The 57,671-nt window shown below is 41.4% G+C and carries 46 protein-coding genes and 1 pseudogene; 22 read left to right on the top strand and 25 right to left on the bottom strand.

Annotated elements, in window-relative coordinates:
• Positions 1–350: 350 nt before the first annotated feature.
• Complete coding sequence (gene mnmA, locus A4S05_RS09680) at positions 351–1,406, top strand: tRNA 2-thiouridine(34) synthase MnmA (RefSeq protein ID WP_069069620.1); 1,056 nt, start codon at positions 351–353, stop codon at positions 1,404–1,406.
• 73 nt (positions 1,407–1,479) lie between these two features.
• Here mnmA and A4S05_RS43125 read toward each other — a convergent pair whose 3' ends face one another.
• A complete protein-coding gene (locus A4S05_RS43125; protein WP_084227059.1) occupies positions 1,480–1,767 on the bottom strand; it encodes a hypothetical protein in 288 nt (95 codons plus the stop codon).
• Positions 1,768–2,040: 273 nt separating this feature from the next.
• On the opposite strand from A4S05_RS43125, the gene A4S05_RS09675 reads away from it, so the two are divergent.
• Complete coding sequence (locus A4S05_RS09675) at positions 2,041–3,573, top strand: acyl--CoA ligase (RefSeq protein ID WP_069069619.1); 1,533 nt, start codon at positions 2,041–2,043, stop codon at positions 3,571–3,573.
• A gap of 143 nt (positions 3,574–3,716) precedes the next feature.
• Here the strand turns inward: A4S05_RS09675 and A4S05_RS09670 are convergent, their stop codons facing one another.
• Positions 3,717–8,360 (bottom strand): GAF domain-containing protein, encoded by a 4,644-nt coding sequence (locus tag A4S05_RS09670; protein WP_069069618.1) that lies wholly within the window; start codon positions 8,358–8,360, stop codon positions 3,717–3,719.
• A gap of 1,201 nt (positions 8,361–9,561) precedes the next feature.
• On the opposite strand from A4S05_RS09670, the gene A4S05_RS09660 reads away from it, so the two are divergent.
• From A4S05_RS09660 to A4S05_RS09650, 3 genes are all read left to right on the top strand, one after another.
• Positions 9,562–10,914 carry an ammonium transporter gene (locus A4S05_RS09660; protein WP_218107943.1) on the top strand — a complete coding sequence of 451 codons (1,353 nt, stop codon included), beginning with the start codon at positions 9,562–9,564 and terminating at the stop codon, positions 10,912–10,914.
• 170 nt (positions 10,915–11,084) lie between these two features.
• A complete protein-coding gene (locus A4S05_RS09655; RefSeq protein ID WP_084227058.1) occupies positions 11,085–11,951 on the top strand; it encodes an SGNH/GDSL hydrolase family protein in 867 nt (288 codons plus the stop codon).
• A gap of 116 nt (positions 11,952–12,067) precedes the next feature.
• Positions 12,068–13,276 carry a 4-hydroxy-3-methylbut-2-enyl diphosphate reductase gene (locus tag A4S05_RS09650; protein WP_069069614.1) on the top strand — a complete coding sequence of 403 codons (1,209 nt, stop codon included), beginning with the start codon at positions 12,068–12,070 and terminating at the stop codon, positions 13,274–13,276.
• A gap of 154 nt (positions 13,277–13,430) precedes the next feature.
• Here A4S05_RS09650 and A4S05_RS09645 read toward each other — a convergent pair whose 3' ends face one another.
• Both A4S05_RS09645 and A4S05_RS09640 read right to left on the bottom strand, forming a co-directional pair.
• The gene (locus A4S05_RS09645; protein ID WP_069069613.1) at positions 13,431–13,688 is read right to left on the bottom strand and encodes a ParE family toxin-like protein; all 258 of its coding nucleotides are present in this window, start codon (positions 13,686–13,688) and stop codon (positions 13,431–13,433) included.
• The gene (locus A4S05_RS09640) at positions 13,666–13,887 is read right to left on the bottom strand and encodes a hypothetical protein (protein WP_069069612.1); all 222 of its coding nucleotides are present in this window, start codon (positions 13,885–13,887) and stop codon (positions 13,666–13,668) included. Before A4S05_RS09640 ends, A4S05_RS09645 begins: the two co-directional genes overlap by 23 nt.
• Positions 13,888–13,992: 105 nt before the next feature.
• Here A4S05_RS09640 and A4S05_RS09635 point away from each other — a divergent pair, with 105 nt between their 5' ends.
• The 3 genes from A4S05_RS09635 (at position 13,993) to A4S05_RS09630 (ending at position 16,827) form a co-directional block, all read left to right on the top strand.
• Positions 13,993–15,210 carry a bifunctional cobalt-precorrin-7 (C(5))-methyltransferase/cobalt-precorrin-6B (C(15))-methyltransferase gene (locus tag A4S05_RS09635; protein ID WP_069069611.1) on the top strand — a complete coding sequence of 406 codons (1,218 nt, stop codon included), beginning with the start codon at positions 13,993–13,995 and terminating at the stop codon, positions 15,208–15,210.
• Between the two features lie 174 nt (positions 15,211–15,384).
• On the top strand, positions 15,385–15,519 hold the full coding sequence (locus A4S05_RS43120; RefSeq protein WP_256090905.1) for a hypothetical protein: 135 nt from the start codon (positions 15,385–15,387) through the stop codon (positions 15,517–15,519).
• A gap of 339 nt (positions 15,520–15,858) precedes the next feature.
• Positions 15,859–16,827, top strand: a complete 969-nt coding sequence (locus A4S05_RS09630) for a tetratricopeptide repeat protein (RefSeq protein ID WP_069069610.1) — start codon at positions 15,859–15,861, stop codon at positions 16,825–16,827.
• 59 nt (positions 16,828–16,886) lie between these two features.
• On the opposite strand, the gene A4S05_RS09625 is transcribed toward A4S05_RS09630, so the two are convergent.
• Positions 16,887–17,462 (bottom strand): DUF411 domain-containing protein, encoded by a 576-nt coding sequence (locus A4S05_RS09625; protein ID WP_069069658.1) that lies wholly within the window; start codon positions 17,460–17,462, stop codon positions 16,887–16,889.
• Between the two features lie 279 nt (positions 17,463–17,741).
• Positions 17,742–18,185 carry a pyridoxamine 5'-phosphate oxidase family protein gene (locus tag A4S05_RS09620; RefSeq protein ID WP_069069609.1) on the bottom strand — a complete coding sequence of 148 codons (444 nt, stop codon included), beginning with the start codon at positions 18,183–18,185 and terminating at the stop codon, positions 17,742–17,744.
• A 442-nt stretch (positions 18,186–18,627) separates the two neighbouring features.
• On the opposite strand from A4S05_RS09620, the gene A4S05_RS09615 reads away from it, so the two are divergent.
• From A4S05_RS09615 to A4S05_RS44085, 10 genes are all read left to right on the top strand, one after another.
• Entirely contained in the window at positions 18,628–18,819 is a 192-nt protein-coding gene (locus A4S05_RS09615; protein ID WP_069069608.1) for a bromodomain-containing protein, read from the top strand.
• 183 nt (positions 18,820–19,002) lie between these two features.
• Positions 19,003–19,554, top strand: coding sequence for an alpha/beta hydrolase (locus tag A4S05_RS09610; RefSeq protein ID WP_069069607.1), 552 nt, complete (start codon positions 19,003–19,005; stop codon positions 19,552–19,554).
• Positions 19,555–19,757: 203 nt separating this feature from the next.
• Positions 19,758–20,330 (top strand): HdeD family acid-resistance protein, encoded by a 573-nt coding sequence (locus A4S05_RS09605; RefSeq protein WP_069069606.1) that lies wholly within the window; start codon positions 19,758–19,760, stop codon positions 20,328–20,330.
• A gap of 155 nt (positions 20,331–20,485) precedes the next feature.
• The gene (locus A4S05_RS09600; protein ID WP_069069605.1) at positions 20,486–22,570 is read left to right on the top strand and encodes a glycoside hydrolase family 10-like protein; all 2,085 of its coding nucleotides are present in this window, start codon (positions 20,486–20,488) and stop codon (positions 22,568–22,570) included.
• A 186-nt stretch (positions 22,571–22,756) separates the two neighbouring features.
• Entirely contained in the window at positions 22,757–24,031 is a 1,275-nt protein-coding gene (locus tag A4S05_RS09595) for a hypothetical protein (RefSeq protein ID WP_069069604.1), read from the top strand.
• A 13-nt stretch (positions 24,032–24,044) separates the two neighbouring features.
• The gene (gene dcm / locus A4S05_RS09590; protein ID WP_256090904.1) at positions 24,045–25,124 is read left to right on the top strand and encodes a DNA cytosine methyltransferase; all 1,080 of its coding nucleotides are present in this window, start codon (positions 24,045–24,047) and stop codon (positions 25,122–25,124) included.
• A gap of 337 nt (positions 25,125–25,461) precedes the next feature.
• Positions 25,462–26,772 carry an efflux RND transporter periplasmic adaptor subunit gene (locus A4S05_RS09585; protein ID WP_069069602.1) on the top strand — a complete coding sequence of 437 codons (1,311 nt, stop codon included), beginning with the start codon at positions 25,462–25,464 and terminating at the stop codon, positions 26,770–26,772.
• A 150-nt stretch (positions 26,773–26,922) separates the two neighbouring features.
• On the top strand, positions 26,923–27,663 hold the full coding sequence (locus tag A4S05_RS09580) for an SDR family oxidoreductase (RefSeq protein ID WP_069069601.1): 741 nt from the start codon (positions 26,923–26,925) through the stop codon (positions 27,661–27,663).
• 75 nt (positions 27,664–27,738) lie between these two features.
• Entirely contained in the window at positions 27,739–28,833 is a 1,095-nt protein-coding gene (locus A4S05_RS09575) for an alkene reductase (RefSeq protein WP_069069600.1), read from the top strand.
• Positions 28,834–29,071: 238 nt separating this feature from the next.
• Entirely contained in the window at positions 29,072–29,785 is a 714-nt protein-coding gene (locus tag A4S05_RS44085; protein ID WP_069069599.1) for a rubrerythrin family protein, read from the top strand.
• A 213-nt stretch (positions 29,786–29,998) separates the two neighbouring features.
• Here the strand turns inward: A4S05_RS44085 and A4S05_RS09565 are convergent, their stop codons facing one another.
• From A4S05_RS09565 to A4S05_RS09495, 16 genes and pseudogenes are all read right to left on the bottom strand, one after another.
• Complete coding sequence (locus A4S05_RS09565; RefSeq protein ID WP_069069598.1) at positions 29,999–30,574, bottom strand: TMEM175 family protein; 576 nt, start codon at positions 30,572–30,574, stop codon at positions 29,999–30,001.
• A gap of 24 nt (positions 30,575–30,598) precedes the next feature.
• Positions 30,599–31,237 (bottom strand): Uma2 family endonuclease, encoded by a 639-nt coding sequence (locus tag A4S05_RS09560; RefSeq protein ID WP_069069597.1) that lies wholly within the window; start codon positions 31,235–31,237, stop codon positions 30,599–30,601.
• Between the two features lie 297 nt (positions 31,238–31,534).
• The gene (gene hisS, locus A4S05_RS09555) at positions 31,535–32,923 is read right to left on the bottom strand and encodes a histidine--tRNA ligase (protein ID WP_069069596.1); all 1,389 of its coding nucleotides are present in this window, start codon (positions 32,921–32,923) and stop codon (positions 31,535–31,537) included.
• 148 nt (positions 32,924–33,071) lie between these two features.
• The gene (locus A4S05_RS09550) at positions 33,072–33,518 is read right to left on the bottom strand and encodes a DUF3598 family protein (RefSeq protein ID WP_069069595.1); all 447 of its coding nucleotides are present in this window, start codon (positions 33,516–33,518) and stop codon (positions 33,072–33,074) included.
• A 423-nt stretch (positions 33,519–33,941) separates the two neighbouring features.
• A pseudogene (locus tag A4S05_RS44185) lies at positions 33,942–34,172 on the bottom strand (hypothetical protein).
• 55 nt (positions 34,173–34,227) lie between these two features.
• Complete coding sequence (locus A4S05_RS09540) at positions 34,228–34,455, bottom strand: hypothetical protein (RefSeq protein WP_069069594.1); 228 nt, start codon at positions 34,453–34,455, stop codon at positions 34,228–34,230.
• Positions 34,442–34,636 carry a hypothetical protein gene (locus tag A4S05_RS43100; RefSeq protein WP_069069593.1) on the bottom strand — a complete coding sequence of 65 codons (195 nt, stop codon included), beginning with the start codon at positions 34,634–34,636 and terminating at the stop codon, positions 34,442–34,444. The genes A4S05_RS09540 and A4S05_RS43100 overlap by 14 nt, the downstream gene beginning before the upstream one ends.
• Positions 34,633–34,869, bottom strand: coding sequence for a hypothetical protein (locus A4S05_RS09530; RefSeq protein WP_069069592.1), 237 nt, complete (start codon positions 34,867–34,869; stop codon positions 34,633–34,635). The genes A4S05_RS43100 and A4S05_RS09530 overlap by 4 nt, the downstream gene beginning before the upstream one ends.
• A gap of 177 nt (positions 34,870–35,046) precedes the next feature.
• Positions 35,047–35,256, bottom strand: a complete 210-nt coding sequence (locus A4S05_RS09525; RefSeq protein ID WP_069069591.1) for a hypothetical protein — start codon at positions 35,254–35,256, stop codon at positions 35,047–35,049.
• A 15-nt stretch (positions 35,257–35,271) separates the two neighbouring features.
• Positions 35,272–36,741 carry a restriction endonuclease subunit S gene (locus A4S05_RS09520; protein ID WP_176726959.1) on the bottom strand — a complete coding sequence of 490 codons (1,470 nt, stop codon included), beginning with the start codon at positions 36,739–36,741 and terminating at the stop codon, positions 35,272–35,274.
• Between the two features lie 166 nt (positions 36,742–36,907).
• Positions 36,908–37,231: a clan AA aspartic protease gene (locus tag A4S05_RS09515; protein WP_370684418.1), complete on the bottom strand. Its 324-nt coding sequence runs from the start codon at positions 37,229–37,231 to the stop codon at positions 36,908–36,910.
• Between the two features lie 41 nt (positions 37,232–37,272).
• Entirely contained in the window at positions 37,273–37,545 is a 273-nt protein-coding gene (locus A4S05_RS09510) for a hypothetical protein (RefSeq protein ID WP_069069588.1), read from the bottom strand.
• 98 nt (positions 37,546–37,643) lie between these two features.
• Positions 37,644–38,093, bottom strand: a complete 450-nt coding sequence (locus tag A4S05_RS40145) for a hypothetical protein (protein WP_218107942.1) — start codon at positions 38,091–38,093, stop codon at positions 37,644–37,646.
• Between the two features lie 12 nt (positions 38,094–38,105).
• Positions 38,106–39,524 (bottom strand): aldehyde dehydrogenase family protein, encoded by a 1,419-nt coding sequence (locus A4S05_RS09505; protein ID WP_069069587.1) that lies wholly within the window; start codon positions 39,522–39,524, stop codon positions 38,106–38,108.
• A gap of 154 nt (positions 39,525–39,678) precedes the next feature.
• Positions 39,679–40,713, bottom strand: coding sequence for a nitrilase-related carbon-nitrogen hydrolase (locus tag A4S05_RS09500; protein ID WP_069069586.1), 1,035 nt, complete (start codon positions 40,711–40,713; stop codon positions 39,679–39,681).
• Positions 40,714–40,854: 141 nt separating this feature from the next.
• Positions 40,855–41,628, bottom strand: a complete 774-nt coding sequence (locus A4S05_RS09495) for a red chlorophyll catabolite reductase (RefSeq protein ID WP_069069585.1) — start codon at positions 41,626–41,628, stop codon at positions 40,855–40,857.
• Between the two features lie 390 nt (positions 41,629–42,018).
• Between A4S05_RS09495 and A4S05_RS09490 the strand changes: the two genes are divergently transcribed.
• Positions 42,019–43,623, top strand: coding sequence for a sensor histidine kinase (locus tag A4S05_RS09490; protein WP_069069584.1), 1,605 nt, complete (start codon positions 42,019–42,021; stop codon positions 43,621–43,623).
• A gap of 194 nt (positions 43,624–43,817) precedes the next feature.
• Here the strand turns inward: A4S05_RS09490 and pbpC are convergent, their stop codons facing one another.
• Entirely contained in the window at positions 43,818–46,157 is a 2,340-nt protein-coding gene (gene pbpC / locus A4S05_RS09485; RefSeq protein WP_069069583.1) for a penicillin-binding protein 1C, read from the bottom strand.
• Between the two features lie 484 nt (positions 46,158–46,641).
• On the opposite strand from pbpC, the gene A4S05_RS09480 reads away from it, so the two are divergent.
• Positions 46,642–52,317, top strand: a complete 5,676-nt coding sequence (locus A4S05_RS09480; protein ID WP_176726958.1) for an alpha-2-macroglobulin family protein — start codon at positions 46,642–46,644, stop codon at positions 52,315–52,317.
• Between the two features lie 179 nt (positions 52,318–52,496).
• Here the strand turns inward: A4S05_RS09480 and A4S05_RS09475 are convergent, their stop codons facing one another.
• Positions 52,497–52,889 carry a hypothetical protein gene (locus A4S05_RS09475; RefSeq protein ID WP_069069582.1) on the bottom strand — a complete coding sequence of 131 codons (393 nt, stop codon included), beginning with the start codon at positions 52,887–52,889 and terminating at the stop codon, positions 52,497–52,499.
• 451 nt (positions 52,890–53,340) lie between these two features.
• On the opposite strand from A4S05_RS09475, the gene A4S05_RS09470 reads away from it, so the two are divergent.
• Positions 53,341–53,757: a KTSC domain-containing protein gene (locus tag A4S05_RS09470; protein WP_069069581.1), complete on the top strand. Its 417-nt coding sequence runs from the start codon at positions 53,341–53,343 to the stop codon at positions 53,755–53,757.
• Here the strand turns inward: A4S05_RS09470 and A4S05_RS09465 are convergent.
• Positions 53,754–55,793: a hybrid sensor histidine kinase/response regulator gene (locus A4S05_RS09465; protein WP_069069580.1), complete on the bottom strand. Its 2,040-nt coding sequence runs from the start codon at positions 55,791–55,793 to the stop codon at positions 53,754–53,756. The two genes, A4S05_RS09470 and A4S05_RS09465, sit on opposite strands and share 4 nt — an antisense overlap.
• Before the next feature lie 919 nt (positions 55,794–56,712).
• Between A4S05_RS09465 and A4S05_RS09460 the strand changes: the two genes are divergently transcribed.
• The gene (locus A4S05_RS09460; protein WP_069069579.1) at positions 56,713–57,198 is read left to right on the top strand and encodes a molybdenum cofactor biosynthesis protein MoaE; all 486 of its coding nucleotides are present in this window, start codon (positions 56,713–56,715) and stop codon (positions 57,196–57,198) included.
• Positions 57,199–57,671 lie beyond the last annotated feature (473 nt).

The raw sequence follows: 57,671 nt of genomic DNA, 5'->3' as shown, positions 1-57,671 counted from the left end.
AGGAAAGAAGTCTGATCGTGGGCTTCCAACCCTCAGAACTTCGGCGTAGCATCTGAAATGGGATAAATTGACTTGGTATTTCTCTCGACATAGTAGTTAGAAAGTAGTCAAAGTATTTTTAGGCAATTTCCATCAGGAACTAATCAGTTCACCGTTGTAGCAACTATATAGCGTTAACGTAAAATTAGCTCATCTGCGTGGCAAAGAATACATCTTTCAGAGGGAATAGGGAATAGGGAATAGGGAATAGGGAAAACCCACGGCTTAAAAACCGAAGTGCTTTGGTAGCAAGGCTTTTAAGAGTGTGTGCTACAATTGGACAACCACGCAGCTATCGTGTCGTGCTTTGTATGAAAAAAGTCGTCGTTGGTCTTTCTGGTGGCGTTGACAGTTCCACCGCCGCAGCTATCCTGCACCATCAGGGCTATGAAGTGATTGGTTTGACTCTTTGGCTAATGAAAGGCAAAGGTCAATGTTGCTCTGAAGGTATGATCGACGCGGCTGATCTCTGTGAACAATTGGGCGTTCCCCATCAAATTGTGGATATTCGGGATCTCTTTCAGACACATATTGTTGATTACCTGGTGACTGGTTACAGTGCTGGGATCACGCCTTTGCCTTGCTCACAGTGCAATAAAACAGTGAAGTTTGGGCCAATGGTGCAGTATGCTCGTGAAGAATTGGGATGCGATCGCATTGCCACTGGTCATTATGCCCGAATTAGCTATGACGAAGCAACTGGACGTTACCAGTTATTAAGGGCTGTTGACCGTAACAAAGATCAGTCATACTTTCTTTATGATTTGTCTCAAGATTTACTTGCAGCAACTATATTTCCTCTGGGTGAACTAGAAAAAACTGAGACGCGCCGCATTGCAACTGAATACGGACTGAAAACTGCTGATAAGCCAGAAAGTCAAGACTTGTGCTTAGTGGAAAGTAACGGTTCCATGCGGGCATTTTTGGATAAATATTTAGCTCCCAAAACAGGCGATATTGTAGATACCACAGGCAAAATTTTGGGACAGCATGATGGTGTCCATCACTACACCATTGGCCAGCGCAAAGGCTTGGGTATTGCTGCTGCCGAACCGTTGTATGTGATTGAATTAGATGCGGAAAATAATAAAGTAGTAGTAGGCGATCGCACCAAGGTAACTCAACCAGAATGCACTGTAAATCGGGTAAATTGGGTTTCTATTGCTGAACCATCCACCCCAATTCATGCCCAAGTGCAAATTCGCTATCGTTCAACAGCTACACCAGTTACAGTGATTCCGTTGGAAAACTCTCGTGTGCGTTTGGTGTTTGATGAACCCCAAATCAGCATCACCCCCGGACAAGCGGCGGTGTGGTACGACGGCGATAAAGTATTAGGTGGTGGAATAATTGAACAGTTTAGTTAAAAATAACTCTTACCCTATTTTGCCATAAACCAAAACCACCCTTCCTCGCTTTTCAGGAAGGGTATTTTTATTTTTAAATGGGATATATGTCCGAAGAACCTATCTCTGACGAGTTTTTGATAGAGTTAATTAGAAAGCTATACCTGCGGCGATCTACGCTTACGTACTCTCTATCAAAAACTACTTTTATTGCCCCTTCAAACTCCTCCAAAGCCTGTACAATTCCTAGTTGCCAAGCTCGTTTAACTGTAGCGGCAATAATTTGAGTTAAAGGGATATTTGGAAAGTTAGGACTGTGATCAGATTCGATGTAATGTCCGTTGCTGAGTAAATAAATCCTTAGCGATCGCAACGGGGTCATTTAAGCATTAAACTTGTTTGATTAACATCCTTACTGTAGCTTTAGCCATAGTATAGTAAGGATGTCAATCCCGAATTTCTCACTCATAGGGTGGGGAGTGTGGGGGGTGTAAAAAGGGTGGGGAGTGTGGGAGGCGCTGCGTTGCACTTTGCGCTCAGGATAAGCGCCCATTCTGAATTCCTCCTCATTCTTCCCACCCTCCCCACGACCTGGATTTCTCACTTGTGAGAAATCCAGGTCTATCAGTCATCTGTTGACAGGCCGGAAAAACTAATGAACTTATTTGAGCTTTTAGCAGGGGAAGACGATCATCTAGCTCTTGTTACGCCTGGGGGGCGATCGCTAACTTATAAGCAATTGCGCGAGAATGTTGTTGGACTAGTATCCCAACTCAACAGCTTTGGATTGAAACGGGGTGAACGCATAGCCATTGCTATGACTAATGGTTCACCAATGGCTATTACCTTTTTGGCTGCCTCTCTGTGTGGCACTGCTGCACCCCTAAATCCCAAATACAAGCAAGATGAATTTGCCTTTTACTACGAAGATACTCAGGCAAAAGCACTGATTACATTGTCTGAAGATCCAGAAGCAGCCATTGCCGCTGTCGCACCCGACATGATGCTGATTAATGCCAAGGTAAACACTGATGGCACATTAAGCTTTGAACTGGGGACTGGGGATTGGGGATTGGGGAACTCGGGGCCCCCTCTGGGGATTAGGGGCAATGGGGACTGGGAAAATTTGGTTGGGGACAATGATATAGCAATGATTCTCCACACTAGCGGTACCACCAGTCGTCCCAAGCGTGTACCAATTCGTCATCGCAACTTAATCGCTTCAGCCCACAACCTCATTGGTGCTTACTCACTCACAGCAGATGACACTACACTTTGTCTAATGCCCCTGTTCCATGTTCACGGATTGGTGGGCTGTTTACTAGCAACTCTGGCATCAGGCGGTACACTAATTTGTCCCAATGGTTTTAATGCCCTGGAGTTTTGGAAACTGGTAGATACCTATAAACCTACCTGGTATTCCGCAGCGCCAACTATGCACCAGACAATTTTGGCCCGCGCTAGCCGCAACCCAGAAATTGTCAAAGCTAACCGCTTTCGTTTTATTCGCTCTAGTAGTGCTTCCTTGCCCCCAATTATCATTGAACAGCTAGAGGCAACTCTTAATACTCCGGTGGTGGAAGCTTACAGCATGACTGAAGCATCTCACTTAATGACTACCAATCCCCTACCACCAAAAGTGCGGAAACTAGGAACTGTAGGTTATGGCTTTGGTGTAGAAGTGGGTATTATGGACTCCGAAGGCAACCTATTATCTCAGGGAAGCTTGGGCGAGGTGGTGGTAAAAGCGCCCAATGTTATAGATGGCTACGAAAACAACCCGGAAGCTAACGCCACAGCTTTTGTAAATGGTTGGTTCCGCACAGGTGATCAGGGTACTCTGGATGCAGAAGGCTACCTCCGCTTGACTGGACGCATTAAAGAATTGATTAACCGGGGTGGGGAAAAAATTTCTCCCTTAGAAGTGGATGATGTCTTGCTGCGCCATCCCGCCGTCGCCGAAGCTTTGGCCTTTGCTGTCCCCCACAAATCTTTAGGAGAAGATATCCACGCTGCTGTAGTTTTGAAAGCAGAGGTTGGCGAAAAAGAACTTTTAGCTCACTGTTCAACCATGCTGGCAGACTTCAAAGTTCCTAAGCAAGTTCACATTTTGGATCAACTACCTCGTGGTGCTACTGGGAAACTGCAACGGTTGGCTATGGCGAAATTGCTGAATATCGGGGAGTAGGGAGTGGGGAGGCAGGGGAGGCAGGGGAGCAGGGGAGCAGGGGGAGATGAACGCAAAGTAAGAGAAGAAAGAGAAGAAAGAATTGATTCCCAGTCCCCAGTCCCTACTCCCTACTCCCTACTCCCCAGTCCCCAATCCCCAGTTCAATTTTGAATTGTGAAAACGTTGTTTTTGATTAAAAATTCTTGAATGCAGTTGACAAATTCTTCTAATTCTAAGACTAAATTAGTAGTGCCTCTAAGCTCTTGATAGTCAGCTAGCTGTTCTAGTTTGTCAGCGGCTATATACATTGCTGTGGCTCCAATATTGGCACTAGCACCTTTAAGGTGATGAGCTTCTCGCACTATTTGCCCAAAGTTATGAGATGCGATCGCAACTTTAATGATCTCTAAACGGGGTTTAATATCTTCAACGCATATTTGCAATAGATTTAATTCAAATTCTTGATCATTTCCCGATATCTGATGCAAGTGTTCCCAATCAATTACTAGGTCAGTGGAAACTGTCTGTTCATACACAACTGCCTCTTGTTGTGAACTGATCACACCTGTCCAATGCTCTAAGGTCGCAGCCAATTGATCTTTAAATACTGGCTTACTCAAATAGTCATCCATACCTGCATTGAGACACATTTGTTCGTCTTCTTTCATCGCATTGGCCGTCATCGCAATCACTACCGGACGACGACGCAAGGCAAAGTCGCCCTTTTGCCAACGATGAATTTCTTTTGTGGTTTCTAAACCATCAAGAATTGGCATTTGGCAATCCATTAAAATCAAATCGTAAGGAATTTTTTCTAATTGCTGCAAAACTTCCTTTCCATTAGCAACAACATCGGCTTTATAGCCCAAACTATCGAGTTGTTTCAAGGCTACTTTCTGATTCACCAAATTATCTTCAGCTAAGAGAATTCTTAACTTGGATTTAGTAGCGGCGTTAGAGGAAGAGGAAGTAAGAACAGCTGAAGTCTCTGTACTCTGGATTTCTTCAGTAGCATCTAGCCCTGATTCCGGCTGAGTTTCTAAAATAGTGATGATGGTGTTGAGGAGTCGTGATGGCTTAATGGGTTTGACCAAATAAGCAGCAAATCCAATATTTAGTGCCTGCTGCACTTCCTTCCGTTGATTAGTAGAGGCAAGCATAATCAAAGGGATCTCAGCAATTGCCGAATTGGCTTGAATTTGTTCTTCTATTGTCATGCCATTTGTTTGAGGTATTTGCATACCAATCAAGGCAACATGATATGATTTCCCTTGCTCGTAAGCTTTCTGAATAACTTTGAGAGCCGCAGCAATACTGTCAGCTTGATCTACCTGCATTCCCCAATAAGTAGCTTGATGGCGGATAATTTTGCAATTAGTAGCGTTGTTATCTACTATTAACAAGCGGCGATTGTGCAAAAGTCCGTTGGCACAGCCATCGCATTTTGGCAAAACAGGCTCAATTTGCTTGGTAAAAAGCACCTCAAACCAAAACTTAGATCCTTTTCCTACCTGACTTTCTACCCCAATCACTCCTCCCATCAAGGTTACAAGTTGTTTACAGATGGCTAATCCCAAACCGGTACCACCATACTTGCGAGTGGTAGAAGCATCCACTTGGGTAAAGGGCATAAAGAGTTTGCGTTGGTCTTCCGGGCTAACGCCAAGACCTGTATCTGTGATGGCAAAATGGATTGTGGCTGTAGTGGGAGAAAGCGCACGCAATTCGGCTTGTACTAATACTTCGCCAGTGCTGGTGAACTTGATCGCGTTACTGATTAAGTTCATGAGAATTTGCCGCAGTCTACCAGCATCTCCTTGGAGGTGGGTGGGGACGTTATGCTCAATCATGGCGGCAATTTCTAATCCCTTGTTATGGGCTGAAGGGGCCAATAATTCCACCACTTCTTCTATACAAGTGGATAGGTCAAAATCTAGAGTTTCGAGAGCCATTTCTCCAGCTTCAAGTTTGGAAAGATCCAAAATCTCGTTGATTAAACTTAAAAGAGCGTCTCCACTACTCCGAATTGTTTCAATAAAATCTCGCTGTTCTGCATCTAAGGGAGTATCTAAAACTAAACTGGTCATTCCCAATACAGCGTTCATTGGAGTGCGAATTTCATGACTGATATTTGCCAAAAAGGCACTTTTCGTCTGAGAAGCTAATTCTGCTTGGCGACGGGCAATTTCAAGTTCTTGTCGCTGACGAGTTTCTGCTGCTAATAGTTGGGCTTGCGCTAAGGCAATACCTACTTGGTCGGCTATTTGCCGCAAGAGATGAGTTTCAAAGCTAGACCAATGGTGGGAATCGTCACACTGATGAACTATAAGCAAACCGCAAACTTCTTCTTTGACAAGAATGGGCACAACCAAATTGACTTTGACCCCAAATTGTTGCATTAATTCTAGATGGCTTTGTTCAACTTCTAACAGATCCAAGTTAGCCAATCCTAAAACCCTTCCTTGACGGTACTGCTGTAGATAATATTGTTGTAGATACTCCGCTTGGAAGTAGGGAGGGGTGATGCTTTGCTCTTTGATTGCTGGTAAGCCAGAAACTACTGCTTCTATAACGGTGGTTGCAGACTCGTCTGGCAAAAGCTGATAGATCAAAACTCGGTCTGTCTGGAGAATTTTTTGTACCTCTTCAACAGTGATTTGGAGAATTTCTTCGATTTGTAATGATTGGCGAATCTTGAGGGTAATTTCGGTAAATAATTGCGATCGCAAGTTTTGCCGTTGTATTTCTTCTTCAGCCTGTTTCCGCTGGATAAATTGCCCCACTTGCTCACCAATCGAATTCATGGTTTTTACCAAATCTTCGTCAAGCGGCTGAATTTCACGGTTGAAGCAGGTAATGACACCAAGGATTTTGTTACCGCTGCGGATTGGAAAACCAAAAGCTGCGTGTAGTCCTGCAATTTTGAAGTTAGAGAAATTAATATCTTTAACAATATCAGCGATCCAAACAGGTTCAGAACTAGCCCAAACCTGACCAGGTAATCCAATTCCTGGTGCAAAGGTAGTTTGCCACTTTAATGCTTCAAACTCTTGCATCTCAAGGGATGCTTTACACCATATATCGAGCAAACGCAGTACATTTGCTTGTTGGTCTACCATCCAAATTTCACCCAAATCCCATGCCAAACTCTCACAAATCCCTTGCAAGATTTGGCGAGTAGCTTCGCTGATGGTGGCAGATTCGGCTAAAACGCGGGTTGCAGCATATTGTACAGTTAAATGCTGTTGTGCGCGTTTGCGATCGGTAATGTCAGTGCCAGTACCAACAATGTATTCTACTGATCCTTCATAGTCTTTTAAGAAGGTATTTGACCAGGCAATCAGTCGGCGACTACCATCCTTCATTACCCAATGGTTTTCGTTCTCTAGAAAGCCTGTACCAGTTAGCAATTGCTCAAAAACTGCTTTGGCTGACTCCACTTCTTCAGGAAGTAGGAAAACGTTCCAGAAATACCTATCCCTCACCTCATCGAAAGAGTAACCCGTTATTTGCTCACAAGCTTGATTGAAACGAACGATTTTCCCTTGAGAATCGAGAACTGTTACCAACGCGCTGGCTGTATCAAGGACTGCTGAGATAAAGTTGCGTTCTTGATTTAAGGTTTCTTCTGTCCTTTTCCGCTCAATCACCTCACGATAGATGAAGTAGTAGACTACAGCAAGAATGATAAAACTTAGACTGATCGCGATCGCAAGTGCAAAAATTGTGTTGCGACGCCTAATTTTTTTTGCTTGTGACTGCTGTTGAAGTCGTCCCCTTTCCTGATTTTCTATCTCATTAATCGTCTTACGGATATCACCCATCAGATTTTGTTCATTATTTCTTAGTAGTACTTGCAACGCTGCCTCTAATCCCTCGTTCTGGCGCAAGTCAATAATCTGTTTTAGTTCAGTAAGTTTAGCCGTTATCAGAGATTCAAGCGTTGCAATCTGCTTTTGTTCTTCTGGTTGATCTGCCGTTAAACTCTTCAGTTTGGCAATTTCTTGATCAACGTTAGCTAGTGCTGCTTGATAAGGTTTGAGATAAATTTGTTTTCCAGTCACGATGTAACCACTTTGTCTAGTCTCAGCATCCTTGATGTAAGACAGTAGTTCTTCTAGGCTGTCGAGTTTTTGATAAGTATTTTTGACGATACTGCGATTATTAGTAGATACTCTTGTATTTTGATAAGAAACCACGCCAATCACAACTAAAATTGCCGACGCTAAAGCAAAACCTGCTGCAATCTTTTGGAAAAATTGCTTGCGTACCCTCTGTGATTGTTTGTCTTTCTTGCTAACAAGTACCAAACTTGCTAAATTTCGGCGCAATTCCAGTTGCTTAATTACTTGACGGCCTAATGTTCGTAATGCCTCCAGTTGTTCTGGATTAAGTTCTCGTGGTACGTAGTCAATTACACAGAGAGTTCCTAGCGGATATCCTTCTGGATTAGTCAAAGGGACACCAGCATAAAACCGAATATTTGGGTCAGATGTTACCAGTGGGTTTGTAGCAAACCGTTCGTCATCTGTTGCATCAGGTACAACCAAAATATCAGGCTGGAGAATAGCATGGGCACAGAATGCTAAATCTCGGTGTGTTTCTAAGGCTTCCATTCCGACTTTTGACTTGAAGCACTGACGGTTTGTATCAATTAAGCTAATTAAGGCGATAGGAGTCTGACAAATATACGAAGCTAGACGGGTGAGGTCGTCAAATGCAGCTTCAGGTGGGGTATCGAGAATCTTATACTGCAAAAGCATCTCAATTCTCTTTGCTTCGTTATCAGGTAATGGTGCTTTCATCCTTAAGCCTTATCTACATTCTGGGAGAGGTAGCAGAGCAGGGAAAAAGCAGGGGAGCAGGGGAGCAGGATAATATAACCAATGCCCAATGCCCAATTCCTAATGCCCAATGCCCAATTCCCAATGCCCAATTCAACAAACTTACTTTAATTAATGACAATAGTTTAGTTAAAAGCGTTAGCGTAATTTCACTGAGTTCGACTTTGTGAAATAATCGTTCAAATGATCAAGTCTCTACTGTATTTTTTCTGCCCTGGTTTCTTTGAAATCGGCGGCAAGCGAGTATTTTCGAGTCGCGTCTGAATAATCGGCGTTTTTGCACCCCCACCAAATTTTCAAGTTGGTGGTGCAACAATTCCTGCGCCGATCTGAATCCCCAACTGTAAGCGTTGCGGAAAGCGAGTCTTGTCTACGACACGCTACGCGAACGAGCGTCGCGTCTTTATTCTGACTCCTGAATTCTGACTCCTGAATTCTGACTCCTGAATTCTGACTTCTGAATTCTGACTCCTGAATTCTGACTTCTGAATTCTTCTTCAAAGTATTCCCTTTTAAACAGATAATAACCTCACCCAAAATTGCAAAAGTTTTTTAGCGACCAAACGTTGACATCCTCACCGACCTAAAGGCGCTCTTAAGAAGGAGTAATGAGTAATAAGTAATAAGTAATGAGTAAATACCCATTTTTCATTCACTATGAAACTCATTACTCCTTACTCATTACTTTAAAGCCGTGCTATAAGCCTTATGATTCAGACTCAAATATGTGCTGAGAAGCAGTCATGTAGATATTTATGCGTTTTGCAGGAGATATCAAGATAAATCATGAAATATTTGGTCAAATTGTCTGGTAATTTACCCTAATTGTCAGAATTAAAAAGTATTTTGCTTTGTAACAGTAGGTAACTAAAAATTTGGGACTTTGTGTCGGTTGAATAAAATGCTATTCTTCGAAAAATAAATATGCAACTATTGCATATTCATACCCTTTTTTAAATCTTGGCAACTACGACCTGGATTATATTTTTGTTAACATTTCCAGAAAATTAACGTTAAGTAACTTTCAAGACAAAAATGTGTAACTAAAAGTAATCAAATGTAGTTAAGGATACAAATCATTGGTGCTTAGGAAAAAAAACAAGTGTTGAAGAAAGTTGTGATGATTGGGGCTATCACCCTACTGTTTTTGGGAGTACCGCTAATGGGCAATGCTTTTGCCCAAACACCAGCCGCTACTCCACCTGCTGCTGATACTGGAGATACGGCATTTATGCTGATTTCAGCAGCCCTTGTGCTGCTAATGACACCAGGATTAGCATTTTTCTATGGTGGATTTGTGCGATCGCGCAACATCCTAAACACATTGATGATGAGCTTTGTGTTGATGGCGATCGTGGGAGTTAGCTGGATTCTCTGGGGTTATAGTCTTTCCTTTGCACCAGGTTTACCGTTTATCGGTGGATTGCAATGGCTGGGATTGAATGGTGTCGGCTTAGAGATAACCGATTATCTCAAAGGGTCAAATCCCCCAGAGGTTCTTTCTTATGCTGGAACGATACCTCACCAGGGATTCATGATCTACCAAGCCATGTTTGCCATTATCACCCCAGCCTTAATTTCTGGGGCGATCGCAGAACGGATGAGTTTTCGCGCTTATTGTCTGTTTGTGGTATTGTGGTCAACTTTTATTTACGCCCCTCTAGACCACATGGTATGGGCAAAAGGTGGATTCTTAGGTTTGTATGGTGGCTTGGGTGCTCTCGATTTTGCCGGTGGTACAGTAGTTCACATTAGTTCTGGCGTTTCAGCCCTGGTAGCAGCGATCGTTCTTGGGCCTCGGAAAACCCATCCTGATCGTCTTAGCCCACCGCACAACGTTCCGTTTATTTTACTGGGTGCTGGCTTATTGTGGTTTGGTTGGTTCGGCTTCAACGCTGGGAGTGCTTTAACTCTTGCTAGTGGAACCTCTGGTAACTTAGTAACAAATGTGGCAACAACAGCCTTTGTCTCTACGAATACATCTGCGGCAGCTGGTGCATTAATGTGGCTGATTTTGGAGAGTGTTTTACGGGGTAAACCAACCGCCGTAGGAGCAGCTACAGGAGCCGTTGCTGGATTGGTGGGTATCACTCCCGCCGCCGGATTTGTCACACCACTATCAGCGATTTTAATTGGTTTCATCACCGCCTTTGTTTGCTTCTATGCAATCAGTTTCAAGCACAAGCTACAAATTGACGATGCTTTAGATACCTTTCCTGTGCATGGTATTGGTGGTACAGTGGGAGCAATTTTAACAGCAGTCTTTGCCACTACTCAAGTCAATGGAGGAGGTAAAGACGGAGTGTTGCGCGGTAATTTTGGTGAATTGGGAGTTGAACTAGTAGCAATTGCCATTGCTTATGCGATCGCAGGTGTTGGTACGTGGATTATTCTCAAGGTTATCGATGCTACAGTCGGGCTACGAGTCAAAGAGGAAGCTGAATTGCAAGGTTTAGATATCAACGAACATGGTGAAGAAGGTTACAATTCCGAGTTTGGCGATCGTCCGACTTAGGAGTGGTGAGTGGTGAGTTAGGAGGAAAGAACTTTCTGTTTGCTTCCCCAGTCCCCAATCCCCAGTCCCCAGTTCCCAATCCCCAATCTCCAATCCCCAATCTAAGAGTGTGTCATTTGCGATCGCTAGCGTTAAAATTTGATTCAAATAATTGGTAAATTTCGCTAGTTGTGTCTACTTCTCTTAAAACCTTTCCTATCTGGGCATTTTTCTCGCTGTTAACCAACGGCATCCTAATGTTGGCGGTCATCCTGCTAATTTGGCAACAGCAGAGATTGTCCGCTTTTTTTGGGATAGTAACATCCCCAGAACCAATCAACCTGAACAACTCACCCCAAATTGCTACACCTGATTTGGGTCGCCGTCACCAACTCAGTTATCAAGAGTGGGTAGACATCCTCAAGCAAGAAGCCAAGGTCGCTGCTGACCAACGTCCTTCCGATTTAACTATCCTGGCGGGAGATTCTCTGAGTTTGTGGTTTCCCCCTGAGTTATTACCCGAAGGTAAAAATTGGCTCAATCAAGGAATTTCTGGCGAAACCAGCAATGGACTCTTGAAAAGATTGAAGATATTTGACCGCACCCAGCCAGAGGTGATTTTTGTGATGATTGGCATTAACGACCTAATTCGCGGGATGAGCGATAGGGTAATTTTGGATAATCAACGGCAAATTATCAGTTACCTGCAAAAGACTCATCCCACAGCGCAAATTGTTGTCCAATCGATTTTGCCACATGGAGCAGAGGACGCAACTTGGCAAGGACGAGAAAAACTTCTGGCTGTTGCCAATAGTCGCATTCTCAAGTTGAATCAGCAATTGCAAAACATATCTACCAAAAAAGGTGTCAAATTTCTCGATTTATACCCGCTGTTTACCAACAAGCAAGGAAATCTCCGCCGCGAATTTACTACCGATGGCTTACACTTAAGTCCTGAAGGCTATATAGTTTGGCGTTCTGCATTGCAGATTTATAGCGACATCGAATTAAAACCCCAGCAAGAAAAAGAGGGGAAAAGGTTAAAGGGTAAAGGGTAAAGCCATTAAATCATTTTCCCTTTCCCGCTCTTTGATAATATCTTTGAATACAACTTTGTATAAATCGCGTCTGGGCGCGAGAAAATAAGAAATAGTGGTTTAAGTAGACAAATCTAATGGATACAAAAGCTTTTAAGCGCAGCCTCCAACATTCAGAAAATTACAATCGCAAGGGTTTTGGTCATCAAGCAGAAGTTGCTACCCAGTTGCAATCTGAGTATCAGAGTAACTTGATTCAGGAAATTCGCGATCGCAATTACATCCTGCAACGAGGTGATGTCACAATCCGACTAGCACAAGCCTTTGGCTTTTGCTGGGGTGTAGAACGAGCTGTAGCTATGGCCTATGAAACCCGTCAGCACTTCCCCAAAGAACACATCTGGATTACTAACGAAATTATCCACAACCCTTCTGTAAATCAGCGAATGCAGGAGATGGAAGTAGAATTTATCCCCATTGAAGGCAAGAATAAAGACTTTTCTGTTGTGGGAACTGGCGATGTGGTCATATTACCCGCTTTTGGGGCAAGCGTTCAAGAAATGCAGATCCTTCACGATAAAGGCTGCAAAATTGTTGATACAACTTGCCCTTGGGTATCTAAAGTTTGGAATACAGTAGAAAAGCACAAAAAAATCGATTACACATCAATTATTCACGGTAAATATAAGCACGAAGAAACAGTTGCGACTAGTTCTTTTGCTGGCAAGTATTTAATTGTGTTGAATTTGCAAGAAGCAGGTTATGTTGCTGACTATATTATTAATGGTGGCAACCGGGAAGAATTTCTGACAAAATTTGCTAAAGCTTGTTCAGCCGGATTTGACCCCGATCAAGATTTAGAAAGAGTTGGTATTGCTAACCAAACTACGATGCTTAAAGGCGAAACCGAGCAAATCGGCAAACTTTTTGAGCGGACTATGTTGCAAAAGTATGGCCCTACAGAATTAAATCAGCATTTCCAAAGCTTCAATACCATTTGTGACGCCACCCAAGAACGGCAAGATGCCATGTTGGAATTAGTGGAACATAATTTAGATTTAATGGTAGTAATTGGTGGGTTTAATTCATCCAATACTACGCAATTGCAACAAATTGCTTTTGAACGGGGAATTCCTTCTTATCATATTGATACTGTTGAACGGATTAAATCAGGAGATTCCATAGAACATCGGCAATTAAATGGGCAGTTAATAACTACAGAAAACTGGTTGCCAGATGGAAAAATTGTTGTGGGAGTTACTTCTGGTGCTTCTACGCCAGATAAGGTAGTAGAAGATGTGATTGAGAAGATTTTTGCTTTGAAAGCAACAGCAGCGCTGGTTTAACGGTGACCAATTATCAAGTATATAAGTTCATAGTAAGGACTTTAGTCCTTACTATGAACTCTCAAAACTAGCTTAAACATTGTACTAGATAAGACTAGTAACTATTGAATGTTCACTATTTTTAAAGTTCGTAAAGGTTGAAATAGCAATATTATTATCCAATCAGCAACTCATACTCATCATGTGACCCAATCCAGACCCAGTAATAATCCTCGCCTTTCTTAAGTGCTAGTGCGCGATATCCACCACTAATCCTGACTGACCACAAATCATTTCCTACTTTTTTGAAATGTAAAGACGGATGAAATTGATTATTAATCCAAAGACGATATGCCTTTCTAGCTTGCTCTTTAACTTCATTTGAAAGTGCAGCATAAGAGCGCCAAAAATCAGGGGTTGTTAAGGATTTCATCTAACGGTTTTACCTGATTAGCTTGAATATCTGCCTTTGCACGCTGGATTAACTGATCCAATCGACCGGATTTTGCATCTGCTTCGATTTGCTTGTCCCAGGCATCATTGAGATATTCTTGAAGCCAGTTTGATAAATCCCGCATTTCATCTTCAGACAGTTGCAGAATAGCAGCTTCTATTTCTGGGAGTGAGTTCATCCTGTTATCCTCAATCCAGCACTATGAACTATATTCTACCAAAATTGACGGAATAATTCAGAATTAGAATTAACGTCAAATATTAGTTATTAATCATGAATTAGCATGACAGAGAAATGGCTTTCTATCGTCGGTATTGGGGAAGATGGATTACAGGGGTTAAGCGCGATCGCTCTTTCCCTAATCACTCAAGCTAAAGTAATTGTGGGAGGCGATCGCCATTTAGCAATGCTCCCTAAAGATGACCAGCGTGAGAAACTAGTCTGGACATCGCCTATTAGCACTTCTGTAGAGGAAATCATCCAGCGTCGGGGTCAGTCAATCTGCGTACTAGCCAGTGGCGATCCTATGTGTTACGGCATTGGTGTCACCTTGATGCGGCGAATTCCCGTCTCTGAAATGACGATTATCCCCGCACCTTCAGCCTTCAGCCTCGCTAGTGCCAGGGTGGGATGGTCTTTAACGGAGGTGGAAACCTTGAGTTTGAATGGTCGTCCATCCTCCCTACTCCAATCTTACATTTACCCAAAAGCGCAGCTGTTGATTTTGAGCGAAGGAAAGGACACACCCGCCATTGTTGCTGAAATTTTGACAAATCGCGGCTACGGTGGCAGCAAAATCACCGTCTTGGAGCGCATGGGCGGCACTCATGAAAGAATTGTAGAAGGGACGGCGGCATCTTGGAGTGAAACTGAAGTTGCGGCTTTGAATGCGATCGCAGTTTATTGTATTCCTGATCCTGGGGTTATTCCTTTGCCAAGATTACCAGGATTACCAGATAACGCCTACCACCACGATGGACAGTTAACGAAGCGTGAAGTTAGGGCAGTTACCCTAGCAGCTTTGGCTCCCACACCGGGAGGATTATTGTGGGATGTTGGCGCGGGTTGCGGTTCAATTTCTATCGAATGGATGCGGAGTCATCCTCGGTGTCGAGCGATCGCGATCGAACAAAATTCTTCTAGACTACTATATATTGCTGATAATGCCGCCACTCTTGGTACTCCCAATCTGCAAATCATTGAAGGGAAAGCACCCCATGTCCTGAAAAACTTATTAGCACCAGATGCCATCTTTATTGGTGGTGGGGTTACAGCAACGGGACTTTTTGATGTTTGCTGGGAAGCGCTACGGCCGGGTGGACGTTTGGTGGCAAATGTTGTGACGGTAGAGGGTGAGCAAACTTTATTTCAATGGCATAAACGAGTCGGTGGCGATTTAACTCGTATTGCCATTCAGCGGGCGGAACCTATTGGTAAATTTTTGGGCTGGCGAGCAATGGCGCCTGTGACGCAATGGGTAGTTGTAAAGTCTGAAAACTAAAATAAACAGTAGTCTAAATTTTGTAGCATACTATATTTAATAGGCTTGTTACTCAGAGACTTCTAACAAATAAATTATCCAATCTTGTGGGGTGGGTCGGAAAGCCCGCTTTTAGCTACGGGTGGAACGCCAACTCCACAAAAAGTAATTGAGTATTTTTTTATTTGAAAGAATTTGAAGAAGAATTCAGAAGTCAGAATAAAGACGCAACGCGTTCGCTATCAGTCGGGGATTCAGACCGGCGCAGGAATTGTTGCACCACCACCAAATCTACGATTTGGTGGTGGTGCAAAAACGCCGATTATTTAGACGCTCCTGCGTCGCTCTAAGCGAAGCCATGCCGTTCGCGTTAGCGTCTCTGAAAGAGAAGGCTTTACGCTGCGAAGCACCGCCAGTTCATACAGAAAATATTGCTGTTAGCGGATAGCTAAGGTTTAGCCCATTCTGACGACTGACGCCTTTATTCTGTTCGATAAATAAAATTCTTTTATACACAGTTAGGGCTGTGTATAAAAGAAAGTTTTTGAAGAACAATTTCTAGATTTTGAGAGAAGTTGTATCCATAAGTTGCACTGATCCTGTGCTGAAGTCACAGAAAATTGTATAATCGACAGCTTAATTAACCAAAAATTTTGTTTTCTATAGAAAATGACAGAAGTAATTAGATCCGGGAGCCTAAATAACATTGAGTCTATTGAGTTTGAAGAACAGTGCTTAGAAAAAGCTAGAGAAACAGGCGATGCCTACTGCGGGCAAAGCCAACGCAATAAAGAAGTCATTTCTTTAGCAAGTTTGGGCAATGCTTACTACTCACGAGGCGAGTACCATCTGGCAATTGAGTTTTATCAGCAGTGGTTGGATATAACGAGAGAAATAGGCGATCAATTCGGGGAAGCCAAATCTTTATCTGGGTTGGGTAACGCTTACCAATCACTGGGAAAATACCAGCGAGCGATTGAATTTTATCACCAGTGGTTGAGTATCACCAGGAAAATAGGCGATCGCACTGGGGAAGGTATTTGCTTGGGAAGTTTGGGAAATACTTATGAATACCTGGGTAAGTATGAGCAAGCGATAGAGTTCTATGAGCAGTGGTTGGGTATAACCAAGAAAATTGGCGATTGGACTGGAGAATGCATAAGCCTGGGAAGTTTGGGCAATACTTATGAATCATTAGGGAATTACCAACTGGCAATTGAGTTTTACCAGCAATGGTTAGGGCTGGCAAAATTCATTAGCGATAATAATAGCCAAGCTATGGCCTTGAGTGGTTTGGGCAGTGCTTATAAAGCTTTGGGAGAATACCAAAGAGCGTTTGAGTTTTATCAACAATCATTAGAGATTAAAAGGGATCTCAATGACCAAAATGGGGAAGCAAACGCCTGGTTTAATTTGGGTTTGGTGTTAGAAAAAATTAATCGAGAATCAGAAGCGCTCAATGCCTTTTGCAATGCTCGTGAAATATATCATGTAATGGGACTTGATGAAAGTCTGCAAGATTGCAATCATGCAATTGAACTTCTTTCTCAAAATGTTGCAACTTTCGCATCTGTCTTCTGGTTTGAAAGATGGTTAAATCATTTGTCGCAGTTGATCAAATCTGGTTCCAAACGATGAACAGTGCTGAATTACAAGTGCTGTTGGCTCCGCTACCGCTAACAACACTCGTAACTCACTCAAGACTCAGCACCATACTTATTAAATACTGCAACTGAGTCCTTGCGATCAAAGGAAAACACAGAAAACGGATCTTTTCGATTCCCCATCTCCATCCCAGGAGTACCTACAGGCATTTGAGGAACAGATAAACCAGCAATATTTGGCTTTTCTTGAAGCAGACGTTTGATGTCGTCTGCTGGGACGTGTCCTTCGATCACATATCCATTAACAATTGCTGTGTGGCAAGATGACAAGTTATCCGGCACGTTGTACTTTTGTTTGACTGTTTCGATGTTAGGTGTAGAAAAATCTGTGATTTTAAAACCCTGTGCCCTTAAGTGATCAATCCACCCGCCACAACAGTTACAATCAGGACTGTGATATACAGTGGCATTGAGCGCTGCTGATTTTAATGGTGTCTGTTTATCCTGGATATGCGTAGTAGTACTTACTAGTTGAGCATAACTCACAGGAGCAGTACTTCCCAAAATGCCCAACACTCCTGCTGTTAGACAAATCATTACTACTACTCGCACAGCAGCACGTACCAAGATGCGAGGTAAGAATTTTTGCCCGCAATAATTCAAAAGCACTCTGCGTCTCTCTGTGTTTAAAAACACTGCGATTTTATGCAAAACTATATTATGTTCCATAAAGCAAAAGCGATTCCTTATTAGTGATCATAACTGCAAGAGACTTCCAAATAAAAAATGCCTAAAAAAGGCTACAAGATAGATTTTGTAGCCTTTTTAAATAAAAATAAATTGAGCGATCGCTTTTCTTAAGGCGATCGCTATGACTTTTTGCAATCAAAAATACTCAATCTTTGCCAATTTCATCCCACAATTACATATCTTAAAGGCGTGATGGTGTTAAAAACTAATTGTTTGTGGCTTAAAACTCGATACACTATCCCAATAATTAACCTGATTAATATTCACCTTGAGCAAAGCAATATCGGCTTCGTCCAGTCCTTTTGGAAACCAGGTTTGAAGTTCCGGCTTCCATAGCTCTTGCATCTTGTTGCGGTCTGTCACAAGCTGTGCTGTACCTGAAATAGAAACGAAACGCTGCGGACTGGGTGACGAAAAGCTGACATTGACCTGTGGATGATGTTCAATCTCAGTTACCTTATGAGAAGCGGCATAGGTAAAAAACCAGAGTGTAGCATCAGAATTAATCTCGCCACTCCTGGACATCGGGTAACTATGCAAGCTTCCATCATCATCGACTGTGGTAAACATACCATAATCAATATCTTTAATTAGTTCATGCAATTTTGTAATTTGTTGGTTGCGATCTGTAGAAGTTGTCATTGGTTGTAGTTTTTTCTCTATTTACTTTTTCTAGACTGCAATTCCTTAATTACAACTAGATTTAAGGCTGGCAAGGCTATTTTTTAGTATTAAGCTTTTTTGTTTCAATTGCGTGAGCCTAGAGGTGTAGTTCTCATAAAATCAGCTATTTTAGTTATATCTCTAGACATATTGCTTGAGAGCCACTATTTTGTTTATGCATCAATTATAGAGATAGTATTTGGAACAAATTTAGTGCTGCGATCGTCTATGGGTTTTTGAATAAAAATATAAACTCAAACAAATTCTGGCAAACAAATTCTGGGACTGTGAAATTTTATGTTAGATTTGTACCTTATGAATGAGTCTCTTCAACCTATAGCAGGAGTATCATTTTTCATTAAGCACATAAGATAATAAAGAACCTAGACAATCAAATCGCAGTATATCTGCCTTTCAAATTATGGATTGGAAATACAGGTGGAAAAATGGCTATAAACCAAGCCGAGATGAAGCGGTAAAAAACCCTCATTTGTTAGATGAAAGTCAGTTCGATAATGAGCAAGACCGAAAGCTAGCTGAAGAATCTGCAAGGAAGCATTTAGGCATACCTGCCCCAACTTTAGATGAAGATAAATCAATACTACCTCATTAGTTTCGCCTAATGGCAAGGCTTGATAAGACTATTTTCCAAAATTTTTGCAACAAATAAATTGGCTATAGGGGCGTACAAATGTAAGCCCCTAATCATGTATCTGTAGTAAAATTTTTGTTAGAAATACTACCTTTGGGCATTTTATGCCTATGTACACCCCGCACTATTAGAAACTTCGATAAAATGCAGATTAATCAATTTTTCAATCGATTAAAAAACCGGAAATTTGCTAAGTTGCTCACTCAAACAGTAGCTTTAGGTCTAGGTGCTATTGTTCTCCTCTCAAGTACTAATGCGAATGCTGCGGAGCAAGTTATTTTAAAATATGGTACTTTTCAGGGGCAAATATCTGTTCAAGAGTTAACTCAGTTTACAGAAACCGGCAAAACTACCCCGACATTAAAAGCCTATTTACAAGCAGCGCAACAAGATCCAGCTGTAGCTCGTAAGGCACTTAAAGCTTCGATAAAAGCCGATCCTTCCTTTTTAAATAGCTTACTGTCTAGCTGGGCGGGGCCAGTTTTAGTTAACCAAATTGGTGAGGTAATTCGTCCTACCGAAGGAGAACTAGATCAGGAAGCGCTGCGAAACGCTTTAAGTGAATCTATTAAACAAAATGGTGAAGTTACACTGCTTGGAGCCATTCAGAATTATCCAAGTACTTCTGTTGAACTTGAAGGAGATCGTCTCATCCCCGTTTATGAACGCCTAAGCAATCTTGCAAAACTTTTCTGAGGCTAGTACCGCAAGGCGGAATTAAAAATTAAAAATTAAAAATGAAGACAGCGTAAGGGTTTTGTTGATTGGGAATGGGTGGTTTATTTACGCCGTGCTGTACTAGTTACTGCTGAAATTTAATACCGATGAGTCTATCTTAAGGCTCTATTATGTGACTGAGAAATTCCCTAACGTAATTGTAGAGTTAGGGAAAACTTTATATGACAACCAACGTTTCTAGAGATATTAACAAGAATGTTAATGGAGCGCTGATAACTGGTGTTCTTCTGAGTATTGTCGGGGCTATTGCGATCGCAGTGCCAAATATCTCAACGATATTCGCCGAGACTTGGATTGCAGTGATTTTGATTTTCGCAGGATTTACAAAACTAGTGTACGCCACTCAAACCCGCGATCGCGGAGGTTTCATTTGGAAAATTTTGTTGAGCGCACTCTATATTGCAACGGGCATAATGCTATTTGTTTATCCTTATACAGGCGTGCTTACACTCACTCTGTTGCTTGGCAGCTTTTTGCTGACTGAAGGCACATTCGAGTTAATTCTGGCATTCCAGTTACGTCCGCAAGATAACTGGACGTGGATACTAGCTGATGGCATCATCACACTGGTATTAGGTGGAATGATTTGGTTTCAGTGGCCCTTCAATGCGCCTTGGCTTCTTGGCACACTAGTTGGTGTCAGTATTCTTTTTACTGGCATTTCACGCGTGATGTTGGCGTTGAATGCGCGTTCTACCTCGAATCCTACTAACGAAGCCACAAATGCTACTTAGTAGATGGGGAATGGGGAATGGGGAAAACTAATTACCAATGCCCTATCCCAAACTTCAATAGTCAAAGTTTACAACGAGATTGCAGCAGCGATCGCCTTCATATTGCTAAATTAACTAAGGAAATCAAAATCCAGGCCAGCTAGCTGCAATCAACAATGGTATCTATTGCTACTCCCTTCTCGGATATTCAAAACCATTGGGCACGCTTGTTTATTACAGCCTTAGCCCAACGTGGTATTGTCAGTGGGTTGCCTAACGGCACCTATCGCCCCGATAACTCACTCACCCGCGCTGAATTTGCCGCCATCATCGCCAAGGCATTTCCCACAGTTGCCAAGAAGCGGCAGTATGTCCCCTTTGTTGATGTACCCACTAGTTATTGGGCCGCCGCCGCCATTCAAACAGCTTACGAAAAAGCATTTATTAGTGGGTTTCCTGATAAAAGTTACCGTCCCGCTAACCGAATTACTAGAGTAGAAGTATTAGTTTCCTTGGTAGCTGGTCTAGAAATTGCCACCAAAGTAAAACCTGACCTCCTCTCAGCACTCCCACAAATTTATCAAGATTCTGTTCAGATTCCTGGCTATGGTAGAAATCACGTAGCTATTGCCACTAGTGCCGGATTGGTGGTTAGTTTCCCAAATCTGAAATTACTCAGTCCCAATATCGCAGCCACCCGTGCAGATGTGGCAGTGATTATTTATCAAGCTTTGGTGTATTTAGGTCAGGCTGAAAAAATTGCCTCTAGTTACTTAGTGCAGCCGCCAATAATCACACCTACACCAATACCGACTCCAACGCCAACACCAACCCCAACACCAACACCAACGCCAAACCCCACACCTATCGGTAGCGTTAGAGTAAATCATAGTCGGGAGTTCCGGGGGGCATGGTTAGTATCTGTGTGGAATGGTGATTGGCCTTCCAAAGCCGGACTTTCTGTTGCCCAACAAAAAGCTGAACTCACCGAAATTGCGATTAAATTACAAGCGCTGAACTTCAATGCCCTGATTTTCCAGGTGCGACCGGAAGGAGACGCTTTATATGAATCTCAATTAGAGCCTTGGAGTGCTTGGCTTACCGGAACTCAGGGGAAAGTACCAGAACCATTTTATGATCCTTTAGCGTTTGCGATCGCAGAATGTCACAAGCGCAATATTGAAGTTCATGCTTGGTTCAACCCTTACCGCGCTAGCACTTCCACCGACCCAGCTAAAACAGTCCGTCCCCACCTAGCAGCTACCAATCCAGAAAGCGTTTATTTGTGGAAAACTCAACGCTGGATGGACCCAGGACTGAAAATAGTTCAGGATAGGGCGTACAACGTAATTCTCGATGTAGTGAAGCGCTACGATGTTGATGGCATTCACTTAGATGATTATTTCTATCCATATCCCATCGAAGGACAGTCTTTTCCCGACGACAAAACCTACGCTGCATATAAAGCAGCCGGTGGTACACTCAGCCTTGGCGACTGGCGACGGGACAATGTTAACAAAATGGTACAGCGCCTCTGGCAGGGAATTAAAGCAACCAAACCCGACGTAAAATTTGGTATTAGTCCCTTTGGAATTTATCGCCCCGGACAACCCGCTGGTATTACTGGGTTGGATGCTTACAATGTGCTGTATGCCGACTCTAAGAAATGGTTAGAAGAAGGCTGGATTGATTATATTGCTCCTCAATTATATTGGCGCACAGACCAACCACAACAAAGTTATTCGGCGTTGCTAAAGTGGTGGACACAGATAAATACAAAGCAAAGACACGTTTATGCTGGTAACAATTTAACAGAACCAAGCAACAAGAGTCGAGAGAGTGCTGAGATTGAAAAGCAGGTGATCATTAGTCGCAGCCAAGCTGCACAGTTGTCATTAGGGAATATCTTCTTTAATCTCGGTGTTTTGACGGAAAATAGTCAGGGCATTGCTGATAAATTCCAAAGTCTGCTTTATAACAAACCTGCGCTACCGCCAACTTTGTCTTGGCAAGATACAACACCACCCCCACCACCGACTGGATTACAAGTTAATAACCGCAAACTGAGTTGGCAGCCTGGTGATAATCAGCCAGTTCGTTCTTGGACACTTTATCGGCTGACTGGCGATACTTGGACAATTCAGCGAATTTTGTCTGCTGGTACAACCTTCGCTACCGTCCAACAAGCAGGAAGCTATGCGGTGTGTGCAGTGGATAGATTGGCAAATGAGAGTGCAGGAACAGTTATTACAGTGAGTTGAAGAAAAGTGGTTGTTGATAAGTGCGTAGGCAAAGCCCGTCGTAAACATCGCTTGCGACGGGCAAAGTGATCGCTGTTATGCTGTTGTGTAATATGAGTGCGACTCCGAATAGTACGTCTTACCACTACAGGGAAGCAAGCTACGCGTAGCGTCTCGCAGATAAGACATCGCATCTTTAAAATACTAGTGCAAAGTAATCAACCTGAACCAGTTAAATCCGATTGGATAGTTAGCCTTTTAGGAAGAGTTAAAGCTCTGGAAGTAAATCCCCATGAAGAAGCATTAACCTCCATTTTGGTTGAGCAAGCTTTGGAAAATGCCAAACGTACTGCTACCAATCCTGGTATATCACTGGCAGCAGCTTTTGACCTGATTGTAGCTGCTGAGTACTATACAAAACTAACTAATAAAGGATGGCTTTATTGTCCAGTAAATAATATTCCTCTATTAATTTACCCATATACTAACACTTGTCCAAGATGTGTTTTACAAGGTAATTTTTACTATCATCAGGCAAATAAATTACCATCTGGAACTATTGGCAAAACCACAAGTCGTTTGCTCTGTGTATTTCTAAAACATTTATTTAAAATTAATTCGAGGAATTTAAAAATTTATCATGGTGCTGAACCCGTTGACGTCATAATTCATGATGAGAAAGAGAGTGTAGTCTTGCTTGCAGAAGTAAAAGCCGCACCATTGACAACACTTCCTTTAGCAGCGAAGGTTGAGGTACAAACCGAGATGGGAGAACATGGAGAACCAATACCTTGTTCGCATTCTCCTACAGATAATTCATTTCTGGCATCATCTAACTTGCACATAATTTTGCCCAAGTTAGAAGGAGATTGCTGGAACTATGAACTTGTGGATCTAGGAGTAAAAGGAAGCCATAGTTCTCCAACATGGGCATACGAACAAATTGGCAGAAGTTTTGTCCGGGATAATCAACTGTTTTATCGATATTTTCAGTTTTGGAATATTGCCTATTCTGCGTATAATAAAGCAGCACGCGGTAGGGGAACTATACCTGAAGCTGTTTATTGGTTAACAAATGCTTGTGGACAACCTACTCCTAGACCTTTGACTTGGCCAGTTAGAAAGAGTGGTGATGGGTACGAATCCGTCTCTGATGGTAAATCTAGCGTAGGAATGGACAGAACTGATGATATTAAAAAAGGAATTTATCAAGTCTTAAAAATTGCTGCTACAGGAAAGCCAAAACATAGTCAAATAGCAGTAAAAACTGCTTTGCTGTCTAATATTCATGCTGTGCGTCACTATAATGATTACCTGCTCGAACTTCAGGATGTTATATGGACGCTAGATGAAACAGGAAAAGCGAAAAAAATTGCAGATTTGCCACCGGAAAAAGAGATTTACAATCTTTTTGATGGTATAATCACCTTCACCCAAAGCCATGTGAGAGATGACTGGATTTCAGAAAATTTCCAATTTTAATAGTCCGTGCAAATTGGTTGCAAATCACATTGCTAGACGGGTTGGTTCAGATGTACAAAAGCGTATCGATGCCTTAAAAATTGGGCAAAAAATGCAGGATTTGCCTGAAGAACTTTGGCACGATAGCTTTAAATTTTATCTCAAGCACGATCCAAATCGTCAAGGTGGGCCAAATTTAAGAATAATTCGTCTTGATCCAGATAAACCCTCACTAACAGTGACGGGGTACATTTTCAATAAGTTCGTCCATCCCTATAAAAATCGATTTATTACTGTGCGAGAAGCAGCTCGTTTACAAGGGTTTCCTGACGATATAAAGTTTGAGGGAACCCTAACAAGTACTCAGCTTCAGGTAGGTAATGCTGTACCTGTACCGCTTGCAGAAGCTGTGTTTAAATCTTTAGTTCAGCAAGCAAAGTTGTTAGGATTTGAAAATCGTTCCCTCAAAGCTTTCAGCTTATTTAGTGGCGCAGGAGGTATGGATATTGGTGCTTATCTTACGGGCAGTATAGAAACTAAGGTAGCTCTCGATAATTGGTCAGATGCTTGTTCAACACTGCGTGGTTTTTTTGGTGGCCATATTTGCGTTTTGGAAAATGATATTTCTACTGTAGAAAACCCGTTAAGTCTATGGCAAAAGTTTTCTGGTGAAGTTGAGAAACCAGATATTGTCTTTGGAGGCCCACCCTGCCAATCCTTTAGTCAGGCAGGTAAACAAAAAGGCTTTCAGGATGATCGAGGTGGTATGATTTATGAATTTTTACGTTTTGTCGAGCACTTGTACCCACCTTTTTTTGTTATGGAGAATGTATCTAATCTCAAAGGTATTGCAGGTGGCACAGTATACCAGCAAACTTGGGATAAGATGGCGAATTTAGGTTACAACATCTCAGTCGGTGTACTTTTAGCTGCTGATTTTGGTACTCCCCAGTTAAGGCGGCGATTATTTTTTCTTGGTTGCCGAAAGGACATTGGTAGTATCCGCTTACCTTTATCTACTCATAGTCCTGAACTTGAATTATTTGGGCTACTACCCTACGTAACTGTTGGTAAGGCTTTTGTTGACTTGGCAGAAGCAGAGTTCAGCCGTTAATTCTCTAATCGCAAGCTTGACCAGAAAGACTTTAAAGGGATTGAGCTACGGTCAACTAGGCGTATGATTAACTTACATATTGGCTCAGGCAGATCACCAACTTTGTGCGATGAAATCATGGGTATGCTAGCCTCACCAAACCTTGTCCCCAACAACAGGATGGAAAATTAGGGATTCACCTTTCGGTAGATTTAGACAGAATCATCAAAACTGTATATTTGAATGGGGTAACACATAATTTGCCACAAAACCTCATGCTAAATCAGTAATTTCAAGATAAACAGATGAAATTTTGATTGAATTCTAGTCAATTTGTTCCTTAAGTTCCTCAAAAGCCATGACATCCCCTGAGCCTCAAACTGATTTTGGAGAAAAAGCTCCACAAAGCTCATTTGAGCCACCTTCTGGAAAACGGCGGTGGCTTTGGTTATTTTTAGCAGCACTACTATTGTTAGGGGGCGGAGTACCTATAGTTTGGCGTTTGCTCACTCCGCAAAATTCAGCACCTTCAACTGCTAACCCTCAACCTCAAGGTGTAAGAGTCAAAATATCCACCGTACAAAGCGGCATCGTTGAGGAAAGTTCAGATTTTATTGCTAGCCTAAAATCCCAGCGCTCAGTTACGCTCCAGCCGAGGATTCAGGGCCAAGTTACCCAGGTACTTGTAAAACCGGGAGATTCAGTAGCCGAAGGAGCGGCGATTCTCCAAGTAGATCGTACACCACAAGCAGCGATCGCTCTGAAAAATTCTGTACCTCCAGCATTTTTAATGCAACTGGCAAATGCCCGCGCTACACTCCAATCTCTGGAAGCAGAACGACCATCATATATTGCAAATGTGCAATTGTATGAGCAAAATTACGAAAAGTTTCTTGCTCTGGCTGAACAAGGAGCCGTATCTCGACAAACTAGCAATCAGTTTGCTAATAGGCTCGCTAATGCTAAAACTAGTCTTAATGCAATTGATTCCAGGATTCAAGCACAACGAGCCAATATATTGCAGGCTGAAAAAACCTTGCAGCAAGCTAATGTAAATACTCAAACACAACAGCCCCAGTCTGACAAAATTACCGCTCCCTTTAGTGGCACTGTTGGCAACCTCGCTGTGAAAGTTGGTAATTTAGTTAATACTTCTACACCATTAGTTAATATCACCCAAAATCGACCTTTAGAAGTGAATATCTCTGTGCCACTACAGCAAGGGCCTCAATTGCGTAAGGGAATGCCAGTGGAGGTTATGAACACACAAGGTCAAAAGCTGGGTAGAAGTAGGGTATTTTACATTGCACCTAATCCTAGTACTGAGACACAGACAATACTGATCAAAGCACTTTTTGATAATCCTAATGGTCAGTTACGTGCAGATCAATTGGTAAGGGCTAGAGTGTTCTGGAATCAACGCCCCGGAGTTTTAATTCCCACAACAGCAATGACTCGTGTAGGTGGGGACACTTTTGTTTATGTAGTTGAAACAGAAACATCTCCCCAAGGCGTATCTCAACAAGTAGCTCGGCAAAAGCGAGTAAAGCTAGGCGAGATCAAAGATAATAATTACCAAGTTATTGAAGGATTACAGCCAGAAGATAAAGTTATTATCTCAGGTTTGCTCAATCTTAGGGATGGTGTTGCGATCGTTCCAGAATCTTAATTAAGAGGAGTGGGGAGTGGGGAGTAGGGGAGGTGAAGGAGAATAACCAATGCCCCATGCCCCATGCCCAATGCCCTAAATTTAACCTTGATACAGTACGTTAACAGCAGATAATTATTTTGATTAACCAACATAAAACTCGATTAATCTATGGTGTCTTTGACAGGGAAGGTTGCAATTATCACTGGTGCATCGCGGGGAATTGGACGAGCGATCGCTCTCAAGTTAGCTGGTAATGGTGCATCTATTGTCGTTAACTATGCAGGTAATGCAGTCAAAGCACAGGAAGTTGTTGCAGAAATTGAAAAGTTGGGGGTAGGTGCGATCGCTATCCAAGCTGATATTAGCAAAGTACCCGACATCCAACGGTTATTTGAGCAAACACTGGAACGCTTTGGTAAAGTCAATATTTTGGTCAACAATGCCGGGATCGCCTTCTATAAACCAATTACTCAGGTGAGTGAAGAAGATTTCGACAAGATTTTTGCCATTAACGTCAAAGGTACTTTTTTTGCTTGTCAACAAGCCGCGCAACATCTGGCAGAGGGGGGACGGATTATTAACTTTTCCTCATCAACTACGGTGATGATGCTGCCAACTTATAGTGCCTATGTAGGAACCAAGGGCGCTGTTGAACAAATCACGCGAGTACTAGCTAAAGAATTGGGTGCAAAAGCGATCGCAGTTAATGTTATTTCTCCTGGCCCCACCGATACAGAACTATTCCGAGAAGGCAAAACACAAGAACAGATAGATCGTTTAGCCCAAATGGCGGCTTTTGGCAAACTGGGAGATGTACAAGAAATCGCCGATGTAGTAGCGTTTCTCGCTAGCGACGAAGCTAGGTGGATCACTGGGCAAAATATTCGTGTCAACGGTGGAATCGCGTAAGGAAAAGCTCTCCTAACGATCCCCGTTTTAAAACCTCAGCCAGTAATGTGCAATGCCGTAATAGAAATTTAAGCTATGAATTCCAATATCAATCTTTTCACACCAGTTCAGCTTGGCCCTTACACCTTACCAAACCGGATTGTAATGGCACCGATGACGCGTTTGCGGGCAATTGCAAGCATCCCCAACTCACTAATGGCAACTTACTACACCCAACGCGCTAGTGCTGGGCTGATCGTTACCGAATGTACGATGGTTTCACCTCTGAGTTTAGGATACATTAACTGTCCAGGAATTTACTCAGAAGAACAAGTGGCAGGATGGCGGTTGGTAACTAATGCAGTACACGAACAAGGGGGCAGAATTTTTTTGCAACTTTGGCATTCTGGGAGAGTTTCTCACTCGGCTTTACTTGATGGAGAATTGCCAGTTGCTCCCAGTGCGATCGCAGGGATTGGCTCACTCCATACACCCATAGGTAAAGTATCGTTGGAAACTCCCCGCGCTTTAGAAACCCCAGAAATTTCCGAGATTGTCGAGCAATTCCGCAGAGGTGCCAAAAATGCCTTGGCGGCTGGTTTTGATGGGATTGAACTTCACGGTGCATTTGGTTATTTAATCGACCAATTTCTCCAAGATGGCTCTAACCAGCGCACAGATGAGTATGGCGGTTCAATAGAAAAGCGTAGCCGATTCCTCTTAGAAGTTGTGGAAGCAGTCGCTAGCGTTTGGGGTGCAAACCGGGTTGGTATAAAACTTTCGCCAAGTAACACTTTTTATGGAATGCATGACTCTAACCCTCAAGAAACTTTTGGTTATGCAATCAATGCTCTTAACCCCTTTGGACTTGCCTATCTTCACCTGATGGAACCGAACGAAGTCGATTTAGGAACCCGCGAAGTCATGAACCCAGTTACACCCTACTTTCGGCAAATATTCCAAGGTACTTTGATTACTAATGGTGGCTACGATCGCCAAACAGGAGATAGCATTCTTACTAGTGGCAATGCAGATTTAGTTTCTTTTGGCAAGTTATATCTTGCTAATCCTGACTTACCAAAACGCTTAGAATTTAATGCACATTTGAACGCTCCAGATCCAAAAACATTTTATGCCCCTGATGCTACAGGATACACCGACTATCCCTTTTTAGAACTTCAGACAAATTAAAGCAATCACAGCCATCTCTAAATCAAAAATATAATTTGTCAGTTGCACAATTTTTCGGTTTTATAATTGTCCAAGTAGGAGAACACAGCCGTGCTGGCTTTCGATTAAAACGGATTGCTAAATATGGGATGACAAAGTTTGTATAAAGCATTTATAACTTATACAAATAACGGCTGATTATCCGGTTGTAGAGTCTGTGCTTTTGCGCTAAATATCACTTATCAGGCATTAAAAAATTATGGATTTGTCCAACTTTACTACACTTCAAAACTTAGAAGCAGCCTTCGGTGGTGAATCGATGGCAAATCGTAAGTATCTGTTTTTTGCAGATGTAGCGCGTCAACTTGGGTTTACAGACTTGGCGAAACTTTTTAAAGAAACAGCAGATCAAGAAACTGAACACGCTTTTGCACATTTTAAGTTACTACATCCAGAACTTGTGGTAGAAGATGCAGCGGCTTTAACTGATGAACAAAAGCGGGAAATTGTATCTCGCTGTTTATCTTTGGCAATAGAAGGCGAGACTTATGAATATACTACAATGTATCCAGAGTTTGCCGCCGATGCCCAACGCGATCGCGACAATCCCGCAGCTGAAGAATTTCTCAAACAAGTTCAAGAATCTACCGATCATGCCAACACATTTCGGGAAGCTGCACACCGTTTTGGCTTGTTAAAATTCATCGAAAATTACCACGCCGATCGCTACACTGAAGCCTTAGAAGTATTAAATGGAGGACAAGCAGCAACCAGAGTTGCTGGTGAAGAACCTCAAACTCGGAAATGGATTTGTAGACAATGCAGCATGATTTATGATCCGGTTGCTGGCGATCCTGATTCGGGGATTGCAACTGGTACACCTTTTGAAGAAATTCCTGAAGATTGGGAATGTCCGATTTGCGGCGCTAGCAAAAAGACTTTTAAACCATTTGAGGAAAAAGTTGCAGCTTAAGACAATAATCAATTAGGCAATCTTTTTTTAGCATATAAACGCGAAGCGTCTTAAAAGATACTTCGCGTTCTTGATTTTTTATACAGAGGTTTTGATCATGTGTTCACCAGAAGATAACGGCTATGCCTTTTGTTTTGGTGAAATGAGTCGTTAACTGTCATCAGGTAAATGTACAAATTAAATGCGTAACAACTTAGGTAATTCGTAATTCGTTCAGGAAGTGAGAGTCTTCTCAATGCGACGATCTGGAATCAGCCAGATGATTGCGACTAAAACGTACAATGCACAGGCAAACCATGAGTTCACAAAGGCAAGTGGAATTGCCACAGCATAGAATACCACCGATATTTTTCCTTTTAAGTCTTCACCAACTGCGATCGCTAAAGTTGAGTCCCTACCGTGGTGAGAAATGAGGACACGGGTAAGGATGAAGTAAGCGATTGCATTCAACAACAACACCGTACCATAAAGGGCAACTGGCATGGCGGCAAAGTGATTCTCGCCCATCCAACCAGTGACGAAGGGGATTAGCGACAACCAAAACAGCAGATGCAGATTAGCCCAAAGTATACGCCCATTTACCTGTCGGACTGCTTGTAGTAGGTGATGGTGATTATTCCAGTAGATGCCGATATAAATAAAACTCAGCACGTAGCTCAGAAATACCGGGATTAGCGGATGTAGCGCAGCTAAATCTAATCCATGCGGCACTTTGATTTCTAGCACCATGATGGTGATGATGATGGCAATCACTCCATCGCTGAATGCTTCTAATCTCCCTTTTCCCATGTACGTATTCCTTTTTTATAATCTTTAATTCTCACTTGCCAATTTCCGCCGTAATTCCCGAATAGCAGCGCTAGTATTGCGCTCGTAGGCAATTTTAAAACACTCTGTAACTACTTCTGACACATTGATGTTAGGGAAATAACGGCTACTGGTTTCAACAGTGTAGCGATCGCCCTGCAATCTGTAAATTACCAGCTGGTTCTTCCTAAACAACCAAACTTCTGGTACTCGATAAGGTAGGTAGTCATTTACATCGGTGTAACTGGTGATGTCTATCTCCACCACTAAATCAGGTGATGGATCGACGCCCCAATTAATGCGATCTTTACCTGCGATTGTCTCCCAGTTTTCAATATAAAAACAGTAGTCTGGTTCTATACCACTTTCTTGTGGTAGTTCCATTGTGATTGGGGTAAATGCCTCGTATTCTCGTCCCAGATGATCGAGCAAAACTTTGACTACATCTGCAATTACACTTACTTTACGCCCATGTTCTGGTAGTGGTGCCATCAAGAGAATTTCTCCATCTCGATATTTAATACGAGGAGAGGAGCGATCGCCTAGTTGTTCATTCAATGCTTGATAATCTTGCCAGCTTCCAGGTAGGCGTACTACCGCACCTGGGGGCAAATGGATTGTATCGGGTGTGACAACAGCAAACATAGAACTGATACCTCCACCTCAACTGTAATGCTTTAGATAAACTGTAGCTAGACTTTGATTATTACCAAAGCACTGTCAGGCAGCACAAGGCTGTCCTACTTTACCTTACTTAATTTCTGTAATGCTTTAAATCTCAATTGCTGCGGCTGAAAAATACAGCAGCTATCACAATTAAACCTAAAAGTGCTAAAGGAACCCAGAGATTAGGGAGATCAGACAAACTCATAAATGACTTCTAAATAAGTAGGGTATATGAAGCAGATTGCAATAGACAGTCGCTACTTTATAAATCAACTTTTAAGTAAGCCTTTTTTTAACTTCCTCAGCCAAGTTTTCTAGTAACACTTCTACTTGCTCACCTGTTTTCAAATCTTTGAGTGAGGATTTTTGTGCCGCGGCTTCTTCAGAACCAATAATTACGCAAAATTGAATTCCTTGCTTGTCTGCTAATTGAAATTGTTTACCCAAGGGACGCTTATCAAAGTTAGTTATGACATTAATTCCCGCCTGACGCAGATGTTGAGAAACTTTTAAATAAGTAGGCATTAAATCTTCTTGCATATTCACTACCATCACTTGCGCTGGTGTAGCAGCTAAGGTACTAAGAATACCAGCTTTTAGCAAGCGGCTAATTAAGCGAGTTAAGCCAATAGAAATGCCGACACCAGGCATTTTTTCGCCCAAAAATACCCCGACTAATTCTTCATATCTACCACCAGAACAAATACTACCTAACGCTTCATGTCCTAATAGGGTTGTTTCGTAAACTGTGCCAGTATAGTAATCAAGACCACGGGCAATAGATAAATCAATACAGAAACGGTTTTCGGCAACTCCGAGATTACGCACCCCTGCAATTACCGTTTCTAATTCGGTAATACCTAAGCTCAATTGCTCGGTTTCTAGCAGATTTTGGGCGAGATGCTTGAGCTTATCTAATACGTCATCAATCGAACCGTCTATTTTAATAAACTCAATAATTTTTTGCGCCTGTTCTGCTGATATTCCTTCTTTTTCTAAATCTTGTTTTACTTTACTTTCACCAATTTTTTCTAGTGTGTCAACAATACCAATACACGATTTAATTTGATTTTCGGCAATTCCCAGTGATTTAAAGAAACCAGTCAGAACTTTTCGGTTATTGATGCGAATCAGAAAATCGCCAATATTAATTGCTTCAAATATCTCAGTGATAATTGCAGGCATTTGAGCATCATAAAGCAAGCTGAGTTCACGACGAGCAACTACATCAATATCGCACTGACGAAACTGACGAAAACGCCCATCTTTCGCCCGTTCTCCACGAAAAACTACATCTGTTTGATAACGGGCAAAGGGAAAGGTTAATTCATTCAGATGACGGGCAATATACGCCGCTAAAGGAACTGTTTGATCGAACTTTAAAGCTCTTGCTTCCGAACCTGTTTCGCCCGATCTATCTCTCTCGGCTTGTCGATTTGGTGGCAATATAGGATCAATTCCATAAATTATATTATCGCCTTGATTACCTTTAGCTTGCAGTACTTCTAAACGTTCTACAGCAGGTGTTTCGATAGGCGTAAATCCATAGCTTTCAAAAACTCTACGGATGATATCTAACAAATATAATTCTAGACGCTTTTCACTAGGCAGAAATTCTGGAAACCCGCTAGGGGTAGAAAAGTTTATTTTGTCACCTTTAGCCATGCGTGTACCTTACTAAGTTTAAATTTGAGATCAAAGCCTAACGACTGGAAGTCGTGGCTACACAAACAAAGTCCGCACTTCGACAGGCTCAGTGACCACCTGCGCGGACTGGAGAATAATCAGTGGTTATCTCTGAAAGGAGAAATTACTATCTTAGCCGTTCTTCTTGAATTAGAGTGCGTTGAAAGATTTGATTGTTTTTAAACCAATGCCAAGTGCGGGCACGATTGTTATTGTCAGGACTAATGTAGATCATTTCATATAAGCTCATATCTGGGTTTGTTTTATAAGTAAACCACAAAATAACAATGGAATCATCAGCTTCCCAGGCTTTTCCTTCAATGCGATCGGTGTCAAACCAAAGCTTATTATCTTTATAAATTCCTGGAAATTCATATTCTTCTCGTTTCCCATCAGACCATGTGTAGCGATTTATTTGGTAATAGGGATGAGGGCCATTTTCTGGAAATTGACAAGTTAAGTGAGATTCATACTTGTCGAGGATTTTTCCTGTTGTATCAATTAATGTATAAGTTCCTACCCAATCTCCTTCATGACGGGCGAGTACGGGCATACCTTCTCGAATATTAGACATTGCAATTCACCTTTTATTGTTCTAACATTTGGAAAAATCGAGTAAAGTAATCGGGAAAAGTTTTTGCTGTACAACCAGGGTGTTTTATTACAATGCCTGGAACCTTTAAGCCAGTGCAGTGGTATCTACTGGGCGATTCAGAACAGGGATTGCAATGATATGCACTTTTAACTTCTGTGCAGGTAGCCAGCTACAACTTAATTATGTTCGCATATTATGAGTGGGCAGTGGGGAAGGTTGTCAAAGATGGTTTTAATCATCGCTGGCATAATTTGACGCGAAGTATAACGAATTCCGTTTTTCTTCCAAGTGATAAATGCGGCGGGCTACGCCTACGCGTTTATCGTTGGCTTCTAATGTTCTTCTGTATCCACAGCAATATCTTTCGCCAGTCCCGCCGCTTGCGATCGCCAGTTGACGCTTTTATTGTCCACGCCCTGGCTTGCAATCTGCAAAACCCAATGCCTCTGTGTCGAGAAAACTTGCGATTCTCTTTCAGAGACACTACGTGAACGCCATCTCAATAACTGCTTCGATTGGATATTCAATTTCAGTAGCGCGAGCAATTAGAGTGGCGCGAATTCTTTCAGGTAAGCATCCTAAAATAACTTCGGCATCATGGGGGGAAAGTTGCTCTTGGAGTTTTGCTTGCATCGCTTTACTACCGTTTTTCTTCCAAGCTAAGGCGTTCCTCGTCTGCTTCTAACAGCTAAGTTAAGCCACAGCTAGTATCCGTTGTATTACCACCAATATCTCTGGCTCGTCCGCTCCAACGTTTTGTTAGACTTGGTTTTTGCGATAAGTTCACGACTTCTCTGCCGCTTTCTGCTTCCTTCTTGCGTAGGTCTGCAAATATTGCATCTAAATCATAGTTGAAAGACTTCGCATACTCTTCACGGATTTGGTGGATCTCTTCGACAATCTCATCTGTCCACATGACCTAATATCCCATTAGTTCGTTGGGTGTGCAAAGGATAGGCAATACATAGCCATGCATCAAGGCTAATCTCGGCTAACTTACCCTGGATTTGAGCATTAGCAATATGTTTTTGCTCTTGAACTGATGCAGGAAGCCCGTCAAGCTTTTTGCGAAATGCTTTTGTAACGCTTGATTTCATAACTCAGGCTGAAAGGGGAAAACTTCAGCTAGAGGTGTGATATCACCAGCAGCAATTTCCTGTCGTACCATCTCAGCCATCCGATCCCACTGATCGTTTGTCGTAGCTTCAAACTGAGCTTTCCATGTCCGCTCATCCTCCATTTCAGCAAGAAGACGAGATGCGATCGCATCCTGCTCGTCAGCAGGTAAAGTTTTCAATTGGGCGATCGCCTGTTCAAGTAATCCGGTCATCACCAAAGTACTTCCTTCAAAGAGATACTACTCATTATGGCTTACTAAACTGCCTTCTTTACTAACTTCAGTCATAGTAGCTTTACCTCCAAGGCTTCAAGTTGCTGATTGATCCAAGCCGTTGCTGTCGCTTCATCATTTCAAGATCCTTCTCAAAGCTTTTCCTAAACTCGACTTTCACGCTTTCGGCTCCAAAAGTTGAAAGATGGACTCACGGCTAACCAGTTTAGTTGTTTCACCTTCAGCGATCGCTTGCTCCATTGCCACGTCTTCAATAATTTCTGCCAGAAATTCAGAAACTTCTTTTCGATTGTCACGAATTAATTCAATGATCGCACTTTTCAAGATTTCCTTAAGTTGATCTGGGTTTATAGTAATCTCAGACATTCTGCCTCCATTAGTTTAGTTCGAGTTTGATAGATTGATTCCTAACGCTTCAAGCTGCTGATTTATCCAAGCCGTTGCTGTCGCTTCATCGGTTTCGATCGCTCTTTCTACTCCTGTTTTAGCAATTTCTAACAGTTGCTTGGATTTTAGTTTTAATAAAAATGATGACTTTATCTTCTCAACAATTTTTTGCTGTTGGGGTTTCGGCAAGATTGGAATTAGTAAATTGGCTAGATCCGGCTGAGAAATACTGTAGTAAGCCACGCCATGAACCCTGCGCTCAACCTGTAAATAACCAAATTTTGAATTCAAAAATAGACTGACATATTCCGGTAGAATTTCTTTTTTAAAAGCTGAAGTCAAACGTACAAGCATGATTTCACTGCTAATAATCCCGTTAACTTCTAGTTCTGTAACAACTGCGGAGTTGCCAAAACTACCTTTACGAGTGAAAAGAATATCTCCTACCTGCAAACCTACAGGCTTGTTAACATCAGCCATTGTAATCGGTATTTTGACAGCACTTTCAAAATTAATTTGTCCGTTTTTAACATCACCAACACGAATGTAAGGTGTTCCCTCTTCGGTATATTCTCGATAGTCAAACCCATTTTGAATCGGATTTATTAATGAGCCTAAATTTTGAGATGGGAAACCACAACCTTTAATAACTTCTTCTACTTGATCATACTTTGGCTGGTAATACTCAGCGTCGAGGCGATCGCAGGACAGGAACGACTCAGCAAAACTCTTAACGGCAACCGTTTCTTCCGTAGGTTGCCAGTCCTTCAAACCAAGCTCCGACAACAGCAAATTCTCAGCTTGTTGATAAATTTCATTTGATAAATTTCTGAGTCTAGAAAGTTCTCTAAATATACTTTCTATAACTACCTGAAATCTTGTAGAGAAAGATGGTATCGGAATACTGTAGAGTTCTTGCTTGCTAATAAAAGATATTAGAAGATTTGATTTATATCTGTTGCGGAATGCAATTCCGTATTTTGTAATCAAATAAATGAGTAGATAATATCTATTGATATCATTATTCACAGTCAACTTATAAAGACTTCCAGTAACTAAAACTTTTTCTGGAAAATCATCAGGCACTATTGAAATTTTTTCAGCTTTTCCCTTTACCTCAATTAATAATTCACCTTTTTTAATCCTGCCTTGAGGATATCTAATCCAGTCTGCTTCATCTACATAGAATAGATTACCTGTTTCGATAAATGGTGTTGTAATATCAGTTGCCTGTAAAAATATTGGACAATTCCGAGTCTTCCCTTCCTCTGCGTCAATTATTTCTGTGCTTTCATAAACAACTCTATAGCCATATTTCACGTATTGACCTAGAAGCTGATAGTTCTGAACTGCCTTTAATGCGGCTAGGAATTCTTTTTGAAAGTAATCAGAGTCAAATCTAAACTTATCACTATCTTGAATAACGTAGCTCAACTGTAATTCAACCGCTTCCAGCCCATCCATTAACCGCCGATACTTCACAGCATCAAACGGCGTAACAGATGGGCTAGATTTAAAAAAACTGAGCTTCTCCTTTTTGGCAAACTCAATAAACGCTTCAAAATTGAAGCATTGATACAATCGCCAAGCAATGGGCATCATTCATCGTGAATGCCTTACTTTGACAAGATTACAAAATTTCATCAACCAGGACAGTACCACCTTCATAAAAATCAATGCTGAGATGATAATCTGCAAGTAGTGCAGTTCCCAGGAGAGGACGACGACCCATCGCCAACACGATGACTTCTCGCTCCGTACCGTTCCAAAGAATCTTTATTGCATGAGCATTTGTTGTAGTTTTGGAGTTGTCGGCAAGATTTGCTTGAATTTTAGCAATATATGGCAAGCTAAGTTTTGCAACCAGATCAGGTGGCAAGGTAAGAAAACCTTCAAACCCCGTATCAATAACAAACTCAATTTCTACATCTGACTTGTCTTCCAAACGAACCAAAACACTTATTCGTGCTTGAAGCCCAACCACCGTCCCATGTATCACTGTATCGTCCTGACTAATGAACCACCAACAGCATACACGGCATCATAACCAATCCTTTCTGCCCAAATTGCTGCATCAGGCTGTTTGGCTTGCAAACGACGGCTTGTTACCAACAAATCATCACCAATTTCATATTCACCTGTTTCAACATTGATGGAAATTAATTTGCCAATATTCTCTACTGTCTCAACTTGGGAACGGATATGTTTTTCGTAGAATTCTTTACCACGTTGGATAATTTCTTCGTCACTTAGTTTCGGATAAGACATACAGGCAAGCTTTCAAGTAAAGCATTTGATCGCCCTATTTATTATAGTGTGCAACTAATTGTTAAACGACAAGGAAACGAACAGCGATGCCTGTCATCTCATATTCCCGGCTGTCTTTGCCATACTTCAACACTGCACCACTGACCAAGTGAACAAATGGACTCGTGTTCTGAATGAATGGACTCGTGTTCTGAATGAATGGACTCGTGTTCTGAACGAATGGACTCGTGTTCTAAACGAATGGACTCATGTTCTAAACGAATGGACTCATGTTCTAAACGAATGGACTCATGTTCTAAACGAATGGACTCATGTTCTAAACGAATGGACTCATGTTCTGAACGAATGGACTCATGTTCTGAACGAATGGACTCGCGTTCTGAACCAAAACTATCAAAATTCTTCCAGGTGCTTTGGTTATCGTAGACAAAACTGTGGCAGAAGCGATCGCTTCTGGTAAAACAAATATTTTGAACAGAACGAGAATGCGATGCCAATTCTTGGAGACGCTTTACGTAGCTTGCTTTTCTAAAGGAGTACGGCAGCAAGCTACGCCTTAGTCACTCCCCATGATCAAACCACCAAGGATCATTAGTAGCGTTAGTTTTAATTAAAATAGCTTTTTTTCGCATGAACCGTTTCAGCGCTGCTGCACCCATGCGTGACCCTCCTAAACCGGAGAATTTGAAAGCGTTTTTTTCTCCCTCGTGCATAATTGCGGTGAGTGCAGCATCGTTGATACTGATAGCACCTGCATCTATCTGCTGGGCAATTTCTAAGGCTTCGGCTTCTGAGGCAAATACAGCAGCACTCAATCCATAAATCGAATCATTCGCCAAAGATACAGCTTCCTCTACTGTGCCAAAAGGCATTACTGGCATAATGGGGCCGAAAGTCTCTTCGGTCATCACTTTCATGGAATGATTAACCTGGGTGAGAACTGTGGGACGGCACCACCAACCCCCACCTAAGTCTTCAATTACACCACCGCAGTGAATTACTGCTCCTTTTTCCACTGCATCTAGGAGATGATCGCTAATAATAGCTGCTTGTTTTTCGGCGATGATGGGGCCGATTTCTCCACTTTCGACTGTAGGGTAGGCTAGTTCGAGGCGATGTGCTTTAGTTACTAGTTGATGATAAAACTTTTCAAATATGGAGTCTGCAACGTAAATTCGCTCAATTGAAAGGCATGACTGTCCGGTGTTGACGACGGAACCCCACAATATTGCTGAGGTTGCTAATTCTAAATTGGCTGATTCTAAAACGATCGCAGGATCTTTTCCCCCTAATTCCAAAAAAGCTGGAATAAACCGTTTAGCAGCTGCTTCTGCCACTTTTCTCCCTGTGGCTACACTGCCCGTAAAGCACACTAAATCTACATTGTCAATCAAAATTGATCCGGTTGCACCTGCTCCTTCAACAAAAGTTAAAACATCGCGCAATTTGGGGACGGCGTTGAGTGCTGTTGTCAATGGTGCTACGAAGCGGGGAGCAATTTCACTGGGTTTGACAATGACAGCACAACCCGCCAATAATGCCGGAATGGTATCAATGGTAGATAGTAACAGCGGAAAATTCCACGGGCTAATTACCCCAACTAGGGGATAAGGAACGGATGTTTGTTGCAAGGCAATAAAGGGAATTGCTGTATTTTTTGCAGATTCTTGCAGCAATTCCGGTGCTAACCTACACCAGCGATCAATGCTAGAGAGGAAAGAATCTATTTCTAATACTGAAGTTGACAATCTTCCGGTATCATTTACCAAAGCTTCCGTGAGGCGATCGCGTCCTGATAATATCGCTTCTTTCCACTGCTGTAAAGCTTCAATTCTCCCCTCTAAACCCAACTGCTGCCAGCGAATTTGTGCCCTGCGCGTGCGCTTACATTGCTGCACCACCAACCTTGGAGGCGGCGGGATAATTACGTAGTCAAATTTGCCAGTTCGGGGATTACGGACTTCTATTGGTTCTGTCATTAGGAGGCAGGAGGCAGGAGGCAGGAGGCAGGAGGCAGGAGGCAGGAGGCAGGAGGCAGGGGGTAGGGGGTAGGTAGGGTAGGAGTTATTTTATTTGTATTCCAATGCCCAATGCCCAATGCCCAATGCCCCATTCCCAAATTCAAATTCAAATTCAAATTATCCCCAGTTTGGCTAACCGCTCAATGGTGGCTTGCTGTGTTTGCAAGAAGTGTTTGCGGTCTACTTCTCCCTCCAGCATAGTATTAGCGGGGTAAAAGTGTGACTGCTGATAACTTTCGGCGTATAGTTCAAACCGCTGGCGGCTAAGTAAATTATTTAACCCCGGTCGGCGGCGATCGCGGCGTAATGCTCCTAAATCAATCTCTGCAAATGCTGCCATGCTTTCGCCTGCACCTGTCTCTGCTAATACGATTCCGCGATGGTCAATGATTTTAGAGCCACCATCAGCCGAAGCGATGGGGATGGCAATATTAGCGATGCCTGCGGTATTAGCTGAAACTATGTATGCCATATTTTCGACGGCGCGAGTGATTTTTGCTGCGTCTTTGGGGGTGAGGTTTTTGTTGTATACTTCCGAGGTGGAATGGACAAAAATCTCTGCTCCTCGCATTGCCAAACACCGCGCCACTTCTGGATACAAAATTTCTTCTGAGGCTAAAGCAGCTAAATTACCGATCGCAGTTTTGGCAACGGGGAAAACTCCTTCTAAACCATAGCAGTCAAGATATTTATCCCAAACATCATGGGGTGTGGGAGCAAATAAGGAATTTAACCGCCGATACCGCAAGACGATTGAGCCAGAGGGGTCAAGTATAAAGCAGGTTTGGAAGTATAAGCCGGGAAAGTTGGGGTCAATTTCGTAGGCGTTACCAGCCAAAAAGATTTGATGCTTTTGGGCAATTTTACCCAGCGCTTCATACTCAGCACCAGCCATTTCTATACAAGCTTTTTCTGCCCATCCGGCTAGAGAATCTCCCATCGGAAAACCGGTGAGGAAATATTCTGGCAGTACAATTAAACGACAATCGAAGCCGATGAAAGCGATACTGGCAGCAATTTGTTGGGCTAGGCGATTGATGGAATTTTGCATGAGCGATCGCGCTTCGTGGCGATTGCCTGTTTGGTTGACTGCATGACAGGTAACTTGCAGTGCTAAAGCCCGGTAGAATTCTAAATTATTTGTCATTTGTCATTTGTCATTTGTCATTTGTCATTTGTCATTGGTCATTGGTGCATTGGTCACTTGTACTGAGATTTGCCGTTAGCGCAGCCTCTCGTAGAGAAGTATTTGGTCATTAGCAAAGGACAAAGGACAACTGACAAAGGACTAATGACCAATGCGATCACCACCCCAGAGCGATCGCACAAGTTTATCTGTCAATTCCGATCCAAATAGTTGTGCGGCAAATTTATTACCTGGATCACGTTCCGCACTGATCCGGCGTAGCGCCAAATCACGAGATGCTAAAGCGGTGCGTGCATCTTCTGGCACAGGTTCCGCCGCATCTACCCAAGTTAACCAGCGATCGAGGGTTTCGTGTGCAAGTGTGCGAATTAGTTCAATGGTTTCAAAAGTAGGTGCGCTGGTGTAACATAAGCTGGCAGGTGATTGAAATAGTCGAATATACGCACTTTTACTAGTAAATAATTTGAGCCGCGAGTCTGACTGCAACTTTAAGAATGTTTGATTAACTGGCTCATGATAGCGATCGAGATATGCTAAATCGGTTAAAAGCTCAGTCCGGGGAATGTAATCTATATAAAAGAAAATATCTGCATTTGGAAGTGTGCCAAACTCAAACGCCAAATGCGGAACCTGGATATGCGGCGCTAACCAAGTGGTAAGACGCATGGTGGTAAAGTTTGATTTTTCCGGGTTTCCCAACCACGAATGCACTAGCCAATCAATTTCTTTCCCAGAAAAAGCAGTGAGTGAACCCTTCATATTGCCATCGAGACTGCTGTATTGCTGTAAATCTTCTACAGAAGGGTCTGGATGTAACTGAAAACGAACTTCTAGTTTTTGGTGGAGTTCCTTTGTAATTCCCCACAACTGCTCAAATACAGTTTTATTGTCTAGATTCGTTGGTTGCTGAGTCATGGTTTGAGTTGCGGCTTTTCTATAGACTTAATATTTAGTTTGACACTTTCTGGCATCTAATTCTTTGCTTAGATTGAATTCAGTACTGTGGGAAACAGCCTATCAACTAAACCATGATAAAGCTATTGCAGCAACATCTTTAATGCAAGTTTCGGATTCTGGAGTGCAACTTTCGAGTTTCGAGGTTGAAAAAACTTGATAATTTATGTTTTGTCTCTGGCAAAAGAATTTAAGTTAATTAAAGAAATGAGATTATTTTTAAATTTTATCAAAATCAACTACAAAAATTTTAACCTTTTTATTAAGTATTAATACTGTTGGAATAAAGTTTTAGGAGAGGATTAAATTTGGTTAATCCTCAACTATAATCTATCTAAAAATATTATCAAAATGCACCTATCTTATAAACTTAGATTTGTTTCCTCTCAACTTGTAACTGTAACAGTGCTGTTGACGTTGCTCTTATTTACCCCTCAAATTTGGCTTAACTGGCAAGCATATCATAGTTTTAATAGTATTACTAAATATGAATTTAAGCTGCAAACACTGAGTAATGAAATTACCTATCTCGATGAAGTATTAACGATGTCAGCCCGCATGAATGCTGCTACAGGTAACGTGTTTTGGGAACAACGGTATCGCCAATTTGAACCTAAACTTGATAATGCTATTAAAGAATCTATTAAACTGGCTCCCAAAGCATATAAAAATGAGGATGCCAAAAAAATTGATGCTGCTAATCAACGTTTGGTTGCAATAGAATATCAATCTTTTGATTTAGTTAATAAAAACAAAAAAGATCAAGCAATGCTACTACTTTCTAGCAGCGAATATGAAACCAATAAACAGATTTATGCTAATGGCGTTGCTAAAAGGCAGCAGAATATTTCGCTTCAGCTAAAGCAGAAAGTTGATGAATATTATCAAAGAATATTATGGGCAATTTCAGAATCTATTATAAGTTTAGCAATGTTAATTCCAGCATGGCTTTTAGTATTGCATTTATTGCAGCAATACTTAAAAGATAAAAAAATTGCTCAAGCCGCTTTAGAAGAAACTAATTGTAGGTTGGAAATACAAGTTGCAGAGAGAACAACAAAGTTAAAATACAAAAATTTTCAACTACAACAGACACTCCAAGAATTGCAACACACTCAAGTACAACTTGTTCAAACTGAAAAAATGTCTTCATTAGGTCAGTTAGTTGCTGGTGTTGCTCATGAAATCAATAATCCAGTTAATTTCATTTATGGCAACCTACTCCATGTTAGAGAATATAGCCAGCAATTACTAAGTTTAATTAATCTGTATCAGCAACAATATTGTAGTGAAAACCCAGAAATAAATCTTCTAATTGATGAGATAGATTTAGAGTTTATTATTGATGACATGCCGAAAATATTATCATCAATGGAAGTTGGTGCTGAACGTATTCGCGAAATTGTACTAACTTTGCGGAACTTCTCACGTCTTGATGAAGCCGAAATGAAACTGGTTGATATTCATGAAGGAATTAATAGCACCCTATTGATTTTACAGTATCGGTTAAAAGAAAATCATAAAAAGCAGGAAATTACAATTATCAAAAACTATGGTAACTTACCTCTTGTGGAATGTTATCCAGGGGGATTGAATCAGGTCTTTATGAATATCTTGAGTAATGCTATTGATGCTTTACATCAACCAGAAATAGACTATTTAGAAGGAGATATTGAAAAACAGCTTAGTTCTATTATTATCCATACTCAAGTTAAAAATGAAAATTGGATAATGATTAGCATTAAAGATAATGGCTCAGGAATAACTGAGGAAGTTCAAACTAGATTATTTGACCCTTTCTTTACTACTAAACCTATAGGGAAAGGTACTGGCTTAGGATTATCTATTAGTTATCAGATTATAGTAGATAAACATAAAGGAAGAATTAAGTGTATTTCTGCACCAGGAAAAGGTACAGAGTTTGTGATTGAGATTCCTATCAAGCAGACAGATTAAACCAATTCGCAATTCGCAATGACGCTCTCTACGAGACGCTGCGCTAACGTAGCGGTAGCAAGTCCGCGTACTCTGTAAGAGTTGCAAGCTACGCTTTTAACGTCTCGTAGAGAAGAGAGCAATTACGTGTTGTAACGGGGATTTAAATCAGATATCAACACTTGCGGCTTGATAGAAGGCGGGGATTTAAACCCCTACATTTTGTTAATAATAGAAAAACCTCGACGTGTAGGTTTAATATTTGCTAACTCCACTTTAAAACTTACTTTGTCGCTCATTTCTCCACTTCTAGCTTCCAAAGTCCATTTACCAGGACGCAAATTCCAAAATAAAGAATTAGTTGCATTTGTATCTAAGTTTTCACCATTTAACCACCACTCCACAGGTGCAGATTTATTTCCTGCTAGTTTGAATTCTAGTTTTTGCTTCGCCTCTTCACCTGGATACAGTAGAAATAAATCGCCATGATGTGGAGATAAAATTCTCAAATTAGTAGAAGTAAAATTCGATTGCTGTTGTTTTGCCAACCATTCGTTATACTCTGATGGTAAATTGAATTGATTTTCACGTTCGTAATTACTTTTATCTTCAGGATAGAAATATTCCTGCACCACTGATGTACAATCTGGTGTTGGTCGTAATCCTGAAATTGCACAAACAGGTAATTGCACTAAACCTTTTGGAGGCGGAAAACCTGCTGGTTCTTGATTTTCGTGCAGATGTAACATAATCCGATTCCACAGGGGTGCTGCACCTGTCACACCTGAAACTTGTCGCATTGGTTCACCGTTGAAATTGCCTACCCAAGTAGCGACGGTGTAATCTGTAGTGAAACCAACAGTCCAAGTATCTCGAAAATTGGAAGAAGTGCCAGTTTTAACAGCAGCGGGGAAAGGTAAATTTAACACAGAGTCTACACCAAATGCTGTTGCGCGAGCATAGCTGTCACTGAGCATGTTGGTGATTAATTGCCATATTGTCGGCGAATTTTGGATTTTAGATTTTGGATTTTGGATTGGGGAATTGGAAAATGTGCTTACTAGCGGTGTAGCTTCTCCAAGTCGTGCCATAGTAACGTAAGCTCTAGCTAATTCCCATAAACTGACTTCGCCACTACCGAGAGTTAACCCTAAACCGTAATGTTCTGGGGTTTGATTAAGGTGTTCAAAGCCCAGTTGATGCAATCGTTCTAAGAAAGTTTCTACGCCTACTTTTTCTAAAACCCTTACTGCGGGAACATTCAGAGAATTTGCTAAAGCGATTCGCACCCGCACAGGGCCAAGAAAACTTTCGGTGTAATCTGTGGGGCTATAAAGTTTCGCGCCGGGAATTGCATAATGGGCGGGTACATCTGCCAAAATGGTATTTGGGCGAATTAAACCTTTTTCTAAAGCTAATTCATAGACAAAAGGTTTGAGGGTAGAACCTGGTTGACGTAGGGCTTGCACTCCATCATTGCGTCCCAGTTTGGCTTCATTAAAGTAATCAGGTGAACCGACATAAGCCAAAACTTCACCAGTGCGGTTGTCAATCACCAACGCGGCTGCATCATGGACATTGTTAGCGGCTAGGGAAGAAATTACCTGCTGCACCTGTGCTTCGACAAACTGCTGTAAAGGGCGATTTATAGTCGTGCGAATCACGGATTGCTCCCCCCTAACCCCCCTTAAAAAGGGGGGAGTTAAGCCTTTATTTTCAAGGGGGGTTGGGGGGATTTGATTTGCTAACCAAAATAAAAAGTGTGGTGCGGCGATAATTCCTCGTTGGCTAGACTGAAATACAACCTTTTCGGTGGATGTTCGATCTGCGATCGCACCACTAATATGTTTTTCTAGTACCATCCGATTAAGGACGTATTTTTGCCGCTGCTTCAACCGTTCCCAATGTTCGTAAGGGTTAAAATATGTGGGATTATTGGGAATAGCAGCTAACAAACTAGCTTGGGCAAGATTCAATTCACTAGCTGGGATGGAAAAATAAGTCTGCGCGGCTGCTTCTACACCATATATATTCCCTCCCATTGGCAGCCGATTGATATATGCAGAGAGAATTTCATCTTTGTTCATCCCTGCTACTAACCGCCAAGATAGCCAAATCTCTTGCATTTTACCTGACAGAGTACGCGGCACTGGTTCTAACATCCGCGCTAACTGCATAGTAATAGTGGAAGCGCCGGAAACAATTCTTTTGGCGTGGATGGCTTCTTTGCTGGCGCGGATAACAGCTTTCATATCCAACGCCCCGTGATGGTAAAAGCTGCTATCTTCGGCGGCTAGAATGGCATGGATAAACTGGGGCGAAACCTGATTTAGTGGTACTACTGATGTATGCTCTTGGTCACGGGTGAGTAATGTTCCTAATGGTAAACCATTGCGATCGCTAAATTGCATTGCCAACTGATTTTGGGCAATGTCTGCGGCACGAATGGGCGCAAAATAAGGTAGGAGGCGTACCACGAGACAGATTGACAGCACAGCCAGGATAATCTTACTAGTGTGCTTAATTTTGAGTAGCGATCGTGAAATTAGTCTCATCAGGGAATCCAGTGCCCAAAAAAACCTACCTTAATTTTGACGCAATGATTACATTTACATCAGGTAATATGTCAAATACTTAATAATTTATTTGTCATAAATTAGCAAAATTAAATCAATGTTTGCGAAATTTAAATATTTCTTTATGGTTAAGAATTGTAGTCATTTTTGGAACAATTACAGTAGATTAGTTATCTATGTAAATAAACATATATTACATTCAAGGTGGGGTACAAATAACTAGTTATCTTGCGTCCTTTATCAGTCTTGGCGTTGCCCATTCATGAAGCAATGCAAATTTTTATTTGCTATCGTTTATAATTTTTTATTTTGAATTACTAAAAAGATGATTATCAGAGTTTTGCTGCGTTTCTACCATAAAATAACCTATCGCGTTCTTAGTCTTATTAGCAGCTCGTTAAAAAAATTTGGACGTTCTTCAAGCCGGAAAAAAACAATCCAGTTTCTTCTTCTCTTTACATTTATGCTAGGGATGGCAGGGTGTAATTTTTTTGGTATCAACTCAAGTAAAGAACAACTCCCAGCAGTTTCTTCACTCACACCACCAAAATTACCAGATTGGATTGAACAAATAAGTCCCATTGGGGATGCCAAACCTCTCAACCAAATCCGTATCCGTTTTAAAGAAGCTTTAATCCCAGTTGAAAGTCTTGATAGCCCCGAACAGCAGAAAATATTAGAAAAATTTGCCCTTTGGCCGCCTTTACCCGGTCAATTTCGCTTTTTAACACCGCGTATGGTGGGTTTTCAAGCTGATAAAGCATTGCCAATAGCGACACGATTTCAAGTCACTCTCAAAGCAGGTTTAGCCGATTTAAAAAATCATCGCCTAGACAAAGATTTGCCTTGGACTTTCAACACCGAATCTATCAACCTGACTAATTTACCCGGTGTTAATCCCATTGAGAAGGCTGATATTGAACCAATTGATTTACAACAAAAATTACAGTTTACTTCCAATGTCGAATTGGATTTAGGTTCTGTACAAGAGCATTTACAGTTAATTCCTGAAGGAAAAGACAAGGGTGTAGGCTTCAAAGTCGAATTAAACAAAGAAGAAAAACCATTAGAAAATCAAGAACCTTTAGAAAAATTTGATCCTTCGGCACGCAATTGGATTTATAACCTCATCCCACAACAAAATCTCGAAAAAGCAACCAGTTATCGCCTGGTATTTTCTCCCGGAATACGTCCTGCTTATGGTAATTTATCGACAGAGAAAGAATTTGTCAGTAAGTTAGCAACTTATTCGCCTTTAGCATTTCAGAAAATTAACTTTTACGGACAGCCAGATTCAGGGGGAACATTTGGACGATTTATTAAAGGCAGTCCGCAGCTAGAATTTAATAATGTCTTATTGGCAGATTCAGCTAAAGAAAATATTACTATTAATCCAGCACCAAAAGACATTTCGAGAATTCTGGAAGTTAATGATGAGGATAAAATTGTTGGTATCAATCCTTATGCGCTAGAACCTGCCAAAACTTATACAATTACTATTGGTGGAAATCTCAAAGATAAGTTTGGACAAACTTTAGGTAAACCTCTAACACTGAAATATGATACTGGAGATTTAGCTGGGGATATTTGGGTACCATCAGATTTGAATATTTTCCCCACAGGCAAAGATTTACAGTTAAATATTAGTACGGGAAATCTACCAGAGTCAAAATACAAAGCAGCTTATCGAGTAGTTCAACCGACAGATTTAGTTTATTTTAATTATAGTAATGATTTCTTACCAAAACCTTCTGAATGGCAAAGTTTTAACGTATCAGGTAAGAAAAATCAATCAGTTGATATTGCTATTCCTCTCCGGGAAAAAATAAGTGCGGCTACGGGAATGTTAGCTTATGGAGTGCAAGCCCGCACTAATAAATACCAGGAGAATGGCAAGGAACTGTGGCGAGAACCTACGACTTATGGAATGGTTGAATTGACGAATTTGGGCGTATTTACTCAGTGGTTTCCTGAGTCAGGTTTAATTCGCGTCAATCATCTTACAGATGGTTCACCAGTTAAAAATAGCGCTATTGAAATTTATCAATCAAAATTACAAGCAAAATCTCGCCCAGAACCAGCACCTTGTGCAACGGGTAAAACTGATGAAAATGGAATTTTTAGAGTTGTTGGTGAAGGATTACAGCAATGTTATTCTGGGAATGAAAGCTCTAGTAAATCACCACAATTATTAGTAATTGCCCGTGAAAATCAAGATTGGGCATTTGCTAGAACAGAAGAATATAGCGGTGTTTATGGATATGGTATTGATGCAGGTTGGCAAAATGGTAAGTCAGAATCACGCGGGGTAATTTTCTCGGATAGACAGTTATATCAACCAGGCGAAAAAGCTTGGTTAACTGGTTTTACTGACTACTTACAAAATGGGGCGATTCAGCAAGATAAAAATGCTGTTTACCAATTAACCTTGGTAAATCCTGATGGACAAAAGACCAATTTAGGTACGCAAACTACAAATGAATTTGGCACATTTTCTCTGGAACTGCCAATCAAGACTACTGAGCGCTTAGGCTACCATACTATCCAGGCGAAGGGGAAGAATGGACAAGAAATTTCTGGAGAATTTCGGGTAGCTGAGTTTAAGCCACCCAATTTTAAAGTTGAACTCAACTTAAATAAAGAATTTGCTTTTATTGACGAGAAAGTTGATATTAATGCTACAAGCAATTATTTGTTTGGCCCACCTGTAGAAGGTGGTGAAGCAAAATATTTTATCACTCGCCAACAGGCTAATTTTATTCCTAAAGGTTGGGAAGAATTTACTTTTGGTAGGCAATGGTTATGGCCAGAGGAAACCCCTACTATATCTAGTGATGTATTGCAAAATAATGCCCAGCTAGATGCTAATGGTAAAAGTAGTCAAACTGTGAATGTGGCTAATGATTTACCATATCCGATGACTTACCGGGTAGATGTGGAAGTTGCAGATGTTTCTAATTTATCTGTAGCGAATTCCAAAACTTTTACTGCTTTACCGAGTAATCGCCTCATTGGGTTAAAAAGCAATTTTATTGCTGATGCTGGTAAGGCTTTTTCCACTGAAGTGATTGTTACTGACCCTACAGGAAAACCGATAACAGGTCAACGGGTGCGGCTAGAATTACAACAAATAAAATACAGCAGCGTCACGCAGTTGGTGGAAGGTAGCCGGACAGCAAAAAATCAAATTGAATATAAAACAGTGGGACAAGCAGAAATTACGTCTGCTAGTAATCCGCAATCGGTAAACTTAACAGCACCGGAATCTGGTTCATATCGGATTAGAGTTAATTTTAGCGATGCCAAAGGCGAATTAAGTGCCACAGATTTACAAATTTGGGCAACTGGAGAAAATCCAGTATTTTGGGGTTCGGGAGAAAAAGATGTCTTAGAAGTTAAATTAGATAAAAAAGAGTTCAAACCTGGTGAAACTGCTACTGCACTAATTCAATCTCCCTATCCAGAAGCAGAATTGTACTTTGCTGTGATTAAAGACAAACCCCTTTATCAGCAGATTATCAAAGTTCAGGGAGGCGCACCACAAATTCAGTTTCAAGTTACGCCAGAAATGCTGCCAAATGCAGCCATTGAAGCTGTGTTAGTAAGACAAGGTAAACCCATAAACCAAGTGGAACCGGGAAGTTTAGATAATTTGGTGAAAATTGGTTTTACACCTTTTAAAGTTAACTTAGAAGATAAGTATTTAAAACTGCAAGTTAAGCCAGTGCAAGCATCATTAGAACCTGGTGCAGAAGAAACAGTACAACTAGAACTAAAAGATAATCAAGGAAACCCCACTCAAGGACAGTTTACAGTCATGGTGGTAAACGAGGCGGTGTTACAACTTTCTGGTTATCGTCCGCCAGATTTGGTAGATACAGTTTATGCAGAACAGCCAATATCTACCCGCTTTAGCGATAATCGCCCAGATGTCATATTACAAACGCAAGATGTAGCTAAACCCAAAGGTTGGGGTTATGGCGGTGGTTTGTCAACTGGTGCAGCAAATACTCGCACTCGCACCGATTTTAAAGCCTTAGCTTACTACAACGGTTCTATCCTTACCGATGCAAATGGTAATGCACAGATAACCTTTAAACTCCCGGATGACTTAACTACATGGCGAGTGATGGCTGTCGCCACTGATGGAAATCTGCGTTTCGGGAATGGGGAGGCGACGTTTATCAGCACCAAGCCACTACTAACTAATGCCATCTTGCCACAATTTGCCCGTCCAGGCGATCGCATTCTCGCTGGTTTATCCGTAACTAACAACACCGGGAATACAGGAAATCTCTCAATAAATGGCGAACTTAGCGGTACTGTGAAGTTTGCTGATAAAAACCCCACAACTACTGCTTTGCAAACCAAAGCTGAATCTGCAACTCAGGCTTATCGCTTTCCCATGCTGGCGGATAGTGTGGGAACTGCTAAAGTTCGCTTCACCACTCAGCTAAATGGTACAGCCGCAGATGCTTTTGAAGTACCTTTGGAAATTAAGCCAATTGAAATTACAGAACAAGTTGTTGAAACTGGTGTCACTGAAAAACAGGTGAAGATTCCCCTGAATATTGATAAAAATACCTTCCCCGGTGCAGGAGGTTTAGATATTCAGTTGGCGAGTACTTTGATACCGGAGATTCAAGCACCAGCAAAACAAGTTTTAGAAGATGAGGATTTGCCATTTACAGAACCGGCTGCAAGTCAGTTAATAATTGCGGCTAACCTGCAAACTATTGCCCAAAAATATGGTCAAACATTTGCAGAATTTAATCCTAGCCAAAAGGCAAATCAGGCAATTGAAAAATTACAAAAACTCCAAATAGCCGATGGTGGTTTTGCTGCTTTCCCCGGACAAGAAAAATCAGACCCTTGGGTTTCTGCTTATGCGGCTGAATCTTTGGCTAAAGCCAGTCAGGTGTTCCCGAATTTAGTCGATTCTGCAATGCTGTCTCGCCTGAAAGTTTATCTGCAAAAAGTTCTGGCGAATCCTGGAGAATATGAGTTTTGCAAACAACTACTCTGTAAAAGACAACTGCAACTTAATGCTTTAATTGCCTTAGCAGAAGTGGGTGAAAAACGCAATACTTTTCTTGCAGATATTTATGAACAGCGCAATAACTTTGATATAGTAACTCAAATTAAACTAGCGCGATACTTATCTCAATTCCCAGAATGGCAAGACGAATCTCAACAATTAGTGAACAAGCTGCAACAGAATATATATGAAACTGGTCGCACAGCAGTTGTGAGTTTACCAACAAGTTGGGGATGGATGAGTTCATCTACCACGGCGCAAGCACAAGCTTTACGCTTATTTATTGCCAAGCAGAGTAAACCCGAAGTTATAAATAAGTTATTCCAAAGTCTTCTTGCATTGCGACGGAATGGCACATGGCAAACTAACTATAATAATGCCCAAGCATTAACAGCTTTGGTAGAATATAGCCAACTGCAACCCACACCACCTAATTTTGTTGCCACAGTGCAATTAGCTGGTAATAAGTTAGGAGAAAATAAGTTTAATGGCTATAAAAATCCTAGCTTACAACTAATTGTGCCAATGAATCTATTACCTCGTGGGCGTAATGATTTAACGCTGCAAAAATCAGGTAATGGCACTTTGCACTATCTAGTTGCTTATAAATACCGCTTGCAGGGAAATCAACCAGGCAGATTTAATGGTTTACGCGTAACACGAGAAATTAGCAAATTAAATGAAGAGAAAGTTCTGCAAAAAACAGGTCTTTACGCTTTTGATAAACCTTTAAATTTAGCCTCTGGACAGGTGTTTGATATTGGTTTAGAAATTATTGCTGATCATCCTGTGGATCATATAGTAATTAAAGATCCGTTACCATCAGGCTTTGAGGCGGTGGATGCAAGTTTTCAAACTACCACAGCCGCATTACAAGCAAAAGCCGATAGCTGGGAACTTGGTTTTAGAAATATCTACCGCGATCGCATTATCGCCTACGCCGACCACCTGGAACCAGGAGTTTATAGCTTGCACTACTTAGTCCGTTCTGTAACACCTGGGACATTTTCTTGGCCTGGTGCTCAAGTTCACCTGCAATATGCACCAGAAGAATTTGGGCGTACTGCTGAGTCTACATTAATATTGGAGGATGGGAAGTAATATTTGTGCCATCTTTGGCTACAACAAATCCAAGTATATTTTCTTGGACTGGTGCGGAAGTTTATTTGCAATATACATCAGAAGAATTTGGGCGTTGAATTTAGCAGACCCTTAGTTTTTATTGTGGAAAAAGGCTAGGAAATGTTAGATGCCAAATCGGTTCTATAAGAAAAACAAAATCAGTCAGCAGCAGCATAATCGGGCAATGCATTGAGTTCTAAATTAACAGCACTGAGATAACTTTGGTCGTTTAAAACTTGTGATGGTAATTTATCTGCATTAACAGCAGCCTTAACCACATCTTTCGCAATAATATTTCTGTTCAAAGTTTTAAATACTAGCTCTCCGCCGCTAGGAATGCCGTGTTGTTGCAGACCTCCTTGATAAGCAAAAGTAACTAGATTGAAAGGCTGGAGGTAACTAACAGCAGTAGAGTTACTGGATAAATTGTTAGAGTTAATAACTATTATTTCATTGTTGTTGGTAGTAGCTGTTTGAGCGTTAGCGATTCCAGGTAAAAGAGTAATAGAAGCAAAAATTAGTGCAGAATTTATTAAGGTAGCAAGTTTCATAAGTTATTCTTAGGTAAAATGCGATCGGTGTTCCTTAGTAATAGATTCCTCTTTATTCTTAATCTCAGCTTCCTTCGGTCAGGTCACCTGATCGGTTGATATATGACTCACCCAAAAGGGTGAACTAGTGAACGTTGTCATTTGTCATTGGTCATTGGCCATTGGTCATTTTTCAGCTGTACTGAGGTTGTCGAAGTGCAGCCTCTCGTAGAGAAGTATTGGTCATTTGTCATTGGTGCTAATGATTAATGACTCGAAAAGCTTTGAGATGAGTTAATGTCCTGCGATCGCTCAAAGTCAGTTTGAATGAAGGTCTGTTCTGACATATTCTTTACTCAGTGTTTTAGCAAGCTTGACAGCTAAATGCTTTTATAGTATATTTGTACTATAAACACGTAAGTGTTGCACAAAACTTTAACACTCCCGACTATGCCAACAGGAGAGCATATAAATGAAGCTATCTAAGGTAGACTTGAGCAGTTTAGTTGCGATCGCTCACTCTGACGGATATTTGCAGTTGTTGCTCGATCGAGGCAATGAACTAGAGTTTTTGGAAATTCCGGCGCCAATAGAAGCTTATGAAGGATTGCAAGAACTTAACGAAGCGATTGCTGAAACGCCTGCATTGCCATTTGAAGAAGAACCAATTGTCATGCTACCAGTTGTCTCATCAATGGCTATGGCTGTAGGCTACGATCGCAACGAACAGATTTTGCAAGTTGAGTTTCAAAGTGGTGCTGTTTATCAATACTTAGGCATAGACGAGGATACTTGGGAAGATTTACATTCCTCTAACTCAATTGGCAGCTTTTTCAATCAAGAGATTAAAGGTAGATATGACTGCGATCGGCTAGATGGTGCAGATTAATGACTGATAACTGCATTTAGGGTTTTCAATAATTCTTGTGTTGTGTAAGGTTTAGGTAAAAAAGCCGTGTACTCAGCTGTTTTATCGATTGGTACTTGCTCACTTGTTACCAGTCCACTAACAGCAATAATCGGCAATAGCGGATTGATACTTTGCAATGTGCGAATGGTAGTTGCTCCATCCATTTTGGACATCATCATATCAATAATTGCAGCACTAATTTTCTCTTTATATTGGGCATAAATTGCTAATGCTTCCATCCCATCACTAGCAGTAATTGCTGTGTAATTATAGTTTTCTAGGGATGTTTTAGTAATCTCCTGAATGGCAGCTTCATCATCTACAACTAAAATGCATTCTCCAGAACCAATCGGTATTTCTATATCTTCTAACGACTGCGTTGGAGCTTGATTAACTGCTGGCAAATACACCTTAAATTCTGTTCCTTTGCCTACATAACTTGATACGGTGATAAAACCACTATGTTCTTTAATAATTGCCATGACTGTTGATAGTCCAAGTCCCGTACCTTTTCCCAACTCTTTTGTTGTAAAAAATGGTTCAAATATTCTATCTAATATTTCTTTGCTAATTCCAAATCCTGTATCAGCAACTTTCACGATAATGTAAGCACCAACTGTAGCTTCTATATGCATACTCGCATAAGTTTCATCAATCCAAATATTCTCGGCAGATATTGTTAAAGTTCCGCCTGTAAGCATGGCATCCCGCGCATTGAGGCACAAATTAATGAGTACCTGATGCAGTTGGGTGCTATCGGCACAAATAGGTAACAATTCCTCCTGAATTTCGGTGTACACTGCAATTGATTTGGGAAATGTTTGTGAGATAATTTGCCGCATTTCTAAAATCAGGTGCTTGAGTTGAAGCACAGTATGTTGACGCGTAGCCGTTTGTCCTTCAACATCACCTTCAATTCCCCTAGCAAATGACAGCACTTGCTTAACCAAATCAGCACCACGTTTGGCATTGCTTTCTATTATTGATAGCATCTGATTAATTTGTTGATCGCAGCTTTTAGCTTTGAGCAGATGCACTGACATCAAAATTGGTGACAACAAATTATTTAAATCGTGAGCAATCCCACTAGCAAGAGTACCGATACTTTCCATGCGTTGAACATGAAAAAATTGCTTTTCCAGTTGTTTTATCTGGGTAATATCAGTATCAACGACAAGAATTGATTTAGCTTGAAAATGCTCATCCTTGATCAGCGTCCAGCGACTTTCAACAATCAGTTTTTTGCCAGATTTGCTGGTTTTGTGTAACTCACCTTGCCAAAAACCATTTCTTACAACAGTCTGACAAATTTCTAGGTGTTGCGTCAAAGATTCAATAGATAAAAGTTCATCGGACTGCTTACCTATAGCTTCTTCTGGCTTCCAGCCATAAAGTTTTTCAGCACTTTTATTCCATAATAAAATTTTGTTAGACAAATCTTGCACAGCGATCGCATCACTGACAATATCCAGCAATGCTTCCCGTGCCTGATTATACTCCTGTTGCACGCTTGCTAGTTCAACTGAGTTCCGTCGGATTTCTAGTTGTCTAACTACCACACGGCTCAGAGTTTGCAGTGCTTCCACCTGTTGGAGACTGATTTGGTGTGGTACGCGATCAACTATACACAGAGTCCCGATCGCTTCTCCTCCCGGTGCTAACAAAGGTACGCCAGCATAAAATCTCACAGCAAATTCAGCAGAAGTAACTAGGAGATTTGTCGCAAATCGTGTATCGGCTAAGGTGTCGGGAATAATCAAAACTTCGCCACTTTCCATACAAATCGAGTCGAACCCGTTATTTCGTGGCATTTCCGGTAAATTCAACCCCACCTTGGCTTTGAACCACTGACGGTTAGCGTCAATTAGATTAATCAAGGCGATCGGTGTGTTACAAATCTGTGCGGCTAAGAATGCTAGATCGTCGAATGCTTCTTCTGGTGGAGTGTCGAGAATCTGGTATCGACGCAAAGCCTCAAGTCTCGCTGATTCATTGTTACACACGAAAGATTTCATGAAATTGTTCCTAACTATTGCTGAGTGACAACTTGTCCTCGTGTTACTAAGAAACGCGTATTTATCGACCTTTTTGTAGGTGGGGATTGCCATCAATATCTTAGAGAATGTTTGAAAAGTCCTCTTTTCGGTATCAAAAATTTTAGATCCCCCTAAATCCCCCGATAAATTGGGGGACTTTGATTTTGGTTCCTCTTTTTTAGGCTACGGTGTACACACAAGTCTGAAATAGCTGATTAACCAAGGTTTTACCCCACCCTAACCCTCCCCTTGCAAAGGGGAGGGAACAAAATAAGATTTTCCGGTTTCCCCCCTTGCAAAGGGGAGGGAACAAAATAAGATTTTCCGGTTTCCCCCCTTGCAAAGGGGGGATTAAGGGGGGTAATTTGACAACCGTAGCTTTTTAAGGGGGTTTAGGGGGGATCTAAAGTGCCTAAAATCACAGCGAAACACTTTTCAAACAACCTCTTAAGTGTCCATGACTATCCAATTATTTCAAGACGCGAACAAGCAGATAACTTGACCGCTTTAATTATAATAATATGCATTGAAGAGGATAACAGTGCAATTTGGTTATTTTAAGTAAATTTTAGAAGATTTGCGGCATTATTATTTTTCGCTAACATAAAAAAACATTTTTACTCTGAGAAGAGAATTTTTAAGCCTTGATGAAGAATTCAGGAGTCAGAATTCAGAAGTCAGAATGAATCAGTGCGGGATTACGACCCGCTACTGAATTGTTGCACCACTAAATATGCAGATTTAGTGGGGGTCTTAAACCCTTGGATTCATCCACAATGAAGTTCAAAATTCATACCTGTTTTCTGACTCCTGAGTTCTGAATTCTTCTAATAAAACATAGACCAGCAATGCTCAGTTCAGAGAGAATAGAAAAAGCCCACATCATATCAATGCAGTTATGACGACTACACTAGCCTCTGCTGTTAAGCCAAGATCCGAAGATAGTTTTGCCATTACCTTTGCACCATTATCTCTCGAAGAAATCTATACCAAGTCTGATGATCCAGCCAACGGTGCTGTGGTTGTGATGAGTGGTATGGTTCGCAATCAAACCGATGGTAAACCTGTGGTTGCTTTAGAGTATCAAGCTTACGAACCGATGGCAATGCGGATATTTTATCAAATTGCTGCTGATATTCGTTTATCTACCTCTGATGTGAATCGAGTAGCGATTTATCATCGCGTTGGACGTTTGCGAGTTGGGGAAATCAGCGTTTTAGTAGCAGTGGGTTGTCCTCATCGGAGTGAGGCGTTTGAAGCTTGCCAATATGCTATTGATACGCTCAAACACAATGCACCAATATGGAAGAAAGAACATTGGGAAGATGGTTCTAGCCGTTGGGTGAGTATTGGCGCTTGTGAAACATCAGGAGAAAATTGTTGATTTGAAGAAGAATTCAGAATTCAGAATTCAGGAGTCAGATTGACAAAATCTTGACAACCACAGGTAAAATGCTATACTCTTTTTTCAAATGTGTTGAACTCATCGACACCACTCGCCAGAACCTTGAAAACCGCATAATTTCGTTGAGTGGTGTCGATTATTTACACAGCAAGCTTTCCAGCCTGTGAAGGTGAAGAGTTATTGAGAATTTCTTGGGAGTTATTGACATTCAAAAAAGTGGTGTCGATTTGGGTATCTCAAACCCTCTCCCTGTAAGGCTTCCAGAAGTGAACTCTTTACGATCACATCGCCCCGAAAGGGGATGGAAACGTAATGGCTGGATCAGATTCAAGCTAACCTGAATCTGACTTTACGATCACATCGCCCCGAAAGGGGATGGAAACTTTTGAAATTTTTCAAAAACTTAAGCGTAATTTGTCCTTTACGATCACATCGCCCCTCACGGGGATGGG

Source organism: Nostoc sp. KVJ20 (genome assembly GCF_001712795.1).
In the GTDB taxonomy this organism is placed as follows: domain Bacteria; phylum Cyanobacteriota; class Cyanobacteriia; order Cyanobacteriales; family Nostocaceae; genus Nostoc.
The sequence above is the reverse complement of the archived record's forward strand: the minus strand, read 5'-3'. Positions and strand labels throughout refer to the sequence as shown.

What these genes read in the sequence shown, in the direction of transcription:
- A4S05_RS09660 (WP_218107943.1), top strand. Translation starts at nt 9,562, where the DNA reads ATGGGCAATGCTTTTGCCCAAACACCAGCCGCTACTCCACCTGCTGCT.
- A4S05_RS09635 (WP_069069611.1), top strand. Translation starts at nt 13,993, where the DNA reads ATGACAGAGAAATGGCTTTCTATCGTCGGTATTGGGGAAGATGGATTA.
- A4S05_RS09565 (WP_069069598.1), bottom strand. Translation starts at nt 30,574, where the DNA reads ATGGGAAAAGGGAGATTAGAAGCATTCAGCGATGGAGTGATTGCCATC.
- A4S05_RS09480 (WP_176726958.1), top strand. Translation starts at nt 46,642, where the DNA reads ATGCTAGGGATGGCAGGGTGTAATTTTTTTGGTATCAACTCAAGTAAA.
- A4S05_RS09620 (WP_069069609.1), bottom strand. Translation starts at nt 18,185, where the DNA reads ATGACAACTTCTACAGATCGCAACCAACAAATTACAAAATTGCATGAA.
- A4S05_RS09500 (WP_069069586.1), bottom strand. Translation starts at nt 40,713, where the DNA reads ATGACAAATAATTTAGAATTCTACCGGGCTTTAGCACTGCAAGTTACC.
- A4S05_RS09465 (WP_069069580.1), bottom strand. Translation starts at nt 55,793, where the DNA reads ATGAAATCTTTCGTGTGTAACAATGAATCAGCGAGACTTGAGGCTTTG.
- A4S05_RS09615 (WP_069069608.1), top strand. Translation starts at nt 18,628, where the DNA reads ATGGATTGGAAATACAGGTGGAAAAATGGCTATAAACCAAGCCGAGAT.
- A4S05_RS09505 (WP_069069587.1), bottom strand. Translation starts at nt 39,524, where the DNA reads ATGACAGAACCAATAGAAGTCCGTAATCCCCGAACTGGCAAATTTGAC.
- A4S05_RS09650 (WP_069069614.1), top strand. Translation starts at nt 12,068, where the DNA reads ATGGATACAAAAGCTTTTAAGCGCAGCCTCCAACATTCAGAAAATTAC.
- pbpC (WP_069069583.1), bottom strand. Translation starts at nt 46,157, where the DNA reads ATGAGACTAATTTCACGATCGCTACTCAAAATTAAGCACACTAGTAAG.
- A4S05_RS09530 (WP_069069592.1), bottom strand. Translation starts at nt 34,869, where the DNA reads ATGACCGGATTACTTGAACAGGCGATCGCCCAATTGAAAACTTTACCT.
- A4S05_RS09640 (WP_069069612.1), bottom strand. Translation starts at nt 13,887, where the DNA reads ATGAACTCACTCCCAGAAATAGAAGCTGCTATTCTGCAACTGTCTGAA.
- A4S05_RS09580 (WP_069069601.1), top strand. Translation starts at nt 26,923, where the DNA reads ATGGTGTCTTTGACAGGGAAGGTTGCAATTATCACTGGTGCATCGCGG.
- A4S05_RS09540 (WP_069069594.1), bottom strand. Translation starts at nt 34,455, where the DNA reads ATGTGGACAGATGAGATTGTCGAAGAGATCCACCAAATCCGTGAAGAG.
- A4S05_RS09510 (WP_069069588.1), bottom strand. Translation starts at nt 37,545, where the DNA reads ATGTCTTATCCGAAACTAAGTGACGAAGAAATTATCCAACGTGGTAAA.
- A4S05_RS09645 (WP_069069613.1), bottom strand. Translation starts at nt 13,688, where the DNA reads ATGAAATCCTTAACAACCCCTGATTTTTGGCGCTCTTATGCTGCACTT.
- A4S05_RS09575 (WP_069069600.1), top strand. Translation starts at nt 27,739, where the DNA reads ATGAATTCCAATATCAATCTTTTCACACCAGTTCAGCTTGGCCCTTAC.
- A4S05_RS43100 (WP_069069593.1), bottom strand. Translation starts at nt 34,636, where the DNA reads ATGAAATCAAGCGTTACAAAAGCATTTCGCAAAAAGCTTGACGGGCTT.
- A4S05_RS09600 (WP_069069605.1), top strand. Translation starts at nt 20,486, where the DNA reads ATGGTATCTATTGCTACTCCCTTCTCGGATATTCAAAACCATTGGGCA.
- A4S05_RS09475 (WP_069069582.1), bottom strand. Translation starts at nt 52,889, where the DNA reads ATGAAACTTGCTACCTTAATAAATTCTGCACTAATTTTTGCTTCTATT.
- A4S05_RS09460 (WP_069069579.1), top strand. Translation starts at nt 56,713, where the DNA reads ATGACGACTACACTAGCCTCTGCTGTTAAGCCAAGATCCGAAGATAGT.
- A4S05_RS09605 (WP_069069606.1), top strand. Translation starts at nt 19,758, where the DNA reads ATGACAACCAACGTTTCTAGAGATATTAACAAGAATGTTAATGGAGCG.
- A4S05_RS09610 (WP_069069607.1), top strand. Translation starts at nt 19,003, where the DNA reads ATGCAGATTAATCAATTTTTCAATCGATTAAAAAACCGGAAATTTGCT.
- A4S05_RS09525 (WP_069069591.1), bottom strand. Translation starts at nt 35,256, where the DNA reads ATGTCTGAGATTACTATAAACCCAGATCAACTTAAGGAAATCTTGAAA.
- A4S05_RS09675 (WP_069069619.1), top strand. Translation starts at nt 2,041, where the DNA reads ATGAACTTATTTGAGCTTTTAGCAGGGGAAGACGATCATCTAGCTCTT.
- A4S05_RS09550 (WP_069069595.1), bottom strand. Translation starts at nt 33,518, where the DNA reads ATGTCTAATATTCGAGAAGGTATGCCCGTACTCGCCCGTCATGAAGGA.
- A4S05_RS44085 (WP_069069599.1), top strand. Translation starts at nt 29,072, where the DNA reads ATGGATTTGTCCAACTTTACTACACTTCAAAACTTAGAAGCAGCCTTC.
- A4S05_RS09520 (WP_176726959.1), bottom strand. Translation starts at nt 36,741, where the DNA reads ATGGATGGGCTGGAAGCGGTTGAATTACAGTTGAGCTACGTTATTCAA.
- hisS (WP_069069596.1), bottom strand. Translation starts at nt 32,923, where the DNA reads ATGGCTAAAGGTGACAAAATAAACTTTTCTACCCCTAGCGGGTTTCCA.
- A4S05_RS09670 (WP_069069618.1), bottom strand. Translation starts at nt 8,360, where the DNA reads ATGAAAGCACCATTACCTGATAACGAAGCAAAGAGAATTGAGATGCTT.
- A4S05_RS09560 (WP_069069597.1), bottom strand. Translation starts at nt 31,237, where the DNA reads ATGTTTGCTGTTGTCACACCCGATACAATCCATTTGCCCCCAGGTGCG.
- A4S05_RS09630 (WP_069069610.1), top strand. Translation starts at nt 15,859, where the DNA reads ATGACAGAAGTAATTAGATCCGGGAGCCTAAATAACATTGAGTCTATT.
- A4S05_RS09490 (WP_069069584.1), top strand. Translation starts at nt 42,019, where the DNA reads ATGCACCTATCTTATAAACTTAGATTTGTTTCCTCTCAACTTGTAACT.
- A4S05_RS09470 (WP_069069581.1), top strand. Translation starts at nt 53,341, where the DNA reads ATGAAGCTATCTAAGGTAGACTTGAGCAGTTTAGTTGCGATCGCTCAC.
- A4S05_RS43125 (WP_084227059.1), bottom strand. Translation starts at nt 1,767, where the DNA reads ATGACCCCGTTGCGATCGCTAAGGATTTATTTACTCAGCAACGGACAT.
- A4S05_RS09585 (WP_069069602.1), top strand. Translation starts at nt 25,462, where the DNA reads ATGACATCCCCTGAGCCTCAAACTGATTTTGGAGAAAAAGCTCCACAA.
- mnmA (WP_069069620.1), top strand. Translation starts at nt 351, where the DNA reads ATGAAAAAAGTCGTCGTTGGTCTTTCTGGTGGCGTTGACAGTTCCACC.
- A4S05_RS09495 (WP_069069585.1), bottom strand. Translation starts at nt 41,628, where the DNA reads ATGACTCAGCAACCAACGAATCTAGACAATAAAACTGTATTTGAGCAG.